At 59.3% G+C, this 41776-nt stretch carries 34 protein-coding genes, 1 tRNA gene and 1 rRNA gene; 25 read left to right on the forward strand and 11 right to left on the reverse strand.

All coding sequences use genetic code 11. The features are described from left to right. A 5S ribosomal RNA gene (gene rrf / locus AAAX34_RS08715) occupies positions 1–107 on the forward strand; the annotation flags it as partial. A gap of 130 nt (positions 108–237) precedes the next feature. Here the strand turns inward: rrf and AAAX34_RS08720 are convergent. Continuing rightward, a complete protein-coding gene (locus AAAX34_RS08720; protein ID WP_349110921.1) occupies positions 238–705 on the reverse strand; it encodes a hypothetical protein in 468 nt (155 codons plus the stop codon). 277 nt (positions 706–982) lie between these two features. On the opposite strand from AAAX34_RS08720, the gene AAAX34_RS08725 reads away from it, so the two are divergent. After that, positions 983–1414 (forward strand): Hsp20 family protein, encoded by a 432-nt coding sequence (locus tag AAAX34_RS08725; RefSeq protein ID WP_055310182.1) that lies wholly within the window; start codon positions 983–985, stop codon positions 1412–1414. Positions 1415–1496: 82 nt separating this feature from the next. Here AAAX34_RS08725 and AAAX34_RS08730 read toward each other — a convergent pair whose 3' ends face one another. Then, positions 1497–2306 carry an MBL fold metallo-hydrolase gene (locus AAAX34_RS08730; RefSeq protein WP_349110923.1) on the reverse strand — a complete coding sequence of 270 codons (810 nt, stop codon included), beginning with the start codon at positions 2304–2306 and terminating at the stop codon, positions 1497–1499. Positions 2307–2354: 48 nt separating this feature from the next. On the opposite strand from AAAX34_RS08730, the gene tilS reads away from it, so the two are divergent. From tilS to AAAX34_RS08755, 5 genes are all read left to right on the forward strand, one after another. After that, the gene (gene tilS, locus AAAX34_RS08735; RefSeq protein WP_271748163.1) at positions 2355–3893 is read left to right on the forward strand and encodes a tRNA lysidine(34) synthetase TilS; all 1539 of its coding nucleotides are present in this window, start codon (positions 2355–2357) and stop codon (positions 3891–3893) included. A gap of 147 nt (positions 3894–4040) precedes the next feature. Further along, positions 4041–4589 (forward strand): hypoxanthine phosphoribosyltransferase, encoded by a 549-nt coding sequence (hpt, locus tag AAAX34_RS08740; protein WP_022093938.1) that lies wholly within the window; start codon positions 4041–4043, stop codon positions 4587–4589. A gap of 61 nt (positions 4590–4650) precedes the next feature. Beyond that, complete coding sequence (ftsH, locus tag AAAX34_RS08745) at positions 4651–6726, forward strand: ATP-dependent zinc metalloprotease FtsH (RefSeq protein ID WP_349110925.1); 2076 nt, start codon at positions 4651–4653, stop codon at positions 6724–6726. A gap of 189 nt (positions 6727–6915) precedes the next feature. Continuing rightward, positions 6916–8100, forward strand: a complete 1185-nt coding sequence (locus AAAX34_RS08750; RefSeq protein WP_349110927.1) for a pyridoxal phosphate-dependent aminotransferase — start codon at positions 6916–6918, stop codon at positions 8098–8100. A 165-nt stretch (positions 8101–8265) separates the two neighbouring features. Next, positions 8266–9087 (forward strand): phosphatase, encoded by an 822-nt coding sequence (locus AAAX34_RS08755; protein WP_349110929.1) that lies wholly within the window; start codon positions 8266–8268, stop codon positions 9085–9087. Positions 9088–9168: 81 nt separating this feature from the next. On the opposite strand, the gene rlmD is transcribed toward AAAX34_RS08755, so the two are convergent. After that, positions 9169–10617 (reverse strand): 23S rRNA (uracil(1939)-C(5))-methyltransferase RlmD, encoded by a 1449-nt coding sequence (rlmD, locus tag AAAX34_RS08760; protein ID WP_349110931.1) that lies wholly within the window; start codon positions 10615–10617, stop codon positions 9169–9171. A gap of 349 nt (positions 10618–10966) precedes the next feature. Here rlmD and AAAX34_RS08765 point away from each other — a divergent pair, with 349 nt between their 5' ends. The 4 genes from AAAX34_RS08765 (at position 10967) to AAAX34_RS08780 (ending at position 15623) form a co-directional block, all read left to right on the forward strand. Then, entirely contained in the window at positions 10967–11827 is an 861-nt protein-coding gene (locus AAAX34_RS08765) for a transporter substrate-binding domain-containing protein (RefSeq protein ID WP_099432383.1), read from the forward strand. Beyond that, on the forward strand, positions 11827–12480 hold the full coding sequence (locus tag AAAX34_RS08770; RefSeq protein WP_195521063.1) for an amino acid ABC transporter permease: 654 nt from the start codon (positions 11827–11829) through the stop codon (positions 12478–12480). Before AAAX34_RS08765 ends, AAAX34_RS08770 begins: the two co-directional genes overlap by 1 nt. Before the next feature lie 7 nt (positions 12481–12487). Further along, complete coding sequence (locus tag AAAX34_RS08775; protein ID WP_349110933.1) at positions 12488–13237, forward strand: amino acid ABC transporter ATP-binding protein; 750 nt, start codon at positions 12488–12490, stop codon at positions 13235–13237. A 310-nt stretch (positions 13238–13547) separates the two neighbouring features. Further along, positions 13548–15623 carry an elongation factor G gene (locus AAAX34_RS08780; protein WP_035138729.1) on the forward strand — a complete coding sequence of 692 codons (2076 nt, stop codon included), beginning with the start codon at positions 13548–13550 and terminating at the stop codon, positions 15621–15623. Positions 15624–15752: 129 nt separating this feature from the next. Here AAAX34_RS08780 and AAAX34_RS08785 read toward each other — a convergent pair whose 3' ends face one another. Continuing rightward, positions 15753–16736, reverse strand: coding sequence for a DNA/RNA non-specific endonuclease (locus AAAX34_RS08785; protein WP_349110935.1), 984 nt, complete (start codon positions 16734–16736; stop codon positions 15753–15755). A gap of 476 nt (positions 16737–17212) precedes the next feature. Between AAAX34_RS08785 and AAAX34_RS08790 the strand changes: the two genes are divergently transcribed. Beyond that, positions 17213–18907 carry an ATP-binding protein gene (locus tag AAAX34_RS08790; protein ID WP_215693553.1) on the forward strand — a complete coding sequence of 565 codons (1695 nt, stop codon included), beginning with the start codon at positions 17213–17215 and terminating at the stop codon, positions 18905–18907. Between the two features lie 296 nt (positions 18908–19203). Here the strand turns inward: AAAX34_RS08790 and AAAX34_RS08795 are convergent, their stop codons facing one another. Continuing rightward, positions 19204–20082: an ATP-dependent sacrificial sulfur transferase LarE gene (locus tag AAAX34_RS08795; RefSeq protein WP_349110938.1), complete on the reverse strand. Its 879-nt coding sequence runs from the start codon at positions 20080–20082 to the stop codon at positions 19204–19206. A gap of 173 nt (positions 20083–20255) precedes the next feature. Here AAAX34_RS08795 and AAAX34_RS08800 point away from each other — a divergent pair, with 173 nt between their 5' ends. After that, positions 20256–20906 (forward strand): HAD family phosphatase, encoded by a 651-nt coding sequence (locus tag AAAX34_RS08800; RefSeq protein WP_349110939.1) that lies wholly within the window; start codon positions 20256–20258, stop codon positions 20904–20906. A 113-nt stretch (positions 20907–21019) separates the two neighbouring features. On the opposite strand, the gene AAAX34_RS08805 is transcribed toward AAAX34_RS08800, so the two are convergent. Then, a complete protein-coding gene (locus tag AAAX34_RS08805; protein WP_022094247.1) occupies positions 21020–22129 on the reverse strand; it encodes a LacI family DNA-binding transcriptional regulator in 1110 nt (369 codons plus the stop codon). Between the two features lie 312 nt (positions 22130–22441). On the opposite strand from AAAX34_RS08805, the gene glmS reads away from it, so the two are divergent. Beyond that, positions 22442–24289, forward strand: coding sequence for a glutamine--fructose-6-phosphate transaminase (isomerizing) (gene glmS / locus AAAX34_RS08810; protein WP_022094248.1), 1848 nt, complete (start codon positions 22442–22444; stop codon positions 24287–24289). Positions 24290–24578: 289 nt separating this feature from the next. Here the strand turns inward: glmS and AAAX34_RS08815 are convergent, their stop codons facing one another. Beyond that, positions 24579–25280 (reverse strand): GntR family transcriptional regulator, encoded by a 702-nt coding sequence (locus AAAX34_RS08815; protein ID WP_050766156.1) that lies wholly within the window; start codon positions 25278–25280, stop codon positions 24579–24581. Between the two features lie 193 nt (positions 25281–25473). Here AAAX34_RS08815 and AAAX34_RS08820 point away from each other — a divergent pair, with 193 nt between their 5' ends. From AAAX34_RS08820 to AAAX34_RS08830, 3 genes are all read left to right on the forward strand, one after another. Further along, positions 25474–26508, forward strand: coding sequence for a YeiH family protein (locus AAAX34_RS08820; RefSeq protein WP_349110941.1), 1035 nt, complete (start codon positions 25474–25476; stop codon positions 26506–26508). 266 nt (positions 26509–26774) lie between these two features. Continuing rightward, positions 26775–27992: a helix-turn-helix domain-containing protein gene (locus AAAX34_RS08825; protein ID WP_349110943.1), complete on the forward strand. Its 1218-nt coding sequence runs from the start codon at positions 26775–26777 to the stop codon at positions 27990–27992. Positions 27993–28076: 84 nt separating this feature from the next. Beyond that, complete coding sequence (locus AAAX34_RS08830) at positions 28077–28652, forward strand: hypothetical protein (protein WP_349110945.1); 576 nt, start codon at positions 28077–28079, stop codon at positions 28650–28652. Positions 28653–28707: 55 nt separating this feature from the next. On the opposite strand, the gene AAAX34_RS08835 is transcribed toward AAAX34_RS08830, so the two are convergent. Further along, entirely contained in the window at positions 28708–29229 is a 522-nt protein-coding gene (locus AAAX34_RS08835; RefSeq protein WP_349110946.1) for a nitroreductase family protein, read from the reverse strand. A 294-nt stretch (positions 29230–29523) separates the two neighbouring features. Between AAAX34_RS08835 and AAAX34_RS08840 the strand changes: the two genes are divergently transcribed. The 4 genes from AAAX34_RS08840 to AAAX34_RS08855 all read left to right on the forward strand — a co-directional run bounded on the left by AAAX34_RS08840 (position 29524) and on the right by AAAX34_RS08855 (position 34228). After that, the gene (locus tag AAAX34_RS08840; protein WP_349110948.1) at positions 29524–29814 is read left to right on the forward strand and encodes a CDP-alcohol phosphatidyltransferase; all 291 of its coding nucleotides are present in this window, start codon (positions 29524–29526) and stop codon (positions 29812–29814) included. A gap of 181 nt (positions 29815–29995) precedes the next feature. Further along, positions 29996–30496 carry a MarR family winged helix-turn-helix transcriptional regulator gene (locus AAAX34_RS08845; RefSeq protein ID WP_349074763.1) on the forward strand — a complete coding sequence of 167 codons (501 nt, stop codon included), beginning with the start codon at positions 29996–29998 and terminating at the stop codon, positions 30494–30496. Between the two features lie 35 nt (positions 30497–30531). Continuing rightward, positions 30532–32220 (forward strand): ABC transporter ATP-binding protein, encoded by a 1689-nt coding sequence (locus tag AAAX34_RS08850; RefSeq protein ID WP_349110950.1) that lies wholly within the window; start codon positions 30532–30534, stop codon positions 32218–32220. A gap of 1 nt (position 32221) precedes the next feature. Then, complete coding sequence (locus tag AAAX34_RS08855; RefSeq protein WP_349110952.1) at positions 32222–34228, forward strand: ABC transporter ATP-binding protein; 2007 nt, start codon at positions 32222–32224, stop codon at positions 34226–34228. Positions 34229–34333: 105 nt separating this feature from the next. On the opposite strand, the gene cysE is transcribed toward AAAX34_RS08855, so the two are convergent. Next, positions 34334–35038, reverse strand: a complete 705-nt coding sequence (gene cysE / locus AAAX34_RS08860) for a serine O-acetyltransferase (RefSeq protein WP_349110954.1) — start codon at positions 35036–35038, stop codon at positions 34334–34336. A 223-nt stretch (positions 35039–35261) separates the two neighbouring features. Here cysE and AAAX34_RS08865 point away from each other — a divergent pair, with 223 nt between their 5' ends. Next, positions 35262–35909 (forward strand): VTT domain-containing protein, encoded by a 648-nt coding sequence (locus AAAX34_RS08865; RefSeq protein WP_349110955.1) that lies wholly within the window; start codon positions 35262–35264, stop codon positions 35907–35909. Positions 35910–36197: 288 nt separating this feature from the next. Further along, complete coding sequence (locus tag AAAX34_RS08870; protein WP_349110958.1) at positions 36198–37250, forward strand: branched-chain amino acid aminotransferase; 1053 nt, start codon at positions 36198–36200, stop codon at positions 37248–37250. 559 nt (positions 37251–37809) lie between these two features. On the opposite strand, the gene AAAX34_RS08875 is transcribed toward AAAX34_RS08870, so the two are convergent. Further along, on the reverse strand, positions 37810–38361 hold the full coding sequence (locus AAAX34_RS08875; protein WP_349110960.1) for a LemA family protein: 552 nt from the start codon (positions 38359–38361) through the stop codon (positions 37810–37812). Positions 38362–38572: 211 nt separating this feature from the next. Here AAAX34_RS08875 and AAAX34_RS08880 point away from each other — a divergent pair, with 211 nt between their 5' ends. Next, a complete protein-coding gene (locus AAAX34_RS08880) occupies positions 38573–39157 on the forward strand; it encodes a TetR/AcrR family transcriptional regulator (RefSeq protein WP_349110961.1) in 585 nt (194 codons plus the stop codon). Positions 39158–39160: 3 nt separating this feature from the next. Here AAAX34_RS08880 and AAAX34_RS08885 read toward each other — a convergent pair. Next, a tRNA-Ser gene (locus AAAX34_RS08885) sits at positions 39161–39250 on the reverse strand. A gap of 51 nt (positions 39251–39301) precedes the next feature. On the opposite strand from AAAX34_RS08885, the gene tadA reads away from it, so the two are divergent. After that, positions 39302–41083: a tRNA adenosine(34) deaminase TadA gene (gene tadA, locus AAAX34_RS08890; RefSeq protein ID WP_349110963.1), complete on the forward strand. Its 1782-nt coding sequence runs from the start codon at positions 39302–39304 to the stop codon at positions 41081–41083. The last annotated feature ends 693 nt before the right edge of the window (positions 41084–41776 follow it).

A 41776-nucleotide genomic window follows, 5' to 3' on the forward strand; every position in this document is an offset into this window, starting at 1 on the left:
CAGAGCATGGGGGGCACGCCCGGTCCCGTTCCGAACCCGGAAGCTAAGCCCCATCGCGCCGAGAGTACTGCGGGGTCAGCCCGTGGGAGGCCAGGGCGCCGCTGACCGGTGGACGGCACCGAGCCGTACGCTTGAACTGAGAAGGGGGAGGCCTCGCGGCCTCCCCCTTTTTTGCGTTTACCGGGCATAAATGACTCATTTACGCCAGACGATTTAATTCTTTTTGGTATTGAGCTTTTATTTAAAGAAAATAAAACGAATAACAAGGGCAACTGCTATGGCCACAATGATCAAAAGCAGGATTGTCAGTCGATGCTGCTTGCGTCGTTTACTTGATGAAACGAAGATTGATTTTCCCTGTTTTGGCGTTTCGAGATAGCGAGCCGAATGCGTCAAGGTTTGCTTTGGTCGAGGACCTCTTTGTTGATGAGCGGCGGATGCTTTCATCGGCTCATCACTAGCTGCGCTGTTTTTAGATAATGGTGCGTCTTTCAGATATACAGGGTCTCCCGAGGCGACGCCCATATGTTTGCGTCCCGTTTGGGCATCCTCGAGCGTTTGATATCGATTTCTCGTCACATACTCGGGCTCCGGATCATTAATGGGCTCTTGCGAGATGTGGGGGCGATGGAACCGTGGCGGCTGCGTGGAAGTATCTTCCCCCTGCGTCGGCATAAACATATTGTTCTGGTTTTGGTCGTCCATGATGCCCTTTAGCTCGTTACCAACAACGTGTACGCGCTCATTGTAAGCCCCTTGTTATTTGTAGCTGGGGACATACTCGGTATTTAAGCTCTGGTTCAAAGAACCTTAACCTTCCTAAAACCTGAGTCATACGCACTTAGATATGCTTATAGTACTGGACTCAAAAAACTTTATAGTCGATGTATATATGAGCACTGGGTGGGCATATATAAGAGCGTCAAAAGAAGTCCCAGTCACCTGGAAGATGACTCGGCAGTCCTATAAAGGAGTGGTAAACATGGCAAGCATGGTTCCTTATCGTTCGGTTTTTGGCGTTCGTCCCTCTGCAAGCTCGCTGTTCGATCTGTTTGATGATATGAGCGACCTAGCGAACAGCTCGATTGCCTCTAAGGCGTTCCCCGTTGACGTTGAGGATAAGGGCGATGGCTATGAGGTCAAGGCTTATCTGACCGGCGTCGCCAAGGACGATATCGATGTCGAGCTTAACGAGGGTCGTCTGTCCATTAGCGTGAATGTCGAGGAAGACGAGGAGAACGAGGGCAAGAACTTCCTGCAGAAGGAGTTCAGCTCGTACAGCGCGACGCGTGGCGTGTATCTTAAGGACGCTTCGAGCGAGGGCCTCTCGGCTAAGTACGCTGACGGCATCCTGACCGTTACGGTTCCCAAGATCGTCGAGAAGAAGAACGTTACGAAGATCTCCATCGAATAACTTCGTTGGTGTTCTTCGCTATTAAAAGACAACAAAAGGGGCTGGGAAGCGATTCCCGGCCCCTTTTGCTGTTTAGGACAGTCTATTGAATGGTTGCTGGCCGATACTGGCTTGCGGGGCGTATCGAGAGTTTTCGCGATCCTTGGAGAAGGGTGGCGGAGCTGCCGAGCTCGTCATCCAGGGTTGCGGCTAGAGCTTTGGCATAGCTTTTGACGGTAAGGCTCGGACGATTGTTGTCTTGGCTGATATGCATGGCAATGAGCTGTTCGGTGCGATCGGTAACAAGTTCGCGCGCGGCTTCGGCGGCTTGGCCGTTGGAGAGGTGTCCCCTTGCAGACAGGATGCGCTCCTGAAGAAAGCGGGGATATTCTCCCTCGCGCAGCATGGTCACATCGTGGTTGCTTTCGAGCGCGAGGACTCGACAATCTTTGAGGGTGTTCATGGCTTGGCTCGATAGCTCTCCGGTGTCGGTAGCAAAGCCGATGGAATCATCGAGGGCGTCGAATCGAAAGCCGATTGGATTTATGACATCGTGTGATGTTGAGTAGGTTTGCACGTGGATGCCGGCAATGGATAGGGTGTCACCGGGGTCGAATTCCTCGACAGGCAGATGCGAAAGATTTTCTTTGCTCGAAAGTGTGCCCCTGCTGGCAAAGAGGGGACCGTGCCAGTGCTTGCACCAGACATCGAGACCCTTGATGTGATCGCTATGCTCATGAGTAATGAGAAGAGCCGAGACGTTGTCTGCCGAGAGTCCCAGTTCTGCCATGCGCTTTAATGTCTCGCGGCGAGAAAGACCGTCGTCAATCATGATGAGCCCCCGGGGGCCTTCGATGAGCGCGCAGTTGCCTTTTGAGCCGCTGCCAAGGATATGAAGGTGCAGACGAGACATAAGATTCCAAAGGATACAATGGGTGCGGACGAATAGAGGAGGAAGCAAATGCCTACGGTATCACAGCATTACGGACACCATGCCGTGCCCGGGGCAGTCGATGAGACCCGAACGAGGCAGCAGGCTGCTCCTGTCGTGCTCATGGTATCAGGCGGCGCGGACTCGACGGCACTGCTTCTTATGGCGTGCACATCAAAGCTGGATATCCAAGACGGGCGCGGTGTTGCCCCCATTGCTCGCGAGCGCCTGCATGTGCTGCATGTAAACCATCATCTGCGCGGCAAGGCGTCCGATGGCGACGAGGCCTTTGTGCGTGAGCTCTGCGCGAAATATGGTTTACCGCTGTGCGTGGAGCACGCTTATTTTGATGGGGAGTCGGGCAATATTGAGGCCGCGGCCCGCGAAGTGCGCTATGCCGCGGCGCGGAGGTATGTTCGCGAGCTCTGCGCCCAGACGGGGGCACCGCGAACGGCGGCTCGTATCTGCACCGCGCACACGTCTTCGGATCGCGCGGAAACGTTTTTGATGAACGCGATTAAGGGTTCGGGGCCCGCTGGCCTATCGAGCATTCCTCGCCGGAGGAATATCGTGGTACGTCCCTTGCTCGACCTAACTCATGGCGAGCTCGTGGGCTATCTACAGGTACATGGTCAGCCGTGGCGTGAAGACGAGAGCAATGAGGATATCTCGTATCTGCGAAACTACGTGCGCCATCGAGTAATGCCAGTGGTGGCGCAGCGCAACGCGAGCGTCTGCAAGACGATTGGCGCCGCCTGCGAGATCTTGGGCGATGAGGACGCGTTTTTGTCTCAGCTTTCGGCACAGGCGTTTCGAAGCTGTTTGCGCAAAGAGGCAGCGGGCGCACTGGTGCTCGATGCCAGGCGCCTGGCTGCGGCCGAGGTGGTAATCGCGCGGCGCATCGTGCGACTGGCGATTAAGCGCATCGATCCGGACGCTCGTCCCGAGATGCGACATGTGGAGCGAGTCCTTTCCTGCGTTGCCGAGGGCACCGGCTCGGTCACGCTTCCGGCGGGGATTGACGCACGCATTGAGTTTGGCATGCTGGCGTTTAAGGCGCCGGCGGCTCGCGAGGGCCTGGTCGCGGACTGGGTTACCGTACCCGGTCGTTTGCCGTTGGGCGGGGGACGTATGCTGGTCACAGAACCGATGGCTGTTGAGCCGGGATGCGATATCGTGCGCCGCGCCCGTGAGCTTGCGGCTGCCGGGGAAGTGACAGCTTTGGTAGACGCGGCTGCCCTGGGTTTTGCCGACAGCGATAGTGAGCGGATCCTGGCGGGCTCGCGTGGCGAGATCCCTGCCGAGGCGCGATTGGCGCGCCTGTGGGTGGACGGTCCCGCGCCGGGAGACGTGATGTGCCCGTTAGGGATGAGTGGCCGAAGCAAGAAAGTATCCGATTTGCTAGGCGAGGCTCGCATTCCCGTTTCCGAGCGCGCCGGCGTGCCCATGGTGAGGACGGCGCCGGGGGGTGCCGTGGTGTGGGTCGCCGGAGTTCGCGCGGACGAGCGTTTTAAGTGCACGGCCGCAACGCGCGTGGCATATCTGCTCCGCGTGGTCGATGCGGAATAGCGTCCCACGCCTGCTATTCTGTGCGACGTTGACGGTATTCCCGCGCTGATGGCGCACGGGCTGGTAAATTTACCCCGTGCGCTGCTAGAATGTGTAGTTCGCGTCCATACGGCGGTGTGTGGGCGATAAGCACAAGAAAGGGTTGTCATGGCTTCTCAACATCCGGATATCGAGAAGGTTCTGTTCACGCAGGAGGATATCGACGGTATCGTCTCTCGCCTGGGCGAGGAGATTACGCGCGACTACGCGGGTAAGGATCTGGTGCTGATTGCGGTCCTGCGCGGCGCCGTGGTCTTTATGGGCGACCTGATGCGTAAGATCGAGCTGCCGACCAACATCGATTTCATGGCTGTTTCGAGCTACGGCGACGGTGTGAAGTCCTCGGGTATCGTGCGTATCATTAAGGACCTGGATATCGACATCCGCGGTCGCGACGTGCTGATCGTCGAGGACATTCTGGACTCGGGCCTGACGCTCAAGTATCTGATGAAGAACCTCGAGAGCCGCAAGCCCGCTTCTCTGGAGGTCGCCGCCTTCCTGTGGAAGGACGTTGAGGACCGCGTCTCGGCCATCACGCCCAAGTATGTTGGAACCCATTGCCCCGATGCCTTTGTGGTGGGCTACGGCCTCGACTATGCCGAGCGCTATCGCAACCTTCCGTATCTGGGCATTTTGAAACCGGAGGTTTATTCGTAAGATGCCCGACGACCGTAACGACAACAATTCCCAGACTCCCCGGGACCCAAAGATCCCGGGGATGCCCGGAGGCAAGAAGCCCACGCGTACGGGCTGGCTGTATTTTCTTTTGGCTTGCGCGCTTCTGGGCTATGCCTTCTTTAATATGGGTTCCGGCTTTGCCAGCTCCAGCAATACCGTTAAGCTCGCGACGAGCGAGATGGTCAGCGCCATCAAGCAGGATCGCGTCGAAGATCTGACCTATACGGTTCAAGACGGAAGCGTGACGGGTCATTACTGGAAGACAAAAAAGGACAAGGGCGATACGAGCGAGCTCAAGAGCTTCTCTTCGACCTATGTCGGCTCCGATTCGCTTGCCGAGCTCATGGCGGAGCACCCCGATACCAAGTACATCGTCAACACCAACGATCCCGATTTTTGGGGCGACTTGGCGATGAGTGTGCTTCCGACGATCGCCCTTATCGCCATCATGTTCTACTTTATGCGCCAGATGATGGGCGCCAACAACAGGAACATGCAGTTTGGCAAGACCAACGCCAAGACCAACGAGGCCACACGCCCCAAGGTCAAGTTTGAAGACGTTGCCGGAGTGGACGAGGCAGTCGAGGAGCTCGAGGAGATCCGTGACTTTTTGAGCGATCCGGATCGCTATCGCAAGCTGGGCGCCAAGATCCCGCGTGGCGTGTTGCTGGTTGGCCCTCCGGGCACCGGTAAAACGCTGCTGGCCAAGGCCGTTGCCGGCGAGGCGGGCGTGCCGTTCTTTAGCATCTCGGCTTCCGACTTTGTCGAGATGTTCGTAGGTGTCGGCGCCAGCCGTGTGCGTGACCTCTTTAAGGAGGCCAAGTCCCAGGCCCCGTCGATCATCTTCATCGATGAGATCGATGCCGTGGGACGTCAGCGCGGAGCCGGCTTGGGCGGCGGCCACGACGAGCGCGAGCAGACGCTCAACCAGCTGCTGGTCGAGATGGACGGCTTTGAGGAAAGCGAGTCGGTCATCCTGATCGCCGCCACCAACCGCCCCGACATTCTGGATCCGGCGCTGCTGCGTCCCGGTCGTTTTGACCGTCAAGTTACGGTCGACCGTCCGGACGTGAAGGGCCGCGAGCAGATCTTGCGCGTGCATGCCGAGAACAAGCCGATGGACGAGGACGTTAAGTTTGAGAAGCTCGCCCAGATGACCGTTGGCTTCACCGGCGCCGATCTGGCAAATCTGCTCAACGAGTCTGCGCTGCTGGCCGCTCGCCGTCATCGTTCCGTGATCTCGATGGACGAGGTCGAGGAATCGATGGAGCGCGTGATTGCCGGACCGCAGCGCAAGGGTCGCGTGATGACCGAGGCCGAGCGCACCACAATTGCCTACCACGAGAGCGGTCATGCCCTGGTGGGCCACATCCTGGAGCACTCCGATCCGGTCCACAAGATCTCGATCGTCAGCCGCGGTCAGGCGCTGGGCTACACGCTGCAGCTTCCGCAGGAGGACCACTTCCTCAAGACCAAGAACGAGATGCTCGACGAGCTCGCCGTGTTCTTGGGCGGTCGCGTTGCCGAGGAGCTCATGTGCGATGACATTACGTCGGGCGCGAGCAACGATCTGGAGCGCGCAACCAAGATGGCGCGCGAGATGGTCACGCGCCTGGGCATGAGCGAGGAGCTGGGCACGCAAGTGTTTGGCGAGGCGCAACATCAGGTGTTCCTCGGTCGCGATTACGCCGATCATCAGGATTACTCCGAGGAGACGGCGCGCCGCATCGATATCGAGGTTCAGCGCATCATGCGTGAGGCCCATCGTCGTGCGGTCGAGATCCTGGACGCCCGTCGCGATCAGCTCGATCTGATGGCGAAGGTGCTGCTTGAGCGCGAGACCGTCGAAGGTGACGCCGTGAACGCCCTGCTCGACAACGAGTGGGACGCCTACCTTGAGCGCGAGGACGATATCCTGGCGGCCAAGGAGGAGCGCAATGCCAAGGCGGCCGGCATGCCGACCAAGAAGCGTGCGCCTCGTATGAGCGAGGAAGAGCTGGCGGCTGATGCCGCGGCCTTTGCGCAGGCGGCCATGCAGGAGGATGCCGAAGCCGCATCCGATGATGCTGACGATGACCATGCCGTCGTCGATGCCGACACCGACGCCGACAAATAGTCTTTGTGGCGAAAGCCTCCGCGGGGAAACCTGCGGAGGCTTTTTCTTTTGAGCGATATGGGGCCGTCTGTTGATTGGGGACAGACTTAAATGAGCGTTTCCACGCATTTAAGTCTGTCCCCAATCAACATTGCTGCGGCACTTTGCTCGGCTAAAGCGTACAATAGCGCCTATGCGAAAGGGGAACAGATGATCAACGAAACTATGTATGCTCGCGGTGCGGAAAGCTCCATCATCCGTGAGATTTTTAGCTATGGCCTTGAGCGCAAGGCGCAGATCGGTGCGGAAAACGTATTCGATTTTTCGCTGGGCAATCCGAGCGTTCCGGCACCCGCTGCTGTGGCGGAGTCCATTAAGAAGGCCCTGGAGCTGCCGAGCGATCAGCTGCACGGCTACACGCCCGCACCGGGCCTGCCGCAATGTCGTGCCGCTGTGGCCGAATCGCTCAACCGCCGTTTTGGCACGAGCTATGAGGGCAAAGACGTATTTATGACGGTGGGTGCCGCGGCTTCGCTCACCTGCACGCTCAACGCCGTTACGAACCCGGGCGACGAGGTTATTGTTATCGCCCCGTACTTTCCGGAGTATCGCGTTTGGATTGAGAAGGCCGGCTGTACGTGTGTTGAGGCGCTCGCCGATGAAGATACGTTCCAGCTGAGCGTGGACAACGTGCTCAAGGCGATCAGCGATAAGACGGCGGCCGTCATCATCGACTCTCCCAACAATCCGACCGGTGCAGTATATACATACGACACGCTGACGCGACTGGCCAATGTTCTGCGCGAGGCCAACGCTCAGCGCGATCCCGAGAATCCGATTATGCTCATCTCGGATGAGCCGTACCGCGAGATCGTGTACGGTGCCGAGGTGCCTTGGGTGCCCTCGACCTACGAGCACACCATCGTGTGCTACTCGTATTCCAAGTCGCTGTCGCTGCCTGGTGAGCGCGTGGGCTGGATCTTGGTTCCCAACACCAATCCGCAGGTTGCGCGTCTGATGCCGGCTGTTGCGGGTGCTGCCCGTACGCTGGGTTTTGTATGTGCACCGGCGCTCTTCCAGCGCGTGATTATCGATTGCATCGATGAGCCGAGTGATGTCGAGGCCTATGCTCGCAACCGCACGGCGCTCACCGATGCCTTGGCGGACTACGGCTATACCTATGTTGAGCCGGATGGCGCATTCTACCTGTGGGTGAAGGCGCTGGAGCCCGATGCGAATGCGTTTTGCGAGCGCGCAAAGAAGTATGAGTTGCTTGCGGTTCCCTCGGACAGCTTTGGTATGCCGGGTTGGTTCCGCCTGGGCTATTGCGTGAGTTACGAAACGATTGTCAATTCGCTACCCGCTTGGAAACAGTTGGCGGACGAGTATCGTTAAAAGTAAAGCGCTCTGCCTACAATGTTTTACGTGAAACGGGGTTTGGTGTTAAGCCGGACCCCGTTGTCATGGACGTTGTGTCTTTGGGATGGAGTGGTTTTACGACTATCGAAGGCTATGCGTACAATGAATATAAGCGACGGCCGTGCCAGATAAGGAGACCTGATGCCCTACCTGCTTTCTTGTGACATTCATACCCATACGATGTTCTCTGCGCATGCATATTCGACCATTGAGGAGAATGTGTACTGGGCGGCAGAGCGTGGCCTGCAGGTGCTCGGATCTGCCGACCATCTGAGCTCTATGGTTACGGCTTGCCCCAATGACCTGCGCAGTTACCAATTCTTTATCAACCAGGATATCTGGCCGCGCATTTGGAGCGGCGTGCTGGTGCTGCGTGGTACCGAGGCCGATATCGTTTCGCTGGACGGAAGCCTGTTTGGCGAGGACACTCCTGTCACGCTCGATATCGCCGGCGATTCGTACAGCCGTCAGCATTCACTGTTCGATTTGGTTACGCGTAATTTGGATTATTTGGTTGCAAGCGTGCATAATCCGCAGATTGCTGAGGGCGCGACGCTGGCCCAGACGACCGAGATGTATATCAATGCCCTGGAGCACCCCAAGGTGTTCATGCTGGGTCACACGGGGCGTTCGGGCGTGCCGTTCGATATCGACGAGGTGCTGTTGGCAGCTAAGGCCAAGCACAAGATTATCGAGATCAACAACCATAGTCTTGAACACGGTGTCGACACTGAGCATTGGGCCGTATGCCGCAAGATTGCCGAGCGCTGCGCCGAGCTGGGCGTGGGCATTGGCGTGTCGACCGATGCCCACATTGGCATGGCAATTGGTAAGCTCGATTACGCTCGCAAGATGCTCGACGAGATTCACTTCCCGTTGGATCTGATCGTGACGCGCGATCGCGAGACGCTGCTGCGCGAGATGGCGGCAGCCGGCGTGTGCGATCTGCGCAATGGGATGTAGCGGAATTTATAAACCAAGCGAAGGGGGGGGCGGCCCAGACGGGTCGCCCCCTTTCTTGTCCCAAAAATCTACTGAGGTTGGTTAGCGGCGTTCGAGGACCGCTACGGTTTCGGTGTGGTCGGTGTGAGGGAACATGTCGACGGGCGTGATCTTGAGCAGGCAATAGCCTCCGTCGAGGAGCTGATGCAGGTCGCGCTCTTGAGTTACGGGGTTGCAGCTGATATAGGTGATGCGGCGCGGCTTAAGTGCGCAGGCAGCTTCGAGGAACTCGGGCGTGGAGCCGGCGCGCGGCGGGTCGATGGAAAGAACGTCGACGCGTTCGTTGTTGTCGGCGGCATCCAGGATGTAGTCGGTGGCGTCGTCGGCCATAAACCAAGCGCTGCGGGTGAGGCCGTTGAGCTCGGCATTGCGACGTGCGTCGGCAATGCCCGCCGGGTTGCGCTCAACGCCGAGCAGCATAATGCCGATACCCTTGTTCTGGGCATCTTTAGCTGCGCACAGGCCGATAGTTCCGCTACCGCAATAGGCATCCATGAGTACGTCGCCCTGCTGCAGGTCCATGCCGTCAATCGCGAGCTGATAGAGCAGCTCGGTCTGCTGCGGGTTGGTCTGGTAGAACGCGGTGGGGGAGATATCGAACTCGCAGCCGAGCAGCTGGTCGCGCATGCACTCGGCGCCATATACAATGCGGGTTTCCTCGCCGAGGATGGCGTTGCCGGGACGTCCGTTGATGTTTTGGGCGACGGTGACGATGTGCGGATTGAGTGCGGCGACAGCCTCAAAGAACTCCTGCGCATGCGGCAAGTCGCGCTGAGCGGTCACGAGCGTGACCATGACCTGGTCGGTACGCCAACCGCAGCGGACGACGGCATAGCGAAGTAAACCAAGATGCTTGTCCTCATTAAAGGCGGGAATATGCAACCGCTCAGCTTCGCGTGCGATGCCGTTGAGAATCTGACGGGCACCCGGTGCCTCGACGGGGCATTCGGGTACGGCAACGATCTTGTGCGTGCCGCGCTCAAAGAAACCGCAACGGACAGCACCCTCCTTGCCGGGAGCAAAGGGAGTGGCAGCCTTATGACGAAAGCCACGCGGCGCGGGATATTTACCCGGGTCGCCCAGGGTGACGCCCATACCACGAATGGGGTCGACGCTAATACCCTCGTGCTCGCAAAGAGCAGCAAAAAGCTCCTCCATAGCAGCCTGCTTGGTCGCCAACTGCTTCTTATAAGGACGATTGAGCGCCGTACACCCACCGCAAGCTTTCATGATCGAACAAGGAGACTTGGGATCAACGGCCTTGCGCGCAGACGGAACCGGATTCTTATACGGGCGCTTGGAGCGAGTCTGAGATGCCTTATCCTCGCTCCGACGAGAGCCGGGACGCTTGGCCTTAGCCTTGCCCTTGGCCGACTTACCCTTCGCGTCCTGAGACGACTTGGATTTCTGAGAAGATTTTTTCTCCTCTGACCCCTCAGCCGCCTCGATCAAAGCACGACGAGCCTTACGCTCCGCACGAGATTCTGCCATGAATTAACCCCACTAATTTACAAATTGAAAGCTGAAAGCATTGTACCGTGCCAAGCTAGCGGACGATATACAAGCGCCTATTTCATGTCAGTGATAAGTCCAACGATGTTTGCCCGGCGTGGGCGGGGAGCGGCGCGTAATTAAGTTTATCGCGAGTTCCGCACGCAAAGGAAAGCACTTAATGTGCTTTCCGTCTTGCGCAGGACTGTAGAGCAGGAAACTTAATTACGCGCCGCTCCCCGCCCACGCCGGGCAAACCCTCCCTTGTACTCCATCTCACTAAAGTGTATGATTCTGGACGTTACACGAATCACTTTACTTAACTAAAGTGCCATCAAGGGGGGATACCATGAACACCGATATGTCTCGTCGTCAGTTTGTTGGTCTAGCCGGCTCGCTCGCCACGGTGCTTGGCCTTGGTCTTGTCGGTTGCGGCGGTGGTGCCGGCAAGGGCTCCGCTGCTGGCTCTGCCGCGGCCAAGGATGTGAAGGGCGCTGCGGAGTCCAAGAAGCTCGTGGTGGGCTTTGATAAGTCCTATCCTCCGTACGGCTTTGTGGGCGACGATGGCGAGTACACCGGCTTTGATCTCGATCTGGCCAAGGCTGTTGCCGATAAGCAGGGCTGGGAGGTCAAATACGAGGCCATCGACTGGGATGCCAAGGATACGCTGCTTAACTCGGGCGCCATCAACTGCATCTGGAACGGCTTTACCATGGAGGGCCGCGAGGACGACTACACGTTCTCCGAGCCGTACATGCTCAACGAGCAGGTGCTGGTGGTAAAGAAGGATGCAGGCATCAAGAGCTGGGACGATCTTGCCGGCAAGACCGTGATTACCCAGACCGATTCCGCTGCGCAGGATGTGCTTGAGGGTGACCAGAAGGATCTGGCGGCGACGTTTGCCACGCTCGACACGATCGGCGAGTACAACACGGCCTTTATGCAGCTCGAGAGCGGCGCGGTCGATGCCGTGGCTTGCGACCTTTCGATTGCCCAGTATCAGCTTGCCGCCAAGCCCGATGCTTATACGCAGCTTGATGAGCCGCTGTCCAGCGAGCACTACGCCGTCGGCTTTAAGAAGGGCGACACCAAGTCGGCCGACGCCGTGACCGAGTCGCTCAAGGCGCTCTACGAGGACGGCACGGTTAAGGACCTGTGCGACAAGTATTCAAGCTATGGTCTATCTTTCGATAATTGGGTGCTCAAGTAATGTCTATTCAGGTCATGATGCAAATGCTTGGCCAGGGATTCTTGGTCAGTTTGCAGTTGTTTGTGCTGACGCTGCTGGGGTCGATTCCGCTGGGAATCCCCGTGGCGTTTATGCGCATGAGCAAAATTGCGCCGCTCCGCTGGATTGCGCGCATCTACATTTCGGTCATGCGCGGTACGCCGCTCATGCTGCAGATGTTTGCCATCTACTTTGCCCCGTACTACGTGTTCGGCATTTCGCTCACGCCCGATTCCAAGTGGACGGCGTGCGTCGTAGCGTTCATCATCAACTACGCCGGTTACTTTGCCGAGATCTATCGCTCGGGCCTGCAGTCCATTCCGCGCGGTCAATACGAGGCAGCCGAGGTGCTGGGCTATTCGCGCATGCAGACGTTTCTGTATATCGTGATGCCGCAGGTCGCCAAGCGTATTCTGCCGGCGATGGGCAACGAGATCATCACGCTGGTCAAGGACACGTCGCTGGCGTTTGCCATTGGCGTGGGTGAGATGTTCTCGACGGCCAAGGCGCTGGTCGCCTCGCAGGTGAGCATGGTGCCGTTTGCGATCGCGGCTCTGATCTACTGGATCTTTAACTTTGTGGTCGAGATGCTGCTGGGCGCCGCCGAAAAGAAGCTGGACTATTATCATGACTAACTCAGTGATGAAAATCGAAAGCGCGCGCAAGGCGTTTGGCGGCAATGAGGTGCTCAAGGATATCTCGCTCGAGGTCAAGCGTGGCGAGGTCGTGGCGATTATCGGGCCTTCGGGTGGCGGCAAGTCCACGCTGCTGCGGTGTGCCACGCTGCTCGAGACACTCGACGGAGGCTCGCTCTCGTTTGGTGGCCTTGCCGTTGCGACGGATGCGGGCTCGGGCGCGGTCTATGCGAAGGGCGATGTGCCCAAGCGGGCACGCTCGCGATTCGGCCTGGTGTTCCAAAATTACAACCTGTTCCCGCACTATACCGTGATGAAAAACATCATCGACGCGCCGATCCGCGTGCTTAAGCGCCCGCGCGAGCAGGCGGAAGCTCGTGCGCGCGAGTTGATCGCGCAGATGGGGCTTACGGGCAACGAGAACAAGGTGCCATGTGAGCTTTCGGGCGGCCAGCAACAGCGTGTGAGTATCGCCCGCGCCTTGGCGCTCGATCCGGAGATCCTGTTCTTTGACGAGCCGACCTCGGCACTCGATCCCGAGCTGACGGCCGAGGTACTGCGTGTCATTAAAGACCTTGCGGCGCAGAATATGACGATGGTGATCGTGACCCATGCGATGCAGTTTGCGCGCGATGTTGCCGACCGCGTGGTCTTTATGGACGGCGGTCGTATTGTCGAGGAGGGTCCTGCCGAGCAGGTCATCGACCATCCACGCGAGCAGCGCACCCGTGAGTTCTTGAGCCGTATCGAGGGATAGGCTCAGGTATTTACTCAACTATTAATTGAGGCGAAGCCGCCGCAGGTCTTACGGTCTGTGGCGGCTTTTTGTTTGCATCGACGGGGTTCAATAATCGCCTCACAAGCTTGTCTCTTCCTCTCGCCGCCTGTATTCATACGTGTGCCGAAAGGTGTGCATGGACGGTCGCCCGTGAGGGTAGGGTGGTGGCATAGGACATTTGGAGGGTGAGTCGGCTCGGCTGCCGACCATGCTGCTCCCGGGATGGCACCGACCGCGAACTCTCCCCGTTGGCGTCGCGCAATGCGCGCGGCCCTGCAAGGAGGTCATCATGGGTGCTCCCAAGACCGGTAACGTAAGGAACGTGGTGCTCGTAGGCCAAGGCGGGGTGGGCAAGACTTCACTCGCCGAGGCCATGCTCCACCTTTCCGGCAAGACCGCCCGCCTGGGCGGCCACGACGGCACCAAGCCTACGCTCGACTATGACCCTGAAGAGGTCAAGCGTTCATTTTCCATCTCGACGACCATTGCGCCAATCGACTGGAAGGGCGCGCGCATCAATGTGCTCGATGCCCCGTGCTACCCCGATTTTATCGGCGACGCCTTTGCCGCGATGAGCGTCTGCGAGACGGCTCTGTTTGTGGTCGACGCCGAGGCCGGCCCGCAGCCTACGACGGTTAAGCTCTGGTATGCCGCCGAGGACCTGCGCCTGGCGCGTGCGGTGTTCGTAAACCGCCTGTCGCGCTCCGAGGCCAGCTTTGCGACCACGATGGACCTGCTGCAGGAGCGCTTTGGCACGCGCCTGGGCGCCGTGACCCTTCCCTGGGGCGAGGGCGAGGACTTTGACGGCATCATCGACCTGGTGCGCATGAAGGCGCGCCATTGCAACGGCACCGAAGCCGTTGAGTCGGAGATTCCCGAGGAGTATCGTGCCCAGGCCGAGGAGGCCCATGACCATCTGTGCGAGTTGGTGGCCGAGGCCGACGATGAGCTGATGATGAAGTACCTGGAAGGCGAGGAGACACTGACGCAAGAGGAGCTTGAGGGCTTGCTGTCGAAGGCGATTGCCGAGCGCATCTTTGTGCCGGTCTTTGCGGGCGATTGCATTAAGGAGCAGGGCGTCAACTCGCTGATGGACGACATCGCGACGTACTTCCCGGCGCCGACCGACTACGGCGAGATGCCGCTTATCGACGGCGATTCGCTCAAGATTTCGAGCGACGATGACCGTCCGGTGGCGTTTGTGTTTAAGACCCTGGCCGATCCGCAGCAGGGTCGCATCAGCTTTATCAAGGTGCTGACGGGTACGCTTGAGCCGGGTCTTGAGCTGATCAACGCGCGTACCCGCAAGGGCGACCGTCTGGCTCACCTGTATGTGATGTGCGGCCGCGACATGACCGAGGTCGGTCACGCCTATGCCGGCGACATTATCGTGGCACCCAAGCTGGCGGCCGAGACGGGCGATACGCTCTCGATTACCGGCAAGGTCGAGGCTGCGGCGTTTAAGTTCCCCAACTCGCAGTACCGCATTGCCATCGAGGCCGAGAATCGCGGCGACGAAGAGAAGCTCTACACGTTTATCGAGAAGGCCTGCAAGGCCGATCCGACCATGAGCATCGACCGCGACGAGGAGACCGGCCAGACCATTATCTCCGCCGTTGGTGAGGCGCAGGTTTCGGTGCTGCTCAATCGTTTGGAGGATCGCACCAAGGTCGTAGCCAAGAGCGTGCCGATCCGCATTCCGTATCGCGAGACCATTCGCCGTACGGCAAGTGCCCAGGGCCGCCATAAGAAGCAGACCGGCGGCGCCGGTCAGTACGGCGACTGCTGGCTGCGCGTGGAGCCGCTCATTGGGCCCGACGGCACGAGCGATGGCTATGAGTTTGTGGACGAGGTCGTGGGCGGCCGCATTCCGCGCTCGCTGATCCCCGCCGTGGACAAGGGCGTCCAGGAGACCATGAAGGACGGCATCATTGCCGGCTATCCGCTCACGGGCATTCGCGTGGCTGTGTACGACGGCTCGTATCACAGCGTCGACTCCAACGAGATGGCGTTCCGCGCGGCGGCTCGCATCGGCCTGCGCAAGGCATGTGCCGATGCCGACCCGGTGGTGCTGGAGCCCATCGAGGAAATCACGGTGACTATTCCCGAGAGCTACGCCGGCGCCGTGATGGGCGACATCTCGGCCTCGCGCGGTCGCGTGACGGGTATGGAGACCGATGAGCGCGGCGATACCGTGGTCATTGCCCAGGCGCCGCTGGCAGAACTGACGGATTATTCGACGCGCCTACGCTCTATCACGCGCGGCACGGGCGACTTTACCATGAAGCCCGCAGGCTATGAGCAGGTGCCTTATGACGTTCAGGCCAAGCTGGTCGAGCGCTATGAGGAGGGTCGCGCCAAGTAGCGTGTGATTTTGCCTGCAATGTAGGTGCTGACGAAAGGGCCGCCTTGGGTAACCGGGGCGGCCCTATTTGATCCTTTGGGACGGAGGAAAACGGATCATTTTTTTTGGTTACGGGCAGCGCGGCCGGCATTAGTCTCCGGATGCCTGGTTGCGGCCGGTGGCGTAGTCGATCTGCACGTGCGGCTGTAGGTTATAGCAGTACACGTGGAAGCACAGGGTCTTGCCGTGGTCCTCGACCGATTGCGCCTCAAGGCGCGCGCCGCGGCAGACAAGTTCCTCTTCGTTATACATGGGCGTGACGCGGTAGAGCACATGGTTGCCCGTGTCGCGGATGTAGCCGAGAATCTGCTCCTCAAACGGCAGCATGCCCGTTTCGTTGAGATAGCGCGTGCCGGTGAGGAGTTTTTTGCGGTTGGCGTTTTCGCCGCAGAGCGACCAGGCGATAAGGTGGCAGCGGTTGTAGAGGCTCTGGCCCGGAATAAAGTCGTAGCGCTGCTGGTGCCAACCGGCAGGATGGATACGCGAGATATCGCCGCGCTCGCCTTGACCGAGTGATTCGGGGCCCACGCAGGCGAGTGCTTTGCGGGTGCGGCCCAGGCTGTCGAGCTTGGAGAACTTCTTAAAGCAGCCCTCTTCGGTGGCGCGCTCGTATTCATCGAGCGTGAATGACGGTGTGCCGAGCGGGTGCGTGCTGTCGGCGCGAAGGGCAACGTAGGGGTTGCCGGCGTAGTCGGGAATGCTGCTGAGATAAACACCGCGCGCGCGGTTGAGGTCGGGGTTTTCGACCTCGTCGATGGGGGTGGCGGCACTGTCCGCGGAAACGTCGTCATCGGTGTCGGTCGCGGCGGAATCGGAGCCATCGCCAGAGTCCTGGCTGTTTTGAGGGTCCTCCGCGCTCGCCGTTCCCGATTCGAGCCGAGCGACCAGGTCCGCCTCGTCGTCGGTGCGGCTGGGACTTTCGTTTTGTTTCTCGGCCAGAGCTACCGCCCGCTCATCGCTTTGCGGCGACAGCAACTTGGGCGCTCCGTCGAGCGATCCCGTAAACAGCGCAAACCCGAGCACCACGGCGGTGCCGATGGAAAGTACTTGCTTGTAGGCGGGCTTGCGCGACATTGAGGCTCCTGGATGGACGGTTGGGAATCTACCAGTCTAGCAGGAGCCGGCAGGGGCCGTTCTATCGAACAAATACTCAAGATTTTGGGCAAACGCTGCTGGTTCATTTGCCTCATATGGAGCTGCAGCGGTTATGCATGCGGGGCTATTCGGAGTTTCCCCAGATAAAACCTACCAAAATAAACCTGTCCCTTTTTGGCAGGCTAATCGTGAGTTATTTCACCGCAACATAGGGTACGGTTAGGAAGTGTGCACCTTAAAGAGTGGAGCCCTTGATTAGAGAGATTGCGCTCGTCTCTCTAAATATCTCTTTAAAGAGAAGGTCAGTTAAAGAGATAACATTAGGAAATCTAGCAGTGAATTTGATGCATCTCTCTAAATTTCTCTCTAAAATAAGATGCCTATCTCTCTAAAGTTAGAGAGATATACTATACTTTAGAGAGATAAATCTATCGTTTTAGAGAGACGGAATTCCGATGCTGCTGGATGAACCTCTTGGCCTTATCGTTGAGCGCCTTCGCAGGCGGGGGACTGATGACGCATCGGTAGAAGTTAAAGCCTGCACGAATAAATTGAGCGCAGACGTATGGGAGACAGTGAGCGCTTTTGCGAACACTGCGGGTGGGCTCATTATTTTGGGCCTGAACGAAGCCGAAGGATTTGTTCCTTCGGCTAACTTTGCTATCGATAGGGTGCGCGATCAGTTTGTTTCGGGTATCGGAGACGGAGGCTCAGCGGCAGTGGTGACCCATGCGCCGCGGTACGAGCTTGATCGAGGCGAGGTCGACGGGCTCCAGGTGCTTCTGGTGCGCATCTTTGAACTTGAGCTTAAAGCGAAGCCTTGCTATATCGGCGCGCGCGGCGTGCAGAACGGTAGCTACAAGCGCGTGGATGATAAAGATATCAAGATGTCACCCGCTGAGCTATATGAGCTGCAGAGTGCGTTGCTTCCGAGCGATGCAGACGGCACGGTGGTTTCGGAGGCAACGGTCGAGGATTTGGATCCAGATGTCGTGCGGTCTATTATCGCAAATCGCCGGCTGCAGACCCCGCGCGTTTTGCGCGGGGCCGATACGCTGGAAAAGCAGCTGGTCAGACTCAATATCACTACAAAGGATGGTGCCGTGAAGCTCGCGGGGCTTCTGTCGGCGGGAATTTACCCCCAGCAGTTCTATCCCAAACTGATGATCGATGTCGCCGTTCATTCCGATGTGGAAAAATCTGCACCCGGGCAACCCCGGTTTATTGACCGCCAGTTGTGCGATGGCCCGATTCCGGCTTGCATCGAAGATGCCCTTGCCGCGATTGGACGAAACTTGCGCAAAGCGACGATAGTGCAAGGCGCCGGCAGAAGGGAGGATTGGGAAGTTCCCCAGGAGGTTTTGCGCGAGGCCTTGGCAAATGCCTGCATCCATCGAGAATATTCGCCCATGTTTGTGGGGCAGGCCGTGAGTGTCGATATCTATCCAGACAGAATAGAGATCAAAAACCCTGGCGGGCTTTGGGGCGGAAAGACGGTGGACAATCTTGCAGACGGGGAATCGCGCTGCCGAAACCCAAAGCTCATGAGCCTAATGGGGGCGACGCCGTTAGAGCATGCCGAGGGGGCCGTTGCGGAAAGCCAGGGATCTGGTATCCCGGCTATGATTCGCGAGATGGAGTCTCGTTCGCTTGGCAGGCCGAAATTTATCGTTAAGGCCGATTCGTTTACGGTGCTGCTTTCCCGGCACGGGGCGGAGCTTGCTGAAAACCGTACGTGGATTCAGAGTCATGTGGGCACCGAGCTGACGGATCGCGAGGAAACACTGCTCATGTTTATGCGGGAGCATAGGTGCGTATGCGATGTTCAAAAAATACGAGAGGCCCTGAAGTGGGATTCGGATGACATTCGCCTGATCTGCGGGGACCTTGTGGATAAACATGTCCTGTCAAAATGCGGCAAAGACACGTTTGAAATTATCGATATGAACAGAGAATCGTCAGCTTCGACGGCGGATAGGATCCTGGAGGCTCTCAGCGCCGAAGTGGATATGACGGCGCGAGAAATAGCGGTTGCATCGGGGGTCAGAATTTCGTCTGTCCGTTACCATCTGCCAAAAATGGCGGATAAAGGACTCATCGAAGTAATGGGCTCATCGACGAGCCGCAACCGCCGATATCGGAAGAAGTAGATGCAGCCGGGTCGCCTCTCTAGTGTCTCTCGAGGCCAGATGGGTGCTGGAGGGGCGATTGTCTTGCGATATTTCCCCGGATAAAACCTGCCAAAATAAACCTGTCCCTTTTTGGTAGGTCAGTTAACGCAGCCCAGGTTGAGCATATGCGAGCGAGCAGGCTCCGGGTGCGGTAAGGTGACGTGAAACAAGCGGGCGCTGACCTTTTGGTCGCGCCCGTGAAGTTGAACGTCAGATTGCCGTGCCCGGGGCCTGCGCAGCGCCGAGCAGTTACGCCGTTTGTAAAACGGCGTAACCTAAAGGTTCATGTTGCCGTGAATGTAGGGGGTGACCTCGGGGGAGATATGGTCGCAGCCCAACTCGCGCAGCGCGGACTCGATGGCGGCGGGCAGCGGGGTCTTGCTCTTGTCGTCGACGGCGGCACCGCCGAGGGTGGCAATCTTGGCGACATCTGCGGGTGCGGCTTCGATATGCATGCAGCCACCGATCAAGCGCGCGCGTACCTGTGCCAGATCAAGATCGTGCAGGTAATCCTCGCAGGCGCGGATTAAATCGACCTTCTCGCGCGTAAGCTCCTCGCCCGTGGGGACGCGGGTGGCAAGACATGCTCCCGCCGGCAGGTTCCAAACGGGATAGCCCCATGCGCGCAGCAGCTCGCGCTCTTCGTCCTTGGTAAAGCCGACCTCCATAAGGGGTGAGCGTACGCCGAGCTCTTCTGCCGCACGCATGCCGGGGCGGTAGTCACCGCGATCGCTTGCATTGCTGCCATCGATGACGGTGGGAAAGCCGAGCGACTTGGCGTGGTTGACGATGGCGGTAAAGCCGGCGTGCTTGCAGTGGTAGCAGCGATTAGCATCGTTGCAGGCTACTTGGGGGAGCTGCAGCTGATCCACCGAAAGATTGAGCACGGGGAGCTTAAAATGCGGCCCCTCATTGGCCTGCCCATCAACGGACTGCTCAAACGAAGCCTGCTCGGGCGTGCCGATGAGCGGCGTGGTGAGATGGACGAGAAGAGTATTGGTAGGCATGACGCGGGCGCATACGGCGGCCAAAAAGCTGCTGTCAACGCCGCCGGAAAACCCGATAGCCACGCGCCCGTATGCCAAAAGCAGCTGCTCGAGCGCCGATAGCTTGTCTTGAAGCTCCTCTACGGGTGCCGTGGTGTCTAAAATCATGAAACGTTCCTTATCGTTGAGTACTCGATCGAAAACTATAATCCTAATGCGTTACTTGCCATAAGACTTCTATCTGTGTAACGAAAGTGCAATATGGTATATACGTTATATACAAGTTGCCAAATGCGGTAGAGTTGCAGCAACGCGACAGCGAGAGTCGATGGGGGACCGATATGATCAAGGCTGTTATTTTTGACATGGATGGAACGCTGGTCGATACCGAGCGTTTGGGGATTAAGGCCTGGAAGGCAGGCGCCGCTGAGCTGGGGCTCGCGATTGATGAAGCGCTGATCCATCAGTTTATCGGCCGCACGCTGCCCGATGTTATGGACATCCTTGATGAGCATTACGGCAGCCATGAAACCACCGAGGCGATCTATCGTCGCCACAAGGAGATTCGCGACGAGATGGTCAAGACCGAACTGGAACTTAAGGCCGGTGCCGCCGAGTGCCTAGACGAGCTGCTGGCTGCGGGCTATCACGTGGGTCTAGCGACGTCGTCGCGCCTCGTTACGGCCGAGCGCAACCTTAAGATGGTCGGTCTTTTTGACAAGTTTGAAACGGTAACGTGTGGCGAGGACGTCGTGCACGGCAAGCCCGACCCCGAGATGTATCTGCTCGCCTGCGAGCGCGCGGGCTTTGCTCCCGAGGAATGTGCCGTGGTCGAGGATTCGCGCAATGGTTGCGTCTCGGGCATCACGGCCGGCTGCCACGTCTTTGCCGTCCCCGATATTGTGCCGCTGCCGCAGGACGTGGTGGATGGCTGCGAGGCCGTGCTCGATACGTTGTTCGACCTGGCGGCGGCAATCAAGACTGTGCGCTAGAAAATTGCGGCGTTGAAACGAGCGATTGCTCACGTTTGCGCTTAAGCAAAAGGGGTCCGGCAATGGTCGGGCCCCTTTTGCTTAAGCGGCGACTTAGCATACTCGCGGGCGTGCTATAGATACGCACCGAGGTTGATGGCCGTGGCGTCGGTCTGGCTGCTTGCCTGGGTGCTGGCGCGTTCCAGTAGGAACGGACGTACCAGTTCTTGGCGGTTGATATCCTCGGCGGCGACTGCGGTGACGGTACGCGCTGCGGAGCCGACACGGATATGCTTGATCTTTGCCGGGGCCTTGTTCTCGATTTGCTCCATCAGCAGTTGGACACCCTTGCGGCCAATCTCGTAGCCCGGGGGCGCTACCGTAGTGAGCGGGACCGATCCGCTCCAAGCGAGCGGGTTGCCGTCGCATCCGGCCACGCGTACTTGCCCGGGGACAGAGATGCCCTTGTCGACCAGTGCCGAAACGACGCCCGAGGCCAAAACATCGGTCAGGCCGACGACAAAATCGGGACGTTCGTCCGCGGGGCGCTCGGCGATTTGGGCACCGATGCCGTAGCCGTCGGCAGCGGTATTCCATTCGCCGGCGTCGATGACTTCGATCTTGATATCGGGGTGCAGGGCGAGCGCCTTATGAATGCCAAGGACGCGCAGGGTGAGCTGCATAAATGCTGCTCGGCCGACGACGACAATATGGTGCGCGCCGCGGGCGATAGCAAGTTCGGCAATGATGCGACCCTGGGCCTCGTTGTCGGCCGCTACGTAGTAGCCGGGCTCGGAGCAATGGATGTCCAGATGGACGATCGGCACGGGCATCTTGGTCATGGCGGGGTGCCAGTCGGGGGATGCCATGGGCTGAACCATGACGCCGGACATCTGGGTGCCCATGAAGTAGCGCAGGTAATGGTCCTCGAGAATATCGTCGTTATCGGCGTTGGCGATGAGCAAGTCGTAGCCGTGCTTGCGGGCCTCGTTGTGGGCGCCGCTGGCGATTTGGAGCGAAAAGCCGTGATCGAGACGGGGGAGCACCAGGCCAAAGGACTTGGTGGCGCCGCCCGCGAGCTGACGGGCGCTTTGGTTGGGCAGGTAGCCAAGGCGATTGATGGTCTCGTTGATGAGCTTGAGGGTCTCGGGGCGCAGCTTTTCGGGGTGGTTGAGCGCGTTGGAAACCGTGCCCAACGAAACCCCGGCCTCGCGCGCGACGTCGCTGATTTTTACCTTTGCCATAGCGGCCCCTTTGATGCGTTTCAAGTACAAGCCAGATTGTAGCATCCCAAACCTTCCAAAAAGGGACAGGTTTATTTTGGCAGGTTTTATCTGGGGAAACGCTGTTGCCAGCGCGACCACCACGAAGGGGGCAGGTACCTTTGTGGTGGTTTGGACCGGCTGGACGTGTGTGCATCGAGTGGTATCTAAGTTGAGATACCACTTCTGGTATATCAGCTTGCGTTTGCGTGAGTACAATACTCGAACGTTGTACGTCTCAGCGCCCTTTGTGCGTGGACGTCTTGCAGTCACGCGAACGAAGGGATTTATCTTATGTGCGGAATCGTCGGCTACACCGGCTCTGATATTGCAAAGAACATCCTGGTCACGGGCCTCAAGCGTATGGAGTATCGCGGCTATGACTCCTCGGGCGTCGCGCTCGAGGTGGGCGAGGGCGCCGCGGCGCACCTCGACGTCATCCGCCGCGTGGGCAAGGTCGCGGGCTTGGAGAGCGAGCTTTCCAACATCGACAGCGACGCTACCTGCGGTATCGGCCACACCCGTTGGGCCACCCACGGCAAGCCCTCCGTCGTTAACGCTCACCCCCACACCAGCTGCGACGGTCGTATCGCCATCGTCCACAACGGCATCATCGAGAACTTCGCCGAGCTGCGCGAAGAGCTGGAGGGTCGCGGCCACCACTTTAAGAGCGAGACCGATACCGAGGTCTTCGCGCATCTGATCGAAGAGGCTTATGCCGAGACGCACGACCTGATGGCCTCCGTGCGCGAGGCGTGCACCCACGTGGTCGGTGCCTATGGTCTGGCCGCCGTGTGCGCTGACGAGCCCGGCGTGATCGCCGTGGCCCGCAAGGATTCCCCGATCGTGGTCGGCGCGGGCGAGACCGGCTCCTATGTTGCTTCCGATGTCATCGCGCTTATCGACGCCACCCGCGATGTCGTGGTGCTCGAGGACGGTCAGTTTGCAAAGCTCACGCCCGCAGGCGTCGAGTACACCGACGAGACCGGTAATGTGATTGAGCCCAAGGTCACCCATATCGACTGGGATCTGGACATGGCCGAAAAGGGTGGCTACCCCGACTTTATGCTCAAGGAGATTCATGAGCAGCCTCGTGTCGTACGCGATACCCTGGTGGGCCGCATGACGCCTGCTGGCGAGCTCGATATTGACGAGCTGGGCCTTTCGCTCGAGGAGCTCAACGATATCGACCGCGTCTACGTGATCGCCTGCGGCACCAGCTACCACGCCGGTCTCATTGCCAAGAACCTTATCGAGGGCTGGGCTCGCATCCCCACTGAGGTTGAGGCGGCCAGCGAGTTCCGTTATCGCAACCCCATCATTACGCCGACGACGCTCGTCGTTGCCGTGTCCCAGTCGGGCGAGACGGCCGATACCCTTGCTGCCATTCGCGACGCGCGCATCAAGGGTGCCAAGGTCTTCGGCATCACCAACGTGGTGGGTAGCCCCGTGGCGCGTGAGAGCGACGGCGTAATCTACACCAAGGCCAACAAGGAGATCGCGGTCGCCTCGACCAAGAGCTTTATCGGCCAGGTCGTGAGCCTCACGCTTTTGGCCCTGCTACTGGCGCAGGTCAAGTACCGCTTGACCACCAAGCAGGCGCGCATGCTGTTCCGCGAGCTTTCCGATACGGCCGAGCAGATCCAGTGGATTTTGGATACCCAAACCGAGGCCGTTCATGAGGCTGCCCTGCTGTGCAAGGACGCGCAGTCGGCGCTGTTCGTGGGCCGTGGCATGGGTGCCGCTATTTCCTACGAGGGCGCGCTCAAGCTCAAAGAGGTCAGCTACCTGCACGCCGAGGCCTACGCCGCCGGCGAGATGAAGCACGGCCCCATTGCCTTGATCGACCCGGGCTTCCCTGTCATCGCCGTGGCCACCAAGAGTGCCACCTACGACAAGACCGTGTCGAACCTCATGGAGTGCAAGGCGCGCGGCGCCAAGGTCATCGTCGTTGCTACCGAGGGCGACGAGGAAATCAACAAGATTGCCGACTGCATCATTCGCGTGCCGGCCGTCCGCGACGTGTTCAGCCCCATCACGGCGAGCGTCCCGCTGCAGCTGCTCGCCCGCGAGGTTGCCATCCTGCGCGGCTGCGACGTCGACCAGCCCCGTAACCTGGCCAAGAGCGTCACGGTAGAGTAGCGGATGTTCCGGCGTTTTGCCAAACGCCGGAACTGCTTGACGCTGCGCGTGCCGCATTCACGCCAATCTGACGTTCAATTTCGAGGGCGCGACCAGAAGGTCAGCGCCCTCTCATTTCACGTCACCTTGGCGCAAATGCGGCCCGCTCGCTGCTGGCGACTGACATCGAGCGACCCGTTGTTGGCGCGCTGTAACGACTAAGGCCCGGCTCCGCATCAAGACGGAGCCGAGCTTTTTTGCATTTGACCAGATAAAACCTGCCAAAATGAACCTGTCCCTTTTTGGCAGGTTAGCGGAGCTTGCTGGTCTCGAAGTACTCGGGGAACTGGTCCAGAACCTCGGTCTGGTTGCGGAACATCATATGCAGGTGCTTGCTGACCAAAAAGCTCGCTTCGATGGGGTCGCGACCGGCGATAGCGCGGCGAATCTGCTTGTGCTCGTTCACGATGTCCTGATTGTCGAGAACCTGCGTGGCGGCGCGCAGCCAGCGGAAGCGCTCCAGGTCGGCATTGGTCTCTTCGAGCCACGACCACACGGTGCTGCGACATGCGATGCTAAAAATCATGTGATGCATGAGGTTGTCGCTCAAAAAGAAGCCGATGCGATCCTCTTCGGCCATGGCCTTTTCCTGCAGCACGATGGCGCGGTCGAGCTGCTCGATGCCGGCCGACGTGGCGCGCGCACAGCATTCCACGATTACCTGCTTTTCCAGATGTTCGCGGATGTAACAGGCACTCTCGGCAAGGGTGAGGTTGATGGGTGAGACGTAGGTGCCGCTTTGGGGCACGGTGCGCACCAGGCCTTCCTGCGCCAGACGCACCAGTGCCTCGCGCACAGGGGTGCGCCCCATATCCAGGTCGTCGCAAAGTTGCTTGACGCCCAGCTTTTCGCCCGGCTTGTAGTCCAGGTAGACGATTTTGCGTCGAATGGTGTGGTAGGACTGGTCCTGTAGGCTCGTTTCCTGCTCGCCGACGTGCATCGATTCTTCCATAGCGCCTCGCAACTGTTCTATCAAACTCATATGTCAGTTGTTAATTATGCCGCGAATCAGCTCTCCGCGGTGGGTAATTCGGCTGTTGCCCGAGAACTATTGCGGCATCTTAGTCTGTGTTTGCGCAAGGCTGCGCTCAATGTTGCCGTATCATAAGCCGTCGCAAACGTGAAATAGAAAGAAGGAGTCCCATATGCAACTGGCAAATATCGTACGCGAGCGCTGGAAAGGCGTCTTGTTCTGCCTGATCATCGCTATCCCCGCGACGTTGCTCGGCAAACAGATTGAGGTGGTCGGTGGGCCGGTATTTGCCATCCTCTTTGGCATGGTCCTGGCACTCGTCTTTCCCAAGAATCGTCGCGAACAGCTCGCCGCCGGCGTCACCTATACGTCCAAAAAAGTCTTGCAGTACGCGGTTATCCTGCTTGGCTTTGGCATGAACCTCTCCCAGATTCTGTCCAAGGGCGCCCAGTCGCTGCCGATTATCGTGGCGACAATTTCGACCTCGCTTGTCATCGCCTTTGTGCTCTGCCGCGTCATGAACGTGCCGGGCAAGATCGCGACGCTTGTGGGTGTGGGTTCGTCGATTTGCGGCGGTTCTGCCATCGCCGCGACCGCACCCGTCATCGATGCCGACGATCGCGAGATTGCCCAGGCCATTTCGGTCATCTTCCTGTTTAACGTTATCGCGGCGCTCGTGTTTCCGACGCTCGGCGGCATGCTCGGGCTGACCAACGAGGGCTTTGGCCTGTTTGCCGGCACCGCCATCAACGACACCTCGTCCGTAACGGCTGCGGCGAGTGCCTGGGACAGTATGCATCCCGGCGCCAATGTGCTCGAGAGCGCCACAGTGGTCAAGCTCACCAGGACGCTGGCCATCATTCCCATCACGCTGGCGCTTGCTTGCTGGCAGATGCATCTGGCGCGCAAGGCCGGCGGCGACGCCAAAAGCACGTTCTCCCTCAAACGCGCGTTTCCCATGTTTGTGCTGTTCTTTGTGCTGGCGAGCGTGATCACCACGGTGTTTCAGCTTCCTGTGTCCATCACGGCGCCCATCAAGGAGCTGTCAAAGTTCTTTATCGTGATGGCCATGGCGGCTATTGGTTTTAATACCGATATCGTCGAGCTGGTCAAAAAGGGCGGCAAGCCCATCGCATTGGGCTTTTGCTGCTGGATTGGCATTGCGTGCATGAGTTTGGGAATGCAACACGTGCTGGGAATCTGGTAGAGAAGTAGCTTATTTGCGTGCTGCGTGCTGGCGAGCGCATTCTCACGGTGGAGCGATAGGAGCTCTTGCGGGTATGGCTTGTCCGCAGGTTTATAAGTCCCGAAGAGCTCTTATCGCCCCGCCAGGATGGCGATGCGGGGCAACACCTATACTCGCAGGACGGCGTTTTCTGCCCTATAGTGTTTGGTGAGCAATATCGTTCAATTTTGAAACACTCGGTCGTGCGACCGTCGGCGGTTGCACGTCGCCGCGGACAGGGGCAAATCATGGATAGCGATGCCAAACTGAACATCTTGACCGATGCCCTAGCTGCTGCCGGGGCCTCGGCATTGGCAATCGATGCGCGTGGGGACGTCGCGATCTCGACCATGAATGACGCGGCGCTTGAGCGGGATGTGGCGACTTTTGTTGCCGAACGCCTCGACCGTATAGGAGACGGCGCGCGTCTTGTTATGGGGCGTGCGGGTACGCGCCTGAGCCTGACCGTTCGCCCCACCGACAAAGAGGGCGGGGGCCTTTGGGCCGTCGTGGTCCGCGAGGTGCGCGGTGCCGCGGCGCATGCGGGCGTCGAGTGGCTCAACGCCGACGAAGTTGAGGCCCGCTACGAATCGAGCGCGTACGGCATCGTTGAGGGTGCCGCTGCGGTGGCTGCACCAGTTGCCGAGAGCTACGCGCGCGGTGTGCCCCTTATGCTCGAGGGTGAGCTGGGAGCGGGCCAGGTCGAGATCGCCAAGCGCCTCTATCTGGACGGTCCTTTTGCCGATCAGCCCTTTGTTTCCGTTGCGCTCGATGAACTCACCGATCGCGGTTGGCGCCATATGCTCAAAAGCTCCGAATCGCCGCTGTTCCAAACGGGGCTGACCCTTTGCATTGAGGGCTGGAACGCGGTTGGCCCCCAGCGCCTCCGCGAGCTCGTTTCCACGATGGCCGACACCGCGTTGGCGACGCGCTGCCATGTGGTGCTGACGGCGAATGACATGCCGGGCGGCAGCGAAAGTGATCAAGCCGCCTTTGTGACCGAGCGCTTCGCCTGTGCGGTGAGCGTGGCGCCGGCAATCGCCGAGCAGGGAGCCGCGTCGACGAAGGTTGCGCGCTATTTGGAATATCTCGCTGATGCATTTGGGACGGCAGCGCCCACGCTGTCTGCCGCGGCGACGAAGACGCTCGATGCTTACCGCTGGCCGCGCAATTATCTGCAGCTCCGCGAGGTCTCGGAACGACTGTATATATTGGTGGGGGCGGGCACGGTGGACCGCGCTGTAGCGGAGGAAGTGCTCGCCCAAGAGGATGTGATTAAGACCGCAACCTTTGGCGCCCCGACGCTCGAAAGTGACCTGTATATCCTGCGACCGCTGGCCGATACCGAGCGAGATATCGCGCATCTGGTTGTAGACCATCTCCACGGCAACCGAACCCGTGCGGCGGAGGTGCTGGGCATAAGCCGTACAACGCTGTGGCGCTTGCTGAAAGACGATGACCGTTGAGCGAGGCGCCCGTGACCGCGCGCGACGCGTGTGCTACAGTCCAAAGCGTTATTGTTTCGATTTGGTTACGGCGTGCGAGGGCATATGGCTGAGACTTCAAAACCGAGCCGCAGAAGGCGGAGCGCCGCGCCGGTTAACCGACGCACGACATCGGTGACGTGGGGCAAACACGCCTCGGGGTTTGATGGCTCGTTCAAGCGCACTAAATACGGCTATCCTTCGGCAAGCGCCCGCTTGGCAATGCAGGCAGAGTCCTCGCTGTGGGGCCGCAAACGCGTGGTGGGCTCAAAGCTCAAGCACGACGGAACGCTCGGTTACATCAGCCGCGGGGCGGCTCGCCGCAGCGGGCTCAATCCCGCCGGCTGGCATCGCTACGTGCCGATCGTGGCCGCCGTTGCAGTGATCGTCATCGCGCTCGCTGCGCTCGGATATGCCGGCGGTGGCGCCAACTTGGACGCAGTGTTTAAATCGCCCGAGCTCGCGCATGCAGGCACAGAAGTTATCGAGGGCGCTCAGACCCAGACGGGTGTCGCGCCCCAGCGCGGTATCGTCGCGGCGGCCTCCACCATCGCCGATGCGCAAAAGGACGAGGACGAACAGGGCGATGGCGCCGAAACGGCCCAGACGGACGAAACGACGACAACTCAAATATCAACATAGCTTGCCGGCAGAAGGGGACGTTCCTTTTCTGCCGGCAGTTTGGGACACTCCTGCGCTACTTGACGTATACCACGTTGTCGAGGCGGGGTTTGGGCTCGGGTAGCGTGTCCTCGGCATAGCCCAGAATGCAGTGACCGACGCCGCGCAGGCTGCCGTCGGCGGGCAGGCCCCAGCTGGCCAGCAGCTCCAGGCCCTCGGGCGAGTCAAAGACCTCATGCGCGCGGTGAATCCAGCACGAATCGACGCCCAGCGCATAAGCGGCGTTGAGCAAGTTGCCCATGGCGAGCGAGCCGTCTTCCAGATGTGTGGGCACGCTGCGGTCAACCAGCACCACCACAACGGTCTTGGCGCCATAGAAGGGGTCGCTGTTGCTGCCCATGACTTGCGCGTTGAGCTGCGAGAGACGCTCGACGGTCGCGGGGTCGGTGACGGCGACAAACGTCACCGGCTGGCGGCCCATGCCGCTCGGTGCATATTGGCCGGCTTCGATAATACGTGCAAGCTTTTCGGCCTCGACGGGACGATCGCTGTAGTTGCGGCAGCTGCGGCGGTGAATGAGTGCTTCGATAGTCTCCATGGTGTCTCCTTGCGGTGGCGTTGCAGATGCCCCGTTCATACCCGTCGGGCTCAAACGATAGACGGTCAATTGCCCGGCCAAAAGGATAGATTCCAATTGGGAAAGTAGGTTTGCATAAAAGTACCTTCAGAATGTGACAAACAAATGGGATGGTTAAACGTTTTATCCCGTCTACCCTGCGGTTTTTTACCACTTGCCTAAATGACGAACGCATAACCTCTGATAAAGGTTTTACTAAAGGAGTACCAACGTTTATCAATGCGCCGTGGTGGCGCCGGGCCAGGAGGTAACATCATGTTCCAGGCTGGAGATGTCGTCGAGACCGATTTCGAAGGATTTCTGAAGCTGCTGCGTTCCAAGACGCGCGCTTTCGTGTCGATCAACGATCACGAGTACTACATCACGCACACCGATGGCTATTGGCGTGTTCAGGATTGCGAGGCCCTCAACGACAAGGGCCGCTTTACTGACTGTTCTGAGTTGGTCAACACGGTCTGCGAGGTCGTCGAGCTGCCGTGGATTGCCGGCAAGAGCCTGCATGACAGCTTCTCGGGCGCTACGGTCTATGAGGCCGTCGCCGCTTAACAGGCAATAAAACCCGATTTTCACGTGACCGCTGGCGCCGCCCCCGCGCCGGCGGTCTTTTTCTGCCGATAGGCCATAAAAGTGCACGCATTTGCGGAGAGGCTGTTGACGATAGTCAAAACTCGGACTAATCTAGAGACATAAAATTGGTCAAAAATCGGACAATCGAATGGTGGGATAGATGAATGGTGCGGTTAAACTGGTCGACTTCGACCGGTTGCTCAATGGACTCGACCATATCTATTCGGAGTTCTCGCGTGCCTGCGGCCTTTCGGACTGCGCCTATTGGATGCTCGTCGACACCAGCACGGCGGGCGGCAGTATTGCCGTAAGCCGTCTGACAAGCGAATGGTTCTACAGCAAGCAGACCATCAACTCGGCAATTAAAACCTTGACGGCGCGGGGCTTCGCAACGTTGGAGTTTGCCGAAGGCAGCCGTAAGAACAAGGTTGTGAGCCTGACCGAAGAGGGCAGGCGATTTGCCGAGCGTTATGCGCTGCCGGCACTCAAGGCCGAGCAGCGAGCCTTTGGCGCGCTTGAGCCATGTGAGCAGCGCGAGATTATGCGCTTGATCGGCAAATTCTCTCAGGTGCTCGGCGATGAGTGCGATGCCTTTAAGCAGCATATCGCTGCCGAGAGCCAAGCCGAGAATCAAGGTGAGGGGGAGTCGTGCGACTGTTAATGAGGTTTCTAAAGCCATATCGAGGGCTTGTCGCAGTGACACTGCTGGTGCTGCTGGTGGATAACGTCGGTACGCTGTTGGTTCCCACGATGCTGGCGAACATGGTCAACACCGGTATTACCACGGGCGATGTCGACTACATTTTACGCAACGGCCTATACATGTTTATCGCGACCAGCATGGCTAGCGGCGGCACGGTGCTGGGCTGCTATCTTTCGGCGCGCCTGGCCGCCAACGTGGCTTGCGATATCCGCAATGCCGTGTACGACAAATCGCTCGAGCTCGCGGCCAGCGATTTTGAGCGCTTTGGCACCGGATCGATGATCACGCGCTCGCTCAACGACATCAACGTGATTCAGCAGGCGATTCTGCAGACCATTCAGCTGGTGCTGCCGGTGCCGTTCTTGGCTGTGGCGGGCATCATCTTCGCCTGGTTTATCGATCCTGCCATGGGCACACTTCTGGGCGTAGTCGTTGCGATTGTGCTGGTGGCGGCGGTCTTTACGGTTGCCAACGCGGCTCCGATCTTTATGCGCTTGCAGAGCTTTATCGACCGCATGAACGTGGTGCTGCGCGAAAACATCGTGGGCGTGCGCGTCATCCGCGCGTTTAACAAGGAGCGCCATGAGGAGCAGCGCCTAGACGAGGTGTTTAGCGATTACGCGGCCAACGCCATTAAGGTCAACCACCTGTTTGTGGGGCTCGACAGTTCCAGCTTCTTTTTGATGAACATCGCCGAGGTGGCGGTGCTGTGGGTGGGCGGCAACCGCGTAGGCGCCCACGCCATGCAGATTGCGAGCATCTCTGCGGTGCTGGAGTATGCAATCCTGATCCTGTTCTTTGTGATGATGGCGCAGATGGTGGTGCTAACGCTGCCACGCGCCGCGGCATGCCTAAGCCGTGCGCAGCAAGTGCTGGAGATTGAGCCGAGCATCGTCGATGGCCAGCGTACGCTGGGTGACGGGGCGCGCGAGCCCCAAGACGAAGCCGATGCGGTGGCCGTGTTCGACCACATGTCGTTTCGCTTTGACGATGCCGACGAGGACACCCTGTGCGACCTGAGCTTTGCCTGCCGTCGCGGTCAGACGACTGCGATCGTTGGCTCGACAGGCTCGGGCAAATCGACGGTGGCAAAGCTTCTGCTGCGCTTCCACGATGCCACCAAGGGCTCCATTCGCCTGAATGGTGTGGACCTGCGCGAGCTTACGCAAGACGAAATCCGCGGGCGCATTGCCTATGTTCCGCAGAAGGCGTGGCTGTTCTCGGGCACGGTGGCGAGCAACCTTCGCTTTGGTAACGAAGGCGCGACCGAGGGCGACATGCTTCACGCGCTTGAGGTTGCCCAGAGCACCTTTGTACTCGACCAACCGCAGGGGCTCGATACCCCGGTGGCGCAGGGCGGTACGAACTTTTCGGGCGGCCAGCGCCAGCGTTTGGCAATCGCCCGTGCGCTCATGAAGCATGCCGATCTATATATCTTCGATGACAGTTTTTCGGCCCTGGACTTTAAGACCGATGCCGCCCTGCGTCATGCGTTGCAAGACGAGACGCGTGACGCTGCGGTGCTCATCATCGCGCAGCGCATCTCGACGATCTTGCACGCCGACCAGATCGTCGTGCTCAAGGATGGCGAGGTTGTGGGTCTGGGCACGCATGGCGAGCTTATGGAAACCTGCGAGGTGTACCGCGCCATCGCGGAATCGCAGATGAAGGGAGGTGAGTAGCATGACCGAGGAGCTCAAGAAGCAGGGCGGCGTTGATGACGCCGCTGCCGCGGGACTGGTCGAGGAAACGGCTGCCGCGTCGACCGAGCTGGATGACGCCGCCAAGGCTGCAGCCGAGCGCGAGGCTCGCCGCCAAGCGCTCTACGAGGAAAACGAGCGCGCCGAGGACGAGCGCGCCCGCGCCGAGGCAGAGCGTATGCGCGACGTGGACGACGAAGACGAGGACGAGACGCCTCGGGATACCTGGGCGACGGTGCGCCGCCTGTGGAGTGAGGCTGCCGGCGACCACTGGCGCTTCTATATCGTGTTCGCGAGCATTGTGTTCTATGTCATCTTTAACACTGCCGCGCCGGCATATAGCGCCCGCGTGATCGATGAGCTGTGGGGCCACATTCAGGTAGCGTTTGCCAACGACACCACTTTCAGCATCACCTGGGAGAACTGCGGCAAGACCATTTTCGTCTACTTTATGATCTGGACTGCCGCTGCCTCGTTCTATGCGCTCCAGAGCTTTTTGATGTCGAGCGTGGCCGAACGCCTCAACCTGCGTCTACGCAACCGCATCGCACAAAAGCTCAACCGTCTGCCGCTTGCCTATTTTGACGCGCATCGTCCCGGCGAGGTCGTCAGCCGTGCGACCAACGACTTGGACAAGATGTCCGAGAGCATGCAGCGCGGCTTGCTGCAGCTTCTGGTGTCGATCGGTACCATGGTGGGCGCCGTGAGCGTGATGTTCGTGTTTAGCGTGCCGCTCACGCTCGTCTTTTTGTTCTTTACGGCACTGTCGCTGCTGGTGACGAAGGTCGTCTCGCGCCGCACACACGATGTGACGGGTGAGCGCCAGGAGTGGGTGTCCAAGATTACGAGTGCGGTCGAGGAAGGCTATTCGGGCCGTCTGGTGATCCGCGCGTTTAACCGCGAACGTCAGAGCTCCGCTGAGGTGCACGAGGCTTCGAAGGAACTGGCTCGTGTGAGCACCAAGGCCGACTTTATGATCAATGCTGTCGGCCCCGCGGTGCGCTTTATCGGCCGTTTGGCGCAGATCGTTATTGCGCTTGTGGGCTGCAGCATGCTGGTTGCCGGTCACATGACCGTCGGCGTGTTCCAGGCGTTCTTCCAGTTTATCTACGAGGCGTCCGAGCCCATGACGCAGTTGTCGTTTACCTTCAACTCGCTGCAGAGTGCGCTGGCGAGTGCAGAGCGCGTGTTCGACCTGCTCGATGAGCCCGAGATGGAGGCCGATCCGCTGCCGGACAAGGCCGCCAAGCTGCCGGGTCGCGTGGAGGGCCGCGTCTCCTTTGAGCATGTGCGCTTTGGTTATTCGCCCGACAAGCCGCTTATGCGCGACGTGTCGTTTACCGCCGAGCCGGGCCAGAAGATTGCCGTGGTGGGAACCACGGGCGCAGGCAAGACGACGCTCATCAACCTGCTCATGCGCTTCTACGAGATTGACGGCGGGCGTATTACGCTCGACGGCGTGGATACGAGCCGCATGGACCGCGGCGAGCTACGGCAGCAGTTTGGCATGGTGCTGCAGGACGCCTGGCTGTTCGATGGCACGATTGCCGAAAACATCGCCTACGGCTGTCCCGAGGCGACGCGCGACGAGATCGTGGCCGCCGCTCGTGCCGCGCAGGTCGACTTCTTTGTGCGCACCATGCCGCAGGGCTACGACACGCGCGTGGCCAACGATGCCGAAAGCATCAGCCAGGGCCAGCGTCAGCTGCTGACCATCGCACGCGTGCTGCTCAACAACCCGGCGATTCTCATCCTGGACGAGGCGACCTCAAGCGTGGACACGCGTACCGAGCTTGCCATCGGCCGTGCCATGGATGCGCTTATGCGCGGGCGCACGAGCTTTGTGATCGCACACCGCCTGTCGACGATTGTGGATGCCGACCTGATCTTGGTCATGGATCACGGCAACATTATCGAGCAGGGCACGCATAAGGAGCTGCTGGCTGCCGAGGGTGCCTACGCCGACCTCTATCTGAGCCAGTTCGCATAATGTGACAAAGGGACAGTCCCACATGTCGCATCAACGCAAAGGCGCGCCGGGGATGAATTCCCTGGCGCGCCTTTGCGTTGATGCGGGCTTGTGCCGTTCGCAGCCCTAGCGTTCGTCCGCGAGCTTGGCGACGAGGGCCTTGAGCTCGGCCACCTCTCGCTCGAGCTCCTTGACGCGGCGGGCATTCTCGGTGATGCCTTGACGGTTGAGCGCGGATTGCTCGGCGGCATCGTCGGGCATGTACTCGCGATGCTGCTTGGCATCGAAGCTCTCCTCGAACACGCGGCAGCCGTTGCGCTTGATGATGCGTCCCGGCACGCCAACAACGGTGCAGTTGTCGGGCACGTCCTTAACGACGACCGAGTTGCCGCCGATCTTGACGTTGTTGCCGATGCGGATGTTGCCGAGCACCTTGGCGCCCGTGCCCACGGTGACGTTATCGCCGAGCGTTGGGTGGCGTTTGCCGGTCTCGTTGCCGGTGCCGCCGAGCGTAACGCCCTGGTAAAGCACACAGTTGTCGCCCACAATGGTGGTCTCGCCGATGACGACGCCCATGGCGTGGTCGATAAAGAAGTGCTTACCGATCTGTGCGGCGGGATGAATCTCGACGCCGGTGATATGACGGGTGATTTGCGAGAGCACGCGGGCGAGCGAGCGATGTCCATGCTCCCACAGCCAGTGCTCGGGCACGTGGTTCCACTTGGCGTGCAGGCCAGGATAGGAAAGGAAGATGACCAGACCGTTTTGCGCGGCGGGGTCCTGCGCTTGGACGGTCTTGATGTCCTCGCGAATGGTATTGATAAAGCTCACCGGCCGCCCTCCCTTAGCGCCATGGCAATGCGATTCAATAAAGTATAGCGATTCGCTAGGGATTAGGAAGGACAATCTTGGCGGCATTGCGCGACAGGTGTCAGTTATGCAAACTTGCTGGTAATGGAGTCATGCTTTTGTGGGGTTGCGCACGAGGGGACGCCGCAACCGTATACTGGTCAACTTGGACGTATCCGCGCCCACAACTGAGAGGTTTTACTTCATGGGTTTCATTAATTTTATCGCCGAGCTGCTCAAAGATCCGCGCACCGCGATTGCCAGCTGGATCGCCGCCGGCCCGCTTATGGCCTACGGCTGCGTGTTCCTGATCATCTTTATCGAGACGGGCGTGGTGTTCTTCCCGTTCCTTCCCGGCGATTCACTGCTGTTCGCCTCGGGTTTCTTTGCCCACAATGGCGGCTTTAACATCGTGGCGCTTCTGGCTACCGCATGGGCCGCTGCCATTTTGGGCGATCAGTGCAATTTTATGATCGGTCACTTCTTTGGCAAAAAGATCATCGCTTCGGGCAAGGTTAAGGCCATGACGCCCGAGCGCATCAAAAAGTCCGAGGACTTCTTGGACAAGTGGGGTCACCTGGCCATCTTCCTGGGTCGCTTCTTCCCGTTTATCCGCACCTTTGTGCCCTTTATCGCTGGCATGGGCGGCATGCACTGGCGCAACTTTGTCATCTACAACGTACTGGGTGGTATTACCTGGTCAACGCTCTTTACACTGCTGGGCTACTTCTTTGGTGGCATTCCCTTTGTGCAGGAGCACTTTGAGTTGCTGATTGTTGGCATCGTTGCCGTGTCGATCATTCCGACTGTGGTCGGTCTGGTTAAGGCTAAGCTGGGCAAAAAGAACGCGTAACTCGAGCCAGCGCGCAAACCGTGCAGTCAAGGCCCGTCACCGCTTGCGGTGGCGGGCCTCTTTACTTCGGTCAAATGAAAATACTTTAGTTAGTTAAAGAAAAACGTTTTATCCGACGCGCGTGCGGAGTACAATCTCGTGCATGCGAATCGACGTGCCATCGGCTTTGATGCTGTTCGCGTGTCCCGTCCGGCTCTGCGCTCCGGGCGTGCGACGTTGCGACGCGGCCGGCCTCGGTCCTTGCGTGCGGGTTCGCGAGTTTGCAACTGTGTATGTAAGGAGCGGCATATGACTGTCGAGAAGAAGGATATCGATTGGGGTAGCCTCGGCTTTGGCTACATGAAGACCGATTACAGCTACGAGGCCCATTGGAAGGATGGCGAGTGGGACGAGGGCGGCCTGACCACCGACCACACCCTGCACGTCTCCGAGTGCGGCGGCATCTTCCATTACTGCCAGGAGGTCTTTGAGGGCCTGAAGACCTACACCGCCGAGGACGGCAGCATCGTCTGCTTCCGCCCCGACATGAATGCCGAGCGCATGTACAACTCTGCGCAGCGCCTCGAGATGCCCCCGTTCCCCAAGGACAAGTTCGTTGAGGCCGTCAAGCAGGTCGTTTCTGCCAACGCCGCCTGGGTTCCGCCCTTCGGTTCCGGCGCGACCCTGTACGTGCGTCCGTTTATGATCGGCTCCGGTGACGTGATCGGCGTGGCTCCCGCTCCTGAGTACACGTTCCGCATTCTCGTGACCCCGGTCGGTCCGTACTTTAAGGGTGGCCTCAAGCCCGTTAAGCTGCGCGTTTCCGAGTACGACCGTGCCGCACCGCACGGCACCGGCAATATCAAGGCCGGCCTGAACTACGCCATGTCCCTCAAGCCCACGATGGAGGCCCATCGCGAGGGCTATGCCGAGAACCTGTATCTCGACTCCGAGTCCCGCACCTATGTCGAGGAGACCGGCGGCGCCAACGTCCTGTTCGTGAAGGAGGACGGCACCCTTGTCGTTCCTCAGTCGCACACCGACTCCATCCTGCCCTCTATCACCCGTCGTTCGCTTGTTCAGGTTGCTCAGGACCTGGGCATGACCGTTGACCAGCGTCCCGTCGAGTGGGCCGAGGTCAAGGCCGGCACCTTTGTGGAGTGCGGCCTGTGCGGCACCGCTGCCGTTATTTCCCCGGTCGGCGAGATCGACAACAAGGTTTACGGCGCCGACGAGACCGTGACCTTCCCGGCTGGCTACACCGAGATTGGCCCTGTGATGAAGAAGCTTCGCGAGACCCTGACTGGTATCCAGTCCGGTGCTGTCGAGGATAAGCACAACTGGGTTTACACCGTCGCGTAATTTGTCTTACCTATCCGGGCAGAGAACAAGTTCCCTCCCGGCGCGTCCTCGGACATGCAAGAAGCCCTCGCTGCGCACTTCGTGCGGCGAGGGCTTCTTGCGTCCTGCGGAGTGCGCCGGGAGGGAACTTGTTCTCTGCCCTGCGGGTTCGGCGATGTCACAACGGGCAATGATTAATCTGAATAAAGATGGTGCGCGGCCTTTTAGGCCGCGCTTTTGCTTTGCTTCACGCCATGTGGGGGTGGTGGCGACGTGCATTTTTGCGAGTATTCTGCAATCGCAGGCCCCTGCATACCGCCCTCGGGCGAAAAATCGGGATTTCTCGATGTTTTCTACGAATGATGGGTGGGGTTATGGGCTGACAGCGTTTGGTTTGCAGGGATATTCGCGGTCTTTGGCATTTGCCGTGGCGCCCGAAGCTCTTGGTTATGTTGAATACTCCTAAAAATGCACGACGCTTAGAGGGGGACCTTCGCGAAAAAGGAAACCGCCCCGTCGAAGTATGCATTCGACGGGGCGGTTTATGCATTTGGCCGATTAAGGATGCGCTGCCAAACTACTAGAACTTGACGGTCGGGGCCTGGCGGGCTGCTTCGGCGGCCTCGAAGCCCTGGCGCTCCTTAAACTGGAAGATGCCGGCAAAGATGACAGCCGGGAACGTTTGAATGGCGTTGTTGTAGCTGAGCACGCAGTCGTTGTAGCTCTGGCGTGCATAGATAATCTTGTTCTCGGTATCCTCGAGCGATGCCTGCAGCTGCGTAAAGTTGGTGTTTGCCTTAAGATCGGGATAGGCCTCGGCTACGGCGAAGAGCTGGCGCAGCGCACCGGTCAGCACGTTGTCGGCTTCCATCTTGGCTTCGGGCGTGGTGGCCTTGACGGCGGTGTTACGCGCGCTGATCACGGCGGAGAGCGTCTCCTGCTCGTGCTTGGCGTAGCCCTTGACGGTCTCGACCAGGTTGGGGATCAGGTCGTTTCGACGCTGCAGCTGCGTATCGATGTTCTGCCAGGCGTTATCGATGCGGTTACGCTTGGTGACCATGTTGTTGTAGATGCCGGCGATGGCGCAGACAATCACAATGACAACAACGATGCCGATGATGACGGTAATCATGATGTCTCCGTTTCGAATGGCCGCGGCGGCATGCGCCAGCTGCCGTTGGTATAACGCTACTAGTATACCCGCAACGTTTTGTCGTGCCGAACTTTCCGGTAAGCGTTGTGTTTTCGTCGGGGTCGGCACCGGGGCAAAGCGCGCGAGGTACAGGTGTAAGATATGCGACAGATTGACGAGTGTTGTCTTTGCCCTGAGGATGGCGATACCAGTGGACCTTCGCATCAAGAAAACCTACCGCGCCCTGTTCGATGCCTTTACCGAGCTTCTCGAGGAGCATCGTTTTGAGGACCTGACGGTTGCCATGCTGTGCGACCGCGCCATGATTCGCCGCACGACGTTCTACAAGCACTTTCGCGACAAGAACGATTACTTTGCCTTTTATATCGATGAGCTCATGTCGGGCTTGCCGCAAAAACAGCCCGATGAGGCCGGCGCGGTATCTGTCGAGGACGTGCGCGCGCTTCGGCACGCGATTTTGGACGATGCCATGGATTTGATTCTGGCGCACGAGCGGCTCATGGATAACATTTTGGCAAGCAGCATGTCGGGCATGTTGACCAATGTTATTTGCGACCGCATTGCCCGCTCCATCCGCGAGCGTGTGATGAACGTGCTTGCCGAGGATGCCCTGGCCCCCGTGTCACTCGAGACGACGTCTGAGTTTGTCGCCGGCGGTATTATTCGACTTTTCACGATATGGTGGGAATCGCGCCACGATCTTGAGCGTCGACCTGAGATAGCCGACGTGGTCGATGCACTGTTTGAGCGGACCATGACGCCGGTGCATCACTAGGAGTGGCGGAGAGAGGGGGATTCGAACCCCCGGAACGCTCTCGCGCTCAACGGTTTTCAAGACCGCCGCATTCAACCGCTCTGCCATCTCTCCGTGAGTCGTAATGATAGCATCGTTTTGAATTTGCAACAGGGAAGGCGAACGATGACGATCACCGAAATCGACGAGAAGTTCATGCGTGAGGCGCTGGCGGAGGCTCGCGCCGCTGCTGCGGTGGGCGAGGTACCGATTGGTGCCGTGGTGGTGCGCGACGGTGAGATCGTCGCGAGGGCGCACAATCGGCGCGAGCTCGATCAGGATCCTTCGGCTCATGCCGAGTTTGCGGCCGTGTGCGCCGCTGCCCAGGCGCTTGGCCGCTGGCGCCTTTCCGATTGCACGGCCTACGTGACGCTCGAGCCATGCTGCATGTGTGCGGGGCTTATGGTTAACGCGCGCGTGGGGCGCTGCGTGTATGGCGCGCGTGACGCCAAGGCGGGCGCGCTGGGATCCCTGTATGACCTCAATGCCGACTCGCGCCTGAATCATCGCTTTAACGTGACGGCTGGGGTCCTGGCGGATGAATGCCGCGAGCTGCTGAGTAGCTATTTTGGCGGTCTGCGCGGAGCGGGCGGCGCTGATTGCGGTTGTGGGGCCGATCTTGAGGCGCATGCCGCTCATGCCGAGGCGCTTGCAGGTGCCGGTGAGGATGTTGGCACGGCGGTTGACTTTGGTCCTGCGTGCCGCCGGCCCCGCCGTGTGCTGCTGGCGATTGATTCCTTTAAGGGCAGCGTGTCGAGTGCGCAGGCGGAGGCGGCGGTTGCCGAAGGCGTGCGTCGCGTTTGGCCCGATGCCGAGGTGCGCGCATTGCCGCTGGCAGATGGTGGCGAGGGAACGCTCGATGCCGTTGCCGCGTGCGGCGGTGAGATTGTGACCTGCGAGGTGGCAGGTCCCTTGGGCGACCGCGTGTCTGCCCGGATGCTGGTTGATGTCGAGCGCAAGTCCGCGGTCATCGAGATGGCCGAGGCGGCGGGTATTGGGTATTCGAGTTGTACGGAGTCGGCGGCGTTGGCGGCTTCGACCTATGGCGTGGGCGAGCTTATGCTTCGCGCAGTTCGCACGGGCGCAAGGACACTCTATATTGGTCTGGGCGGCAGTGCCACCAACGACGGTGGCGCCGGCATGCTGCAGGCGCTGGGCGCGCGCGTGGTCGATGATCAGGGATGCGATGTCGCCCCCGGTCTTGCGGGCCTTGAACACGTGGCGAGCGTTGATTTGGCGCCAGCGCTTCGGGCGCTGAACGGCGCGCGTGTCGTGGTGCTTTCTGATGTCGAGAACCCACTCGTGGGGCGCCGCGGTGCGCTGGCAGTGTTCGGTGGACAGAAGGGTCTGCCGGCGGATGATGCCGAGGCGCTGGGCAAGTACGACAGCTGGATGGTCGGCTACGGCCGCCTGCTCGATGCGGCAATTACCGGGGCGCGGGCTCAGGGATTGTTGCGCCTGCCCGAGGGTGCGCGGACATTTTGCTCGGTGCTCGGAGTGCCCGGCGCGGGCGCTGCCGGTGGCTTGGGCGCGGCGTTGCTGGCGCTCGGTGCGGAGCTGCGCTCGGGTGTGGAGACGGTGCTCGATCTCGTGGGGTTTGACGAGCGCGTGCGCGATGTCGACCTGGTCATAACGGGCGAGGGCAATATGGATGAGCAGTCCGCCGCCGGTAAGGCGCCGGTGGGTGTGGCCCGTCGTGCGAAGCGATATGGCAAGCCGGTGATTGCTGTCGTGGGCGGTCGCGCTGATAACCTGGATGCGGTGTGTGTGCAGGGCATCGACTTGGTGCTTCCGATCTGCCGCAAGCCCATGGACCTGGAGCAAGCGCTTAATCCGCAGGAAGCCACCACCAACCTTATCTGCGCTGGCGAAGCAGCCGCTCGATCCTACGACCTTGGCCGTATCTAAAACCTATCTCTTTATAAGTTGCGGTGGAATAGTTCCTGTTTGGCGGCTCAGACAGCAAAAACAGGAACTATTCCACCGCAGCTTCGAGAATGGCCATTCGAGGTTGGCTGCCTTGGGCCTTGGATCGGACCGTTTGCCACGAAACGTGGCCATCTACTACGTTAAACCGGCCACCCTCGACCATCCCGGAATTTGCAAAAACAAAACCGCAGGTAGAAAGCTTGCCGATTTTCGAAAAAGCCGGCTATGGTTGACCCCTGCGGCCTAAACGTAGTGGATAGGTCCTTTTCGTGGCGCAGCGTCAGACCAGTCTTTTTGGGGCGGGGTTATTTTGACTACATGCCGATCTGATTGCCCAAGTAGTCAAAATAGCCCCGTCCCAAACTAGCTACTTTGTGGGATGTGGGGGATAAAGATTGCCGGTCGATTTGTCCTACTGGGGTATGTCGATGGCGCGAGTGGTTCGATTTTGAGCCTGAGTGGCAACCCGAGGCGAAATTTCGGGTCACCCAAATTGCTACAATTTTAAGCATATAGCGATGTCCTGCCTTGCGTTTCTGCGCGGGGGGGGGTGTTCCTATAGTTTTGTCAACTGGGAAATGCTCTTCGTGCGACCGAATCGCGGCATGCTGACGCCAAGCCATTAGGCCGGTGGGCTTCAGTCTGCTCGGTGCGTTTCGGCTAGGCTGCGTA

It is taken from the genome of Collinsella sp. CLA-ER-H4 (assembly GCF_040092395.1).
Taxonomy (GTDB): domain Bacteria; phylum Actinomycetota; class Coriobacteriia; order Coriobacteriales; family Coriobacteriaceae; genus Collinsella.

What these genes read in the sequence shown, in the direction of transcription:
- AAAX34_RS08785 (WP_349110935.1), bottom strand. Translation starts at nt 16,736, where the DNA reads ATGTCGCGCAAGCCCGCCTACAAGCAAGTACTTTCCATCGGCACCGCC.
- tilS (WP_271748163.1), top strand. Translation starts at nt 2,355, where the DNA reads ATGCCTACGGTATCACAGCATTACGGACACCATGCCGTGCCCGGGGCA.
- AAAX34_RS08820 (WP_349110941.1), top strand. Translation starts at nt 25,474, where the DNA reads ATGCAACTGGCAAATATCGTACGCGAGCGCTGGAAAGGCGTCTTGTTC.
- AAAX34_RS08870 (WP_349110958.1), top strand. Translation starts at nt 36,198, where the DNA reads ATGACTGTCGAGAAGAAGGATATCGATTGGGGTAGCCTCGGCTTTGGC.
- AAAX34_RS08770 (WP_195521063.1), top strand. Translation starts at nt 11,827, where the DNA reads ATGTCTATTCAGGTCATGATGCAAATGCTTGGCCAGGGATTCTTGGTC.
- AAAX34_RS08855 (WP_349110952.1), top strand. Translation starts at nt 32,222, where the DNA reads ATGACCGAGGAGCTCAAGAAGCAGGGCGGCGTTGATGACGCCGCTGCC.
- AAAX34_RS08875 (WP_349110960.1), bottom strand. Translation starts at nt 38,361, where the DNA reads ATGATTACCGTCATCATCGGCATCGTTGTTGTCATTGTGATTGTCTGC.
- AAAX34_RS08825 (WP_349110943.1), top strand. Translation starts at nt 26,775, where the DNA reads ATGGATAGCGATGCCAAACTGAACATCTTGACCGATGCCCTAGCTGCT.
- AAAX34_RS08845 (WP_349074763.1), top strand. Translation starts at nt 29,996, where the DNA reads ATGAATGGTGCGGTTAAACTGGTCGACTTCGACCGGTTGCTCAATGGA.
- AAAX34_RS08730 (WP_349110923.1), bottom strand. Translation starts at nt 2,306, where the DNA reads ATGTCTCGTCTGCACCTTCATATCCTTGGCAGCGGCTCAAAAGGCAAC.
- AAAX34_RS08795 (WP_349110938.1), bottom strand. Translation starts at nt 20,082, where the DNA reads ATGATTTTAGACACCACGGCACCCGTAGAGGAGCTTCAAGACAAGCTA.
- AAAX34_RS08840 (WP_349110948.1), top strand. Translation starts at nt 29,524, where the DNA reads ATGTTCCAGGCTGGAGATGTCGTCGAGACCGATTTCGAAGGATTTCTG.
- AAAX34_RS08720 (WP_349110921.1), bottom strand. Translation starts at nt 705, where the DNA reads ATGGACGACCAAAACCAGAACAATATGTTTATGCCGACGCAGGGGGAA.
- AAAX34_RS08805 (WP_022094247.1), bottom strand. Translation starts at nt 22,129, where the DNA reads ATGGCAAAGGTAAAAATCAGCGACGTCGCGCGCGAGGCCGGGGTTTCG.
- AAAX34_RS08780 (WP_035138729.1), top strand. Translation starts at nt 13,548, where the DNA reads ATGGGTGCTCCCAAGACCGGTAACGTAAGGAACGTGGTGCTCGTAGGC.
- AAAX34_RS08725 (WP_055310182.1), top strand. Translation starts at nt 983, where the DNA reads ATGGCAAGCATGGTTCCTTATCGTTCGGTTTTTGGCGTTCGTCCCTCT.
- AAAX34_RS08865 (WP_349110955.1), top strand. Translation starts at nt 35,262, where the DNA reads ATGGGTTTCATTAATTTTATCGCCGAGCTGCTCAAAGATCCGCGCACC.
- AAAX34_RS08830 (WP_349110945.1), top strand. Translation starts at nt 28,077, where the DNA reads ATGGCTGAGACTTCAAAACCGAGCCGCAGAAGGCGGAGCGCCGCGCCG.
- rlmD (WP_349110931.1), bottom strand. Translation starts at nt 10,617, where the DNA reads ATGGCAGAATCTCGTGCGGAGCGTAAGGCTCGTCGTGCTTTGATCGAG.
- AAAX34_RS08750 (WP_349110927.1), top strand. Translation starts at nt 6,916, where the DNA reads ATGATCAACGAAACTATGTATGCTCGCGGTGCGGAAAGCTCCATCATC.
- AAAX34_RS08815 (WP_050766156.1), bottom strand. Translation starts at nt 25,280, where the DNA reads ATGGAAGAATCGATGCACGTCGGCGAGCAGGAAACGAGCCTACAGGAC.
- AAAX34_RS08790 (WP_215693553.1), top strand. Translation starts at nt 17,213, where the DNA reads ATGCTGCTGGATGAACCTCTTGGCCTTATCGTTGAGCGCCTTCGCAGG.
- glmS (WP_022094248.1), top strand. Translation starts at nt 22,442, where the DNA reads ATGTGCGGAATCGTCGGCTACACCGGCTCTGATATTGCAAAGAACATC.
- tadA (WP_349110963.1), top strand. Translation starts at nt 39,302, where the DNA reads ATGACGATCACCGAAATCGACGAGAAGTTCATGCGTGAGGCGCTGGCG.
- AAAX34_RS08835 (WP_349110946.1), bottom strand. Translation starts at nt 29,229, where the DNA reads ATGGAGACTATCGAAGCACTCATTCACCGCCGCAGCTGCCGCAACTAC.
- ftsH (WP_349110925.1), top strand. Translation starts at nt 4,651, where the DNA reads ATGCCCGGAGGCAAGAAGCCCACGCGTACGGGCTGGCTGTATTTTCTT.
- AAAX34_RS08800 (WP_349110939.1), top strand. Translation starts at nt 20,256, where the DNA reads ATGATCAAGGCTGTTATTTTTGACATGGATGGAACGCTGGTCGATACC.
- AAAX34_RS08755 (WP_349110929.1), top strand. Translation starts at nt 8,266, where the DNA reads ATGCCCTACCTGCTTTCTTGTGACATTCATACCCATACGATGTTCTCT.
- AAAX34_RS08765 (WP_099432383.1), top strand. Translation starts at nt 10,967, where the DNA reads ATGAACACCGATATGTCTCGTCGTCAGTTTGTTGGTCTAGCCGGCTCG.
- hpt (WP_022093938.1), top strand. Translation starts at nt 4,041, where the DNA reads ATGGCTTCTCAACATCCGGATATCGAGAAGGTTCTGTTCACGCAGGAG.
- AAAX34_RS08775 (WP_349110933.1), top strand. Translation starts at nt 12,488, where the DNA reads ATGAAAATCGAAAGCGCGCGCAAGGCGTTTGGCGGCAATGAGGTGCTC.